This is a genomic window from Variovorax sp. EBFNA2, assembly GCF_033802765.1.
GTDB lineage: Bacteria > Pseudomonadota > Gammaproteobacteria > Burkholderiales > Burkholderiaceae_C > Variovorax > Variovorax paradoxus_H.
Genome location: NZ_CP138497.1, coordinates 681,454 through 739,124 on the forward strand (window position 1 = coordinate 681,454; position 57,671 = coordinate 739,124).

Sequence of the window (57,671 nt, forward strand, 5' to 3'; positions counted from 1 at the left end):
TGTTCACTCGCCATCATCCAGCTGGAGGGGCGTGCGAGCGCACCCGACGATGCGGGATCGACGCGTGACGCGGCTCCATCGTTGCCTTTGACCGAGGAGGTGGAACTCGACATGGATCCGAGTCCACTGACGCCAGAAACTTTCTTCGAGTCCCCTGGGTACTGGCGGCCCGACCCGTTGCGCGAGGCACTGGAAGGTCGTGGCCGACGTGTCGCCAAGCCGGCCCTGGCGGCCAGCGATGCGCAGCTCGCCGCGACGGAGGAGCGGCTGGGCTTTCGGCTGCCGGAAAGCTTGCGCGCGCTCTACCGCATGCTGGACGGCGGCTATGTCGGGACGCTCTATGTGCCGTTGAAGGCAGACCCGCGACCCGTCTATGACGACTGGCGTGGCGCCTTCAGCATCGACTATTCCAGTCTCAGTCCCTTGAGAGACCTTCGCACGGTGCGTGCGCACTACGAGGACTTCACGCACGATCCGGATGACATGCCCGCTCACGCGGACACGCTCGTGGTGCTGCAGGCGCGCTATGGCGACATGACGCTGCTCGACTACTCCCGGCCAGGCGAACCCCGGGTTTCGATCGTCGACTTCGACAGGAACGGCGATTTCGCCGACATCACGTTCGAGACATTCGACGCATTCTTTCGCGCGCTGCGGCGGCCGAAAGAAGAAGCGCCGCGCCCCTTCCGTCGCGAACTCTTTCGCAGCAAGCCGCTTGGAGACCTGCCCGGGGCTCGGCGCGCGAACGCTTTCTGGGGCGACGCCAACCATCCTTTCGTCAACATGGCCAAGGGCAGAGACGATGGCTGGCAGCCGAAGGCTGTGGCCGACGAAACATTGATCGACGAGACGCAAGCGCGGATTGGCGCGAAGCTGCCTGAAGCGATCAAGGAATTGTGGCGGGCCAGGAACGGTGGCGATGTTGCCTACCGGTTTTTGGATGATGGCCCGGACAATGAACTCCAGCCTTTCGACGAACTGGCGCCGCTGGAGTATGCCGAGACGCTGGCCGAGCTTTCGCGGCGTATCGACTTTGCGCCCGGGGAAACGCCGTGGCATGAGTCGATTGCAGAAGCAGACAAGCTGGTCGTGTTGAATGCCAGGCGCGATGCGCTGGTGTTGCTGGACTTTCGCCGGGGCGGTGCCCCGGTGCTCCTGGTGGTCGACGATTTTGTCGCTTCCGGCATCGACAACGCTCGCGCCTTCGAAGACATCGAGGCGTTCATCGGGAAGCTGCGCAAATTCGAGCGCTCGCCCCTGTTGCCGTCGCCGCTGTGATGGGCGCCGGATGCTTGCGCCGCAAGGGGGCCGCGCAGGGAGCGTCGAAGCTCGCGACATTTCCCGCGCAGCTTTGGCCCGCATGATCGCAACACCGATGACCGTCGACCTGCGAGGTCGTGCTTCCGTGAGAAAAAGGTTCACTTTCTGGAGGCCCAACAGAAAGTGCAATGACCTCGTCTCATGGCCAAGGCAGCGTCAACGGCTGGGTATGGGCGTGAAGAACTCCGGCCCCCGGCGCGAGCATCGGTAGCACATCTGGTCACAAGCGGGATCGCCGCATTGGCGACGACGGCACTACCATGCCGCCATGTCCCAGAGTTCCTGCCCATCGCATCCGACGGCCGGCGACCACCCCGACAACCTTCAGGGGCAGGCGGACGAAACACCGGCAGTGCCGGCCCCATCTCATCTGCCAGATACGGCCTCGTCTTCCACACGCCCGACGCCGGAAGAAGCACAAGCCGTGTTGCAGTTGATCGACAACTTCGACCGCGCGCTGATCGCGCTCATTCACGAGACCCGGTTGGACCCCGCGCGCTGATTGCGTTGGTGCAGTTCAAGCCGACGTGGCCAGCGGCGCCAGCAGAGTGCCACGGCACCTGAGCGAGCCGCATTGGCACGAATAGTCTTGTGGATCGGCGTTCGCGTCCACGTTCAGCGCGTAGTCGATGAAGAGCTCTTCGCCCGCGCGTATGCGGCGGATCGCTTCGATGCGCAGCACGAGCTGCCCGCCTTCCCCGTACTCCTCTTGGGCCTCGCAGTTGGGCTCGCAGGCGTGATTCAGGTGACGTGTCGCGTTGCCGCCCTCGGCGCCATCGATGGTCGTGCCGTCGGACAGGCCGAAGAGATAGGTCAGCCGGTTGTCCCAATCCTCGCCGTGGGCTTCGTCCGCGCTGTAGCGCCGCCCCGTGTAGAGCCCGATGAGCGAGCCTCGCGGCAGATCGCAAAGCGCGAAGGCGCCTGCGCCGTGCACGTCGCTGTGGCGCACTTCAATGTGGGGATGGTCTGAAATGGCTTGTTCGGTCATGGATTCCGTGCTTTGCATGGGCCTCTCGTCGATTGAATGCTCATCGTGCTTTGCCGCAACATTGACCATTCCAAAGGGGCGGCCCAAGGTGGCTCGCAAGAAGCGAGCCGAGCGTGAAGTGAACGTCAGCGGTGCAAACGGTCAGGACGGCCGGCAGTATGCCGTGACACGCGCACAGCTGACGGCAAAACTGCCAAAGCAGATGATCGTTTGGAGAGGGCGCGACGAAGGTGTTGCGTGCGTCCGACTCGAAATTTCAGGCGACGACGAGGCCCGCCACGCGCCCCACCCGCGGATCACTGCCGCCATCGAGCACCTGGAGGTACGCCTGCGTCACAGCCGCCGGGCCTGCGTGGCGTTCGATCACCAGCAGCGGCTCGCCACCGCTGCGCGGTCGGACACAGAAGTCCGCAAGCCCTGCGTACGCTGCGGTCAAACGGCGCGAGAACTCTGCCCCACCCCATTCGGCCGTACGTTGGCGGATGCGATCGGGCGCGGAGAACACCTGCACCGGCGGCCCCGACAGATGACCGGGCGGGCCCAGGCGGCCGACATGCGTGTAGCCGATGGCCAGGCTGTGACGCAGGGCGCGCAGGTGCGAGTGAAGGGCCATGCGAAGCGGACCGTTGCCGGAATAGTCGACGTAGATGCACGGCGTGTCCCGGTCCATGTTGTTCACTTCGTCGTATGCCACGACACGGTCGTAGCAGCCGAGTCTCTCGCAGAACGCCACGTTGCCGCGGGACGTCAGGCCCACCACCGCCCCGTCACCCGCCGCGCGCAACTGCAGTGCCGTACCGTAGGCTGTCTTGCTCGAGGCGCTGGAGATGAGTACCTGGCAGGCGCCGCCACTGCGGCGTTCTTCGACAAGGTCGCTCACCAGCCAGGAGGTGATGAACAGCGGCCGCAGCACCGCCTGCACGTCTTCCGTATCCGGTGCATGCAACGGATCCCTCTCGCAGCGCGCATAGTGGTTGTAGACCGGGTGCAGGCCAGTGCGGTGGCCCATGCCGTCGAAGAACGCCAGGGCATTGACGCGGGCGGGCTCGAGCACGACTTCCGAGGACATCGGCATGAAGCCGTAGACGCGCTCGCCGTCCGGCAGCTGCGGGTGGCGCGACTCGATCACACTGGCAAATCCCCAGACCGGCAACACACCCCATTGCACGCTGGCATTGCCCGGCGGGAAGTACTTCCAATAGTGGGCCTCGTCGCCCAGCGCGGCGTAGGTGATGTTGTTCGCGGTGAGCGCGAACAGGTCGACGCGTAACCGCACCTGACCCGGCGCAAGGGCGGTGCGTGCGCGTGTCTGTACGCGCGTGGAAGCGAAATTGCGCTTGTCGACATGGAGTTCGGTGACCGTCATCGGGGAGTCTTTCCGTCTTGGCGTGAGCTGATCGAGGGACCAGACGACCGCGAGGCTACGGTGCGCCGCCGGCCGGCACCAATCAACAATCGGCAGTGCGGCCATGCATGCGGCGAATAGTGCGTCACGCCGCCGTCACATCCGCGCCAGGCAGCAGTCCCCCGCACGACTTGCAGCAGCCGGTCGAACGGCTATGGTGCCGACCATGGTGAATATCAGCAGGGTCGACCTCAATCTGTTGGTGGTGTTCGAGGCCATCTACGCGCAAGGCAGCATCACGCGCGCGAGCGAAACGCTGCACCTGACGCAGCCCGCGCTCAGTCACGCGCTCGCGCGCCTGCGCGAACTGATCGCAGATCCGCTGTTCGTGCGTTCCGGCAACCGCATGGTGCCCACCGCGCTGGCCGAAGAGATCATCGCGCCTGTTCGGCGCGCCTTGACGGAGATCGACAGCACGCTGCGGCAGTTGCACACGTTCGACCCGGCGCGATCGGCGCGCGAGTTTCGCATCGGCTTTCGCCACGTGGTGGAGACGGCCACGCTGCCCAGCCTGGCCGCACGCGTGCGGGCCTGCGCGCCCGAAGTGAAGATCAGCTCTGTGCCCTATGAGCGCGACAACCTCCATGGGGAGTTGGCCTCGGGCGCGCTGGACCTGGCCGTTGACGTGCTCATGGCGCCTGCGGAGGGCGTGCGGCACGAACTGCTGCTGTCAGGGCGCATGGTGGTGGTGGCGCGCCAAGGCCACCCGCGCGTGCAGGGCACCATCGATCTGGCGACCTACCTGGACCTGGACCATGTGCTCGCGACGTCGCGCCGGTTCGGGCCCGGCGTGGAAGACCTCGCCCTGCATCGCCTGGGCCACCAGCGGCGCGTGAAGCTGCGCTGCCAGCATTTTTCCACCGCGTGCGAGATCGTGGCGCGGACCGACCTCGTGCTGACCATGCACGAACGCCATGCCCAGGCGCTGAACGCGCCGCTGGCCAATCGCATCCTCTCGCTGCCGTTCGGCGCCCCGATGCATGAGCTGTACCTGTACTGGCACGCGACCTCCGACAAGGATCCCGGCAACCAATGGCTGCGCGAGCAGGTGGTGACGGTCTATGCCACCGACCCGCAGGCCTGAAGCGCGGCGCTGCATGGACCTGCCACGCATCCCATGCGACAGCGGCCCCAAGCGGCCAAGCGACCCTTGCGAGGCATCGTGTCGCGGACCGCCTCCCTGCCCCCGCCCTGCCGCGCATGTCTCGGCGTGTGAGGCTCGGCGGTATGACGGGTTGCTCAATCCTCTTCCAGCATCTGCGCCATGACAACCCCGTCACGAGGGGCATAGAAAGCGCGTGCGGCCGCGGCCGTGCGTCGCATGTGCGCCCGCCCCAGCTCCAGCTTGGCGATGGCGTTGCAGTGCACCTCGTCCGGACCGTCAGCCACGCGCAGGATGCGCGCATCGCGGAAGAACTTGGCTAGCGGCGTGTCCTCGGTGAAGCCGGCTGCGCCATGAGCCTGGATCGCCCAGTCCAGCACCTTGCAGGCCATGCGCGGGGCCACCACCTTGATCATCGCGATCTCGGCCTTGGCCACCTTGTTGCCCACCGTATCCATCATGTGCGCGGCCTTCAGCGTGAGCAGGCGTGCCTGGTCGATCAGGCAGCGGGCCTGCGCAATGCGCTCGTGCCACACGCCCTGGCGCGCGATCTCGCCGCCGAAGGCGACCCGGCTTTGCAGCCGCTCGCACATCAGCTCCAGCGCCCGCTCGGCCACGCCAACCAGCCGCATGCAGTGGTGGATGCGCCCCGGGCCCAGGCGGCCCTGCGCGATCTCGAAGCCCCGGCCTTCGCCCAGCAGGATGTTGGACACCGGCACGCGCACCTCGTCGAGCGTCATTTCCATGTGACCGTGTGGCGCGTCGTCCCAGCCGAACATCATGCAAGGCCGGAGGATGCCGACCCCAGCGGTCCTCATCGGTACCAGCACCATCGACTGCTGGCTATGGCGCGGCGCCTCCGGGTCGGTCTTTCCCATGACAATGAGAATCTCGCAGCGCGGGTCGCCCGCGCCAGAGGCCCACCACTTGCGCCCCGAGATGACGTATTCCTCGCCCTCGCGGCGAATGCGGGTCTGGATGTTGGTGGCGTCCGACGAGGCGACGGCTGGTTCGGTCATCAGGAAGGCCGAACGGATCCGAGCATCCAGCAGCGGCGCCAGCCACTTGTCCTTCTGCGCGGCAGTGCCGTAACGCTCCAGCGTCTCCATGTTGCCCGTGTCGGGCGGTGAACAGTTGAACACTTCGCCGGACCACGACACGCGGCCCATCAGTTCCGCAAGCGGTGCGTACTCCAGGTTGGTGAGCCCTGCGCCGTGTGCAGACGCCGGCAGGAAGAGATTCCACAGGCCTGCGGCGCGGGCCTTGGGTATCAGTTCCTGAACCACGATGGAGGGCTCCCATTCGCGTCCTGTGCGACGGTTGGATTCCACATCACGCCAGTAACGGCCCTCCTGCGCCACGATGTGTTCCTCCATGAAGGCGTTCACGCGCCGACGCAGGTCCTCGGTCTTGCTGCTGTATTCGAATGTCATGAGCGCACGATAGGGAGGACGTCATGAACGGTCCAATGAACGCTTGGCGCAACGGCCATGAACGCCCCGCATGGCCGCACTGTCTGTCCCTCGATGGCTCAGCCAGGCCAAAGAACCATCTTGCTCCTGTCACATGCCCGCGCTAGCGTTGAAAAGTCACACCCAAGGAGCTCATGATGGGACGGTCCACGCTCAGCATCGCAACCTTCAACCTGTTCAACCTCAACGAACCCGGCCTTCGGATGTACACGAACGAGGAGGGATGGAGCCAGGCGCAGTACGACAAGAAGATCGAATGGACGGCCCATCAGTTCAAGCTGCTGGAGGCGGATATCTTCGGGTTCCAGGAACTGTGGCATGCCGACTCGCTGGTCAATGCGCTGCAGCTGTCGGGCCTGGCAGATCGGTACGACGTGCTGGTCCCCGATGGTGCCAATGGCACCAGGATCGTCTGCGCGAGCATCGTGCGCAAGGGACTGCTCACTGGTGAGCCCACATGGATCCGCGACTTTCCCGAGGCCTTTGTGCTGCGCTCCGAAGGCGACGATCCGCAAACGCCGCAGATCGGCGTGAACATCCGCGGCTTCTCCCGGCCGGTGCTGCACTTTCGGATCAAACCGCGTGAGGACGGCCCCGACGTGCATGTCTACGTGTGCCACTTCAAATCAAAGGCGCCCACCAAGGTCTTCAACGAAGACTGGTACCAGAACGACAGGCAGACCTACAGCAAGCACGGCGATGGCCTCGGCGCCGCGCTGTCCACCATCCGCCGAACCGCTGAAGCGGCAGCGTTGCGCTTCCTGCTCAGCGAAGTGATGAAGGGCAGCGATACGCCCGTGATCGTGCTGGGGGACATCAACGACGGCCAACACAGCAACACGGCCAACATCCTCACCGACCAGCCCCGCTTTCTCGTAGGCGATTCCAAAGGTGGCGGCGACACGGCGCTCTACACGGCGCAGACCCTGCAGGAGTACCGCGACAGCCGGGACGTGTACTACACGCACATCCATCAGGATGTGCGTGAATCGCTGGACCATGTGCTGGTGAGCCAGGAGTTCTACGACAACAGCCGCAAGCGGCTGTGGATGTTCGATGGCCTGATCATCAACAACGACCACCTGAACTTCGAGGATCACAAGGGCCTGGGCACCAACGACCACGGCATCGTGCGCGCCACGTTCAAGTACAAGCCGGTTGCCAGGGCCGAAGTCTGAACCTGCCTGAGAGCGGTAGGCCATGGATGGGCCGCGATGGCTCGGGCAGCGGCGTTTCGCGGCACGTTGCCTGTCCATCTCGACAAGCGCACCACGCGTGTCGTGACTTCGCCAGTGCGTTCTCGGTCAGCTCACGCCTTCGAAGTGCTGTTCGGTAGTTCTGGCCGCCTTCGAAATTTCCAGGGCCGCCCGACGGATCGACAAGGTATCGAGGCGAGGCTGCAGCCGCTCGCTGGCCGCCAGTCCCGCGATGACTCGATCTCGCTGAGCGCGGTCGATCGCCGTCTGACCTGGCATTTCGAGGATCGCCGCCCCTGCCTCGTGCAAAAGTTGCACGTCGGGCTCGCTCTGCTCGATTCCTGCTTCCTCGCAGGCGCTCATCACCGCGTAGATGATTCCGCCGGCTCTTTGCATCAAACCACCCACATCCAATCCGATGAATGCATGGATGCTGGCGTCGACGATGTCGGCCTCCCAGGCGCGGCGGACAACAGCTTTTTCGTAGGGAGTCAAACCGGTCACGGGCTTGCGTCGGGTCTGCTTGCGCATTCTTTCAATGACTTGTAAGGAACGTCTGGATTTCATGACGAACCCGGAATCGAAATCGCCGTGCCGCTTGATGCTCGCGGGCGGCATGCGCTGCGATTGTCGCCCTCACCTCAAGCAAGGACATGGCGATCGGCAGGACCTCATGGCCATGGGAGCGTGACGACCGGATCGAACAAGTATGCCTCTGATCAAGGAGAGGACTTTTCAAGATTCGTTTGTGTTGTTGCGGACAACCACGACGCCGAGCATTCGCACCATGTGCGAAGCGTCAGGGCCGAGCGGACGAAGCCGCCCTGGGGCGCGCACCCCGACGAACGCCCGACTTCCCCGTTCAGCATGGGTGAAGATCCCAGACTTGGGGCAGGCCACGCGGGCCACGCAGGGTGCACGGGGCAAGCCGGCCTCGGGGGCGTACGCCCCGCTCCCTGCCCCGCCGCAGCGACCGCAACCGAACTCGTCCGGTCGATGCAGGACGCAAGTCGCAGCGCGCGGCCGGCGTCTGTCGTTCTCAGCGCCCCAACGTGCGCCGCTCCGCCGGCGTGAGTTGGTTGCGCTCGGCAGGCCCCATCGCCGAATCGCCCAGCACCTGCACCGCGCTGTCGCTGCGGTAGCCCGTGCGTTGAGGTCCCGCGCTTTCGCTGCTGACCGGTGCACCGGGAATGGGCTCGTTGCCGAAGCCCAGCACGCGCACCGTGAACACCGATGGCAGCGCCTGGCGTGCCGCAGTGCGTTCGCGTTGCACCGTGTCCTGCGCAGCCATGGCGGCCTGCGAAGCGGCCGCGCTGGCGCTGGTGAGCGCGCCCGCGTTGACCGCCGCGACCACCGGCAGCCCCCTCGACTCGCCCTTGGCCTGGACATTGGCCGCGTTGACCACCTGCAGCGCGGCCAGGTTCACGCTGCCTGAAACGCGGATGCCCGCCTCGCCTGCATCAATGGTGCCCAGCGGCGCGATCAGGTCCACGTCGCCCGGCGGCACCTCGGCGATCGGTGCCAAGGTGGCGATGCCCGCTCCGCTGCTGGGCACGTTGGACGACAGGCGGACATTGCCGAGCGCGTCGTAAGCGCGCTTGGGTGGCGTGTAGACCAGCGTGGTCTTGCTGCCGCGCCCCGCGTTGATGTCCCCCCGGGCCGACCAGGCCAGGATGCCGCCGCCGAAGGTGGTCATGATGCGCGACAGGCCCAGCAGCACGCTGTCGCGCGTGTAGATCTCGATCTTTCCCTCGCCCTGCGTGAGCAAGCCGGTGCTCGGTGGCGGCAGCACGCCGTTCGCACCCAGCGTGAGCCCGCCGCTGGGCGCGAGCACCTGGATGTCGCCCCCGAACTGGGTATGCACGCCCGCGCTGCCCTGGAACACGATGCTTCCGCCACCGGGGGGCTCGCGCCCCGGCAGCAGTGCGGCGATCGCCGCGCGTCCGCGCAGATAGCTGCCCGCGCGGCGGCTGTCGGGGTCGTTGTATTCGCGTCCGCCCTGGCGCAGTTCCTCATAGAACACCTCGCGCACCAGCACGCCCTGCTGCTCGCGCGGCAGCGCGAGGAAGGTTGCGAGCGCACCCTCGGGGCCGCCGTCGTAGCCGAAGCGTTCGCGCAGCCACGCCAACAGCCGGTCTTCGTACGTCTTCGCGACCTTGCCGCGCTGATCGGCCAGCGGCGCGCCCGCATCGGCCAGGTTCGCGCGATCGAGATAGCGGGCGGCGAAGCCAGCGTAGTCGGGCCCGGCAGCGCCCATGCCGGCCGCCAGCACGATCGAGGTGCCGGGCCGCGTGTCGCCCTCGACGATCGATCCGATGCTGCGCACGGTCGACGTCGCGCTCGAGTTCGCCGCCGCGAGGCCCTGCTGGAAGTTGCGACCCGCCGCGACTTCCAGCAGCCCCGGGCCGGCCACGTCGACCGTGGTGTTGAGAATGTCGCGCCCCGCCTCGAGCACCGAGACGTCCGTCGCCGCGCTGTGCGAGACATAGCCGCTGGCGAGGATGTCGCGCCCGGCCCGCATCTGCACCGGCCTGGCCGCGATGTAGTAGGGCTCTATTTCGTTGCCTGCCGGTCCGGTCAACGCCCGTCGGCGGCCAGTGCTGGCCACGATGTCTCCACGCAGGGCATACAGGCGGATCGGATCTGCGGCCGCGGCGTGCAGCAGCGTCGCGCGGTCCACGCCGTGGCCGAACAGCACGCCGCCTTCGAGCAGCGCTTCGTAGGGCGAATCGGCCTCGTGCGAAGGCCGGTCCATCGACGTGTAGTAGTTGCTCGCGATGGGCGTGCCGAACGCACTGAGCAGCCACAGCGGGCGCAGCGGCGTGGCCAGCGACTCGCTCGATCCGCTGGACATCGTCGCCTGGCCAAGCACATGGTCGCGCGCAAACAGTTCGAGGTGCCCCTGGCGCGATGGCGCCAGGCTGATGTCCACGCCGATCGAACCGTTGGCGGCGATCGCGGACAGGCGGCCCGCGTCGTAGCGCACCGGATCGGACTGCAGCGTCAGCAACCGGCGCTGGCGGATGTCGCCGCCGCTCGAGAAGAGTTCCAGCCCGCTTCGGTCTGTCCACAACGTGAAAGAACTGACGGCGGAGCCGTCCTGTCCATCAACCATCGCCTGCGTCTCGCCGCCGCGCAGCGGTAGCCGGCCGGCATCGCGCGCCGTGACGACGGCCAGGTCGCCACGCGCCTCGATCGCCATCGTGCCGTCGCCTACCAGCAGATTGAGTCCGCCAAAGCTCAGGCGTTCGCGGGGCGCATAGACGTCCGCCGCGCGAGGATCGCCGTCAGGCTTCAGGCCGTAGCCCGATTCGAGCGTCATGCCGACCGTGCCGGCACGCACCCGGGTATCGCCGCGCAGGTTGACCAGTTGCCCGGTGGTGATCGGCACGTCACCGGTGTCCAGGCCGGTGTTGATGCGCCCGCCGACGTCCAGGCTCAGACGCCCGCCTCCGGAGACCGCAAGCCGGCCGTCGTCGCCCACGCGGCCGCTGGAGGCGACGAACAGGTCGAGCGCGCTGGTGGTGGCGGCGAAGTCGTTCGGGCCCAGGTGGGAGGTCGAGCCGGCATCGCCGCCCGCGCGCACGGTCAGATGCCCACCGCCCAGGGTGCCCACCCCGCTGAAGCCCGCCAGCTCGATCGCCCCTGTGAGCGGCGACAGGACGTACTGGCCGAAGTTGATGCCCCACGCCGCGCGTTGTCCGAGCTCGCTCCCGCCCTGGCGCCACAGCCAGCGGCCGATGTCATTGGTCCACTTCAGGTTGCCCGAGTCGCCCATGGCAAAGCCGCGCACGTCGCCCTGGGCCGAGAGCAGCAGGTCCCCGCCGCCCTGGGTGAAGAACATGCGGCGCGCGTTCAGCGTCGCCTCGTAATCGGGGTAGCCGCCGAGCACCGAACCGTCCCCGCTCGTGGCGCGCGGCAGGTCCCAGGCTTGGCTGCCGCCGATCTGGGTGCCGGCGGTGTAGACGCCGAATGGCGTCTTCTGCCGGTAATCGCGGCCGGCCAGCAACTCGAGGTAGCCGGTGCCGGTGCGGATGACCGACAGCGCGGCCTCGGGCGAGACCTGCGTCGAGGCCTGGTGGGGGTCGTCGAGCAGGAGGTCGCCGCGCGCGCCGAGCCGAGAGGCCGCCATCAGCGTGCGCGTGTCGGCCGCGCCGAGGTCGGCACCGCCCACCAGCCGCATCGACCACGAGCGCATGTCGGGTGCGAGCATGTCGGCCACTGCCATCATGCGGCCCTGGCCGGTGGGGCGTTCGCTCCAGCCGAAGTCATCGGGCGTGTCGGGCGGCGGCGCAAAACCGTCGGAGATGCTGCCATTGACGACCAGGTTGCCGCCGGCGCGCAGCACCAGCACGCCCGGCTCGCCCGAGCCGCGCAGCGTGGGGTCGGCGCCTGGGCCGTAACGATGGCCCGAGAGATCGAGTTCGCCGCGCACCGCGAGATCACCCGCACTGCGCAGCTCGATGCCCGGCCGCAAGTGGAAGGCGTCGCCCTGCGCGCCCAGGCCCGCCAAGCGCGCCTGGGTGGCGCCGCTGGCATTGGCCGCATCGATGAACGAGGCGCTGCGCGCGTGCAGCCGGTCCAGCAAGGCCTGATCGACCACGGCGTCGGCCGGCGTGTCGTGCATGAACGCGTTGACCGCAATGCTCTGTGCGCCGCGCACCGCGAGGCCGGCGGCGGCGTCCACTGCCACGCTGTCGGTGCCCACACGAGGCGCATTGATCTCGAGCCGGCCTCGCGCCAGCGTGTCGGCTGCGCGCAGGTCGATCACCGTTCCCGCCCCCAGCCTGACAGTGCCGAACGAAGACCCCAGTTCGACCTGTGCGCGGTTCGAAGCCTCGATCGGCTGCCCGCGCCCGTCGAGCGCGAGCCGCGTGCCGCGCGCGTCGAGCACCGCGCCGGGCGCGAGCACGAGGTCGTCGCGCGCCGCAAGGCGGATCGAGCCTACGTCCTCGCCACTCGCGTCGATGCGGCCGTTCACGACGAGCTGCCCGCCGTCGGCCGACACCTCGATGCGGTTTGCTCGCAGTTCGTCGCCGATCGTGAGATCGCCCGTCTTCACCACGAAGCTGCGACCGCCGAAGACACCGCCTTCGTTGAGGCGTGCATTGAGCCCGGCGAAGTCGTCGAGCACACGGGCGCGCACGTCAATGCTGCCGGCTTCGCGCGCCAGCGGCGAAGCACCGAGGAAACGACCCGCGAGCATCACGCGCCCGTCGCTGCCGGTGGCCGTGACGCGGATCGAACCGGCCGGTTTGCCGGCCGCCGAGACATCGATGTGCGATCCCGCGGCCTGCGCCACAACGCCCTCGGCCGACTCGATGAGCAGGTCGCCGCCGCTGCTGGAACGCGTCACGTCGAAGAAAGCGAGCGCGCGGCCCGCCAGGTCGATCGCCGCGCCGTCGCCGAGCCGGATGTCGCGCTGCGCCTCGAGCACCAGCCGGCCGCTTGGCAATGCGACGGCGGTGTCGAGTGCGATCGAGCTTCCGGCCAGACGCACTTCGGCGCCGAGCGCGTCCAGATGCGCGGCGCCGGCGGTGGGCCGGGCGCCTTCGGGGGCCGTCACGCGCACCGCGCCGCCTGCGCGGTAGCTCATGAAGGAGCCGGCCTCGCCGGTCAGCAGCGGTGCGCTCAGCACAAGGTCGCCGCCGCTGCGGGCGGCCGGGTCGGTGCCTTCGCGGTACACCGAGAGCGTGGCGCGCCGGTTGGCCGTGATGCGTTCGCTGGCCTGCAGCGCGACGTTCGAGAAGCCAAGGACTTGGCGCTCGAGCGCTGCCTGGTCCTGTGCCCGCTGCAGCGGCCCATAGCCGAATTCGATGCGACGCGCATCGACGACCAGGCTGCCGGCGCCTGTGCCCGCCCCGCCGGGCGCCACGGCCCCGGGCGCACGGCTTGCGAAGGGCGACTCCGGCGCACCGGTGCCGGTCGACAGACCGTTCCAGATCAGCGTGTCGGTGGTGATGCGCGCGCTGTCGCTGGCCGTGCCCCATCCGTAGATCGCCGGCGTGTTCAGCAGCAGCAGCGCGGGAGCGCCGCCCTCCCCGCGCGCCGCGCGCAGGTCGAGGTCGACACTGCCGAAGAAATTGAGCGAGTTGCCCGCCGTCAGCGAGAGCTGCTCGATCGGCGTCTGGCCCGGTTCGGTGGGCCGCAGCAGCCGCTCGAGCATCTCCCGGCTCAGCCGCACGCCGGGGCCGATGGCGCCTTGCGCCTCGGCCGCAGCGAAGGACTCGCGCGTGCCCACCTGGATGGTGGGCGCTGCCATGCTGAGGTAACGCGCGTTGATCTGCGCCTCGCCGAGCACCACGGGGCCGCTGCTGAGGAAACTGACGGTGCCGCGGGTGCGCAGCATCGCGCCGTCCTCGATCGAGATCGAGCCCTGGGTTTGCGAGGCATCGCCCTGCGGCGGCGCGAAGTTGTAGACACCGTTGCCCACCGCCAGGATCGCGTTCGCGCCGTTGCTCGCCGAATCGAGGTAGACGTAGCCGTCGGTCGAGTCGAAGCCCACGGTGCTGCTGCGCGTGGTGTCGATCAGCGCGCCGCCCTCCACGCGCACGTCGTGGCCGGCCAGGAAGACCTGGCCCGCCGCTAGCCGGGCGCCGCTGCGTACGGCGATCGTCTCCTGCTCGGCGCCGGTGATCACCACGTGCGGGCCGACCTGCACCTGGGCCTGCTCCACGACGACGTAGACATTGCCCAGGCCGTACACGCCGCCCACGATCAGCGTGCCCGCATCGAAGGCGGAAAGCTGCCGCGCGTCGACGGTGGCGAAGCCGGGCGTGCCCGCCGCGTCCGGTGCCACCACCTCCATGGGTCGCCGGCCCGTCAGGAACAGGTTGCCGTCGAGCGCGCCATGTACGCCCGCTTCGCGCTGCAGGTTCGCCCGGCCCTCGAAGACGAGCACGCGGCCGGTCGCGCTGCCGGTGTCGATGTGCAGGCTCTGCGCATCGCGCTCCAGCCGAGGGCGCACCTCGCCGAAAGTGGCTGCGCGCGCCAGCGCGAAGTCGGCGTAGCTCGCCTCGTTGTATTGCGACAGACTGCGCACCGCGCGACCCGGCGTGAGCGTGACAGCTGTGGGCAGTGCGTTGCGCACAGTGGTGTTGGCGATCCCCAGATAGCCGCTGGCGCGGACCGAACCGCTGGCACGAAGGGCCTCGAACGGGCCCGACGAGCCCTGCGCGCCGAGTTCGATGCGCCAGGCGCCGGGCTGCAGCGCATAGGTCGAGGGCATCAGCGTGTAGGTGCCCGCGGGCAGCGCCCCCACCGGCGCATCGAAGGTGATCTGCTGGCCGATGTGCGGCATGCCCGCGCCGGCATCGGGACTGACCGGCGCGTAGGCGCCTGCGAAGGACGGCACCAGGGCGTACACCCCGGCGCCTGCGCTGCTGAAAGCGTACGTGGGGTTGGCGTCGATCAGCGGCGTGCGCAGCACGTCGACCGAACCGCCTCGGCCGGTGAAAAAGCCCGCGCCCGTGAGTCGCCCCCCACCCGAGACATCGAGCACCGCCCGGGACTCGGCCGCGATGCGCGATTGGCCGAAGGCGATGCCGGGGCGCACGCTGCGCCGGGGATAGTCCTCGGGCCGGCCGACCGCAGCTGCCAGCGGCAGGTACTCGACGGTGTCGCCGTTGTAGGCATAGCGCAAGTTGTCCACGGTGCCGCCATAGGGCATCACCAGGCCCGCCGCACTGGTCGACGTGAGGCTGCCGTCGCGCAGCAGCACGTCGAAGACCAGGTCTCTGAGCGGCGGCAACCCGATGCCGAACGCCGGTTGGGTGCCGAACGTGATCGTGCCCAGCGGTGCACGCACCACGCCGCCCTGGTCGATGGTCGCGGCCGCCAGCGTCAGCGTGCCGAAGACCGAGGCCGGCATCGCCGGCGCCGCGCCGGTGCCCCGGATCGTGAGCCGCCGCGCCGGGTCGAAGGTGTTGTTCTGCCCCGGCACGGCGCGCAGCGCCACGCGCAGGTCGCCACTGGCGCCGGTGGTCGGATAGAGCTGGGCTGCGGTCACCGTGAGGTTGCCGCCCGTGTCGAGCAGGCCGTTCGTGAAACGCACGTCACCGCGGCTGGTCAGTTGCACTTCGTCGAAACCATGGAAGTCCAGCGGGCGGGTTTCGATGACCCCGCCGTGGGGCGTGAAGTGCATCGCCTGGCTCACGCCGACTGCGCCGAACAGGGTGTCGGCCCGAACGTCGATGAGGTCGGCTTCGATCTCGAGTCGACCCGTGTTGAAGGTGGAGGTGCCGCTCGGCACCAGGCCCGACTGGAACTCGTTCTGCTGCACCGGAATGTCGACCTTGCCGTCGAGCAGCACATAGGGCGCGGCCAGCCGCACCCGCGCGGGTGGTGCGGCCGGCGAACTGGCGAAGGCGCCGCGCTGCAGCACGAGGCTTTGCGGCAGCTGCAGGTCGAGGTCGCCGTCGATGCTGAAGACGTCGCGGCTCCACAGCGCCAGCGTGCCGAAGCCGCCGGCGCGCACCTCTTCAGCGCTCAGGCGCGCGTGCGCGTCGATCAGCGAGCCGTGCGCCTGACCGGGGCGCAGGTCGGCCGCCGCGCCGCTGGCGGCGCGCTCCTGCGCCAGCGTCAGGACCTGCACGCGGTGCGCGTTGTTCAGCGGGTTCTCGAGCACCAGGTTCAGCGTGCCGCCGGCCGCCCCCTCCCCGCCCGCGGCAGCGCGCAGCCGCCCGTCGTTGAAGATGCCGCGCGACGAGCCGATGCGGATCAGCCCGCCGTCGCCGGCCAGCCCCTGGACACGCGCGCTGCCGGGTGGCAGGTTCCGCGGCGCGAGGTCGACCTCGGCCCAGGCGCCCGAGGCGTCGAGTTGCGCGCCGGGTCGCACGATGACATGCATGCCGGTGGTCTTCAGGTAGTCGCGGTCCGCGCGCGTGTCGTCCTCCAGACCGATGCGGATCGAGCCGCCGTCGGGTGCGATGCCGTAGCGCAGGCCATCGCCGTCGATCGCGACATGGGCGCGGCCCGCCGCATCGAGCACCGCATCGGCGCCGATCCAGATCGAGGTGCCGATCGGTGCGAGCCTCGGATCGGTCGTGCCTCGCGTGGCCGCGCTGGCCAGCACGATGTCGCCGCCGGGCGCGCTCACCCGGCCTTGCACCGTGAGCTGGCCCTCGGCCACGAGCCGTGCCTGCCGGCCCGGGTCGACGTCGATCTGAACGCCGTGCGCGAGTTCGAGTTGCGCGCCGTGCAGGCTCAGGTCGGCGCCGGCCCGGGTGGTCATGCGGCGGTGCGCCGCGTCCTCGGCGTGCAGCGGCGGCAGCCAGCGCTCGAGCACGCGCGCGGTGTCGGTGCCGCTCGCCAGTTCGGGCGCATCGGCCGCGGCGCGCAGCACCGGCATGCGCGGCGCGAGATCGTCGCGCACGCGCAGGCCGCCAAAGCTGGTGAGCCGGTATGTCGAGAAGCCGCTGTGCAGCAGCGCCGGGTCCAGCCGCAGCGCCGGCGCGAACGAGACCGTCTCGCTGAAATACGCGCCGCGCTCGATCACGCGTCCCGCGCGGTAGGCCACCGCGATGGCCGAGCGCTCGCCCGCTTCCTGGGTGAGCACATAGGGCGCCACCGGAACGCCGCTCGGGAACACGGCCGAGGGCAGCACGGTGCCCGGCGGCAGCGACCCGTTGAAGGCTTCGATGCGGGTGCCGGCCGGCACGGCGCTGCCCGCAGGCAGAAGGCCCTGCGACGTGATGATGGAGACGTCCTGCGGCAGCACCCAGTCGGCCCCGGTCACGATGGGCGCGGCATTGGTCGGACTCAGGGTGGACGGCAGCGCAACGTCCTGCACCGACACCGACAGCAGCGTGGAGGTGCGCACCGGCAGCCGTTCGCCGGCGCCGAGGTGCACGTCGCGCGCGAGCACCACGCTCAGCGGCAGCGGCGTGCCGGCCGCGAGGGTGCCGCCCTCGAGAAAGGCGTCGGCGCCGAACAGCACGTTGGCCGGCGACTGCAGCGTCAGCGTGCCGCCGCCGAGCACGCCGCTGGCGCGCAGTTCGCCATCGATGCGCAGCAGCGCGCTGCCGGGGTTCTCCTCGACATTGGACTCGACCCATGGCGCACCGGCCACCAGGCTCACGCTGCCGCCGTGCCCGCCCGCGAGCCGGCCGTCGCGCGCCAGCGTGGCGCCCGAGGACACGTCGACCAGGCTGCCGCGCTCGAGCGCAATGCCGCCGCGCGCCATGCGCACCGAGAGGCTGCCGCCGTCGACGAAGGCGACGCCCGCCTCGCCGTCGATGTCGCAGCCGTCACGCTGCTGGTTGGTCCACAGGCCGCGCAGGTCGAGCCGCGCACCCGCGGCGAGCACGAAGCTCGAGGCGTCGTCGCGCAGCAGCAACTGGCCGCCCGTGGGCGAGCCGGTCGTCAGCACCGGCGCCACATTGCCCACGGAGATGCTGCCGGCGCGCGCCACCACATCGGCCTCGATGCGCGTGGCGGGCGCAATGATCTCGAGCCGGCCGCCATCGGCCAGCCGCAGCGCGCGCTCGATGCGCACGTCACCGTTGGCCACGATCTCCAGGCCGCCCAGGCCGAAGCCCGACAGCCGCGCGGCGTCGAGGAACGCGGTGCCGGTGCGGGCGGCCGGCAGCGCGGCCAACGGATCGGCGCCGAGCGCATCGGCGATGTCCTCGACCTCGCCGATGCGCACCTGGGTATCGAAGGCGCCATCGGCACCCACGCCGCCGGTGCGGCGCAGCGCCAGCGTGCCGGCGCGCGCCACCGCGACCTGCGACTGCAGGTAGCCGTCCTGGGCGGCGCCTCGCGCCTGCGTCTGGCGCGGCCCGCGGAAGACGGCCGCGTCGATGTCACCCTCGAGCACCGCCGTGGGGGCGCTCACCACGAGCCGGCCCGCGTCACGCCCGACGGTGTAGCCGTTTTCCAGCTGGCGCTGCGGTCCGATCAGCGGGTTGTAGAAGTAGCCGGTGGTGTTCTTTCCCCAACGCGCATGCGCGTCCTCGAAGCCGCGGTACACGCCCTCGAAGGCCATGTCGGCGGGTGCGCGGTCGAGCCGATGCAGGCGCCCGTCGCTGCCCCTGAGCCAGCTCTGATTCAGGTACCCGGTGCGCACGTCGATCGAGCCGCCCGACAGGTTGATCTGCGAGCCGCGCTGCGTCACCACCTCGGGCGAACTGAGCGACACGGTGCCGCCCTGTGCCATCCATTCACCGATGCCGTGCGGCTGGTTGCCCAGATAGCCGCCGACCTCGAGCAGGCCGCCGGCGGTGTAGAAACGGTCGCGGTCGTACACGCCCGGCTTTGCCGGCACGTGCGACAGGCGGCGCCGGTCGATCCAGACGTTGGCGTTGTTGAGTTTGCCGGTGTCGCGGTTCAATGGTGCGTCGCGCTGCTCGTTGCCCTGGATGTTGACCTGGACGTTGTTGGACTCCATGGCCACGTCCACGCCGACGGCGCCGGACACATCCAGGCGCGCCCGCTTCGCCACCAGGACCCGCCGCTGCGCGCTCACGGCGATCTGGCCGCCGGTTGCCAGCACCAGCGCACCGTCCTCGAAATGCACGTCGCTGCCAGCGGTCACCTCCACGCGCGACAGGTCGCGCCGGTCCTGGAGGCGCGAGAGGTTGTCGAAGGCGCCGGGCGTGGCCAGCGTGCGCAGCCGGTCGAGCGCCGCCGATTCGCCGACAAGCGCTTCGCGCTGGCTGTCGAGCGCACTGAAGCGGTCGTCGGCGTCGATCAGCACGGCGGTGACCGCCTCGCGCCCGACAGCGACACGTCCCTTGGCATCGGCCGCCGAGTTCAGCAGGTGCACCGTCCCGCGCGTGTTGACGGTCGTGGTGGCGAGCGCCACGCCGTCCTGGCGCACCGTCCGGCCTGCCAGCGTGATGTCGCCCTCGGTCGCGACGATCAGGCCGCTGTTGCGCACCCGTCCCGCCGTGCTGTCGGGCGCGAACTGCGGCGCGACCTCGTTGCCACGCGTCGTCGAGAAGGTGTTGCCTTCGGTGCCCACGCCCTTGCGGATCGCAAAGCTGTCGCCGGCCGCGAGCTGCGTCTGGCCGCGCGCCGTGGCGATGCTGCCGGCGTTCTCGACCTCGTGACCGAGCAGCAGCACGTAGCCACCGCCCTGCGTGACCGACGTGCTCGCACGCGTGGCCAGGCGTGCACCGGCCTGCACCTCGACCTTGCCGAGCGCCTCGGTGAACACCGGCTGCGGCTGGCCGCCGGACGACGTGCTGTAGATGCCGTTCTTCCTGAACTGCTCGTCGCCGATGTGCGCCGCGGCCGCCACCAGGTTGCGCGTGTCGACCTGGCTGGTGCCGCCGAACACGATGCCGTTGCGGTTGACGATCAGCACCGTTCCGTCGGCCTTGATCTGGCCCTGGATGCGGCTGGGCCGCGCCTGCGGATCGTTGACGCGATTGAGCACGGCCCAGTCGGGATGCTGCTCGAACTCGACGGTGGTGTTGCGCCCGACGTTGAAGGTCTCCCAGTTGAGGATGGCGCGGTCACCGGTCTGGCGGATGGCGACCGTGGCGCGGCCGTTGGCCTGCGTCTGCTGCGGCGCCTGTGCGTTGAGCCAGCCCGCACTGAGGCTGTTGCCGTCCACCCGCAGGCCGCCTTCGGCCAGGCCGTCGGAGACCGAGGCTTCGCCCTGCGCCGCATGCCGCGCTGCGATCTGTGCCGCCTGCTGGGCTGCGATGCCACGCGCTGCGAGCTGCAGGTTGTCCAGCGAACGCTGCAGTTCGGCATTGGCGCGTTGCTGCTGCGCCTGCGGACTGGTCGACAGCGCCGCGGGTTGTCCATTGGGCAGCCGGCCGGTGGCGGCGGCCGTGGCCTGTGCCATGTTCTTCTGCGCCATCCAGCCAGGGCTGAAGGCGCGCTGCGCCTGCGCGTGGCCGCCGGCCAGTGCCATCGCGAGGCCGGCGACCGCCCAAGCCACGGGGTGCAGCGGCTGCGCGTGGCGGCTGCGGGAACGGGGGGGCGGCGGGGTTCGGCCTGTGGCGGCTCGCGGGGTCGAGAACATGGTGGCGGGTCCGTGTGTAAAGCGTCGTCGGCGTTGGGGTCTAGACCTAGACGTTGGGGCCGCGAAGACCCGCCAAGGGAATCCGACTTTTTTTCGCGGGCGTACCGCGCACCGCTCAGGCCAGCACGACGATTCCGCCCGGCCACCGCGTGGCGCGTGCTTCGAACAGCGCTTCGATCTGCGCGATGGCCTCGTCGAGCGCGCTGATCCGGAAATGTCCGCTCAGACGGCGGCCCGCGAGCGCATCGCTCGCCAGCACCACGCGCCCGCTGCGGTAGCGGTTGATCTCCTGCACCGCCTCGCTCAACGGCGTGGCGCGAAACACCAGTTCGCCGCGGCGCCAGGCCTGGGTCTGGCCCATGTCCGCCTGTGCCACAGGTGCCATGTCGCGCGCGCCGAACCACAGCTGCTCGCCGTCGCGCAGCGCGATGGTGCGCACGGGATGCCGAACTTCGGCGCGGCCCTCGATGCAGCTCACGCAGTAGCGCTCGCCCTGGCGCCGCACCGCCACGTCGCCCACGCCGGGCACGATGCGCGCGTCGCCGGCAAGCAGCTCGACGTGGGGTGCGCCAGATCCGCGTCGCACGATGGCCTCGCCGGCGACCAAGCGGATGCGCTCGCCCCCGCCGGTCGGGCCGCCGCCCTGGACCGCAAGGCTCGTCTGGGTGTTGAGCGTGAGCTCCACTTCGGCGGCCAGCGCCACGGTGGCCTGCTCTCCAGTGCCGGTGCGGTAGTCCGCGGCCAGCTCCGACCACGAGGGCCACAGCGCCAATGGCGGATGCACCACGGCCGCAGCCGCCGCCGCGGCAACGACACCCGCGCCGAGCAGCCCGCGCCGGCGCATGTCGACGGACGCGATGCGGTGCCCGGCGGTTCGTGCGGACGCGACGGAGGCCTCGGGAAAGAGCCGCCGGTGCGCCTGGGCGACGCCTTCGATCGCCTGCCACTCTCGCTTGGCGCGCTCGAAGGCTTCGCGATTGCCGGCACTGCGCGCGCACCACTGCGCGAGCAGGCGAGCATCCTTGCGCGTGGCCGCGCCCGAGCTCAGCTTGCGCACCCAGGCGCGCGCGTGCTCGTCGAGGCGGTTCGAAGCATCTGCGGAATCGTCGTCAGCCATGTTCGCAATCATCGGTGTCCTGCTGACTGGACGTTCGGCACCGGGGTCAACCGCCAATTCATTTCTTGCGCGGGCCCCGCATCTGTTCGGCGCAGAACTCGTGCGCCAGGTGAATCTCGCGCTCGACGCGGCGCAGCGAGATCGCGTAGCGCTTGGCCAGCTCCTTCTGCGGGATGCCTTCGACGCGCGAGGCGAACAGCAGTTGCCGGCGCAGTGGCGGCAGCTGCTCCATGGCACGCGCCACGGCTTCCAGATCGACACGCGCCTGTACTTCGACCGCGGGATCCACGGCCTTCTCGTCGGTCATCAGCAGCTCGTCTATCTCCTCGCCCGACAGCTCGAGCCGGTCGGCGCGGATGCGGTCGATGGCGATGTTGACCGCCGTGCGCAGCAGGAAGCTCTGCGGGCTGTGCACCGGGCCCGCGGGCGCGCGCATCGAGAGCTTGACGTAGGTGTCGTGCAGCACGTCCTCGGCCAGCTCGACCGAGCCCAGGCGGTGCGTGAGCTTGCGGCGCAGCACATCGTAGCGCTCGACCAGGAAGTTCAGCAGGCCCGAAGGCGAAGCGGTCATGGCCGCACGACCTCGCCCGAGGCAAAGCGGCAGTCGCCGGTCTGCGCCGGTTGGCGCGGCAGGATCAGCAGCGTGATCGGCTGCACCACGCCGTCGGGCGGCGCCGATTCGAGCGAGAGACCGGTGAGACGGGCGGCGATGCGTGCGTCACGCCGTTCGTTGCCCGTGGAATGCAGCGCCACGCGCTCGACCGTCGACGCCTGGGCATCGATCCAGAGATTGAGCGCCAGGCGATAGCTGCCGGGCACGGTGACGGCCTCGGCGCACAAGGCCGCGGTCACGCGCGCCTGCAGCTGGGCGTAGTAGCCCCGGCGCGCGGCGCGTGCCGCCCCTGCGGAGGCTCCTTCGGCTTCTGCGATGAAGCCAGAGGCGTCAGCGGAGGCCGGCACCTCGGGGCGCATCAGCATGAAGGCCGACCTGGAGGTGTAGTGCGCCACGATGGCGCTGTCCGCGAGCAATTCGCGCAGCGCGGCCTCGGGTGTGTGCTCGCCGTGCAGGGCGCGGGACGAGCGCCCCTCCAGCGTGGCGTCCTCGTACAGCAGGGACAGGCCGGTCACTGCATGGAAGCGGCTCAAGGCAGCAGCCAACGGCAGGCGCGGGATGTCAAAGCGCATCGGCGCCGCGGCATCGGCTGCGCCGGCCTGCGCGGTTTTCTTCGCCGGCTGCGTCGCATCTGCCCGAGCGGCGGACACGCCGCCAAGAAGCGCTGCCACGGCCATCAGCCCCGCCGCGAGCTGTGAACCCGTTGCGAGCATGCTGGAGCGAGGAATGAGGTGCGGGGAATGTGCATACGCCGAAGTCGGGGATCCGGGCCGCGAGGTACGGAGCATCGCGAGCAGAGTGCCGGATGGTGACTGCGCGAGATGACGGATTGGTGTCGGTTCGATGACGCGCGCTCGTGCTGCGTGCGACTTCCCCGCCCGAGGGCGTCAGCGCTTCAGATGTCGCTTTTCGTTGGAGAGGGCTTTTCACTGAGCCTGGAGTTGGCTGTTGGTTTCGCGGGGACGCCAAGGGGTCGTCGAATCGGTAGCCCCTGCCCCCTGGGTCGCCCGCCTGACCTTCTTGGGTGACCTCCTCGCAATGGCGTTGCGCCGATCAGGCACAGATAGCACGTATGTGATGAGCTCAATGTTTGCATCACGTATGTGCTGATTGCTTCCGCACGCTTTACAGCCCGCCGCGCCGCCCGGAACATCGAACTGCTCAAGAAGCACGGCGCAGCCCGGCACTGAACCGCCATGGCGCGTACGCATGCATCCGTTCATGGATGCGTCACAAGATCAGGAGACATAGACATGCATTGCCCATCGGCATACGGCCCGGTTTCGTCCACGCGCCGCGAACTATTTCGCACCGCCGCCGTCTCGGCGGCCCTGCTCAGTGCGCCCATGCTGCTGCGCGCGCAATCTGGCCCCATCAAGATCGGCATGAGCGCCGTCACCACCGGCCGCTTCGCCTATGCGGGGTTGGGCCAGGTGGCGGCCGCGAGGCTGTTGTTCGATCAGGTCAATGCCACCGGCGGCATTGAGGGCCGCAAGCTCGAACTGATCGTGCGCGACTCGCGCAACCTGCCAGAAGAGGCGGTCAAGAACGTGCGCAGCCTCATCAGTTCCGATGGCTGCACGCTCATCATGAGCGCCGAGTCGTCGTCGGCGGCCGCCGCCATCAACGAGGGTCTGCGCGACACCAAGGCCGCCTGCTTCCAACTCAACTCTGAGGCCTCGTCGCTCACGGCCGACCCGAAGAAGTTCAACCCGTTGGTGTTTCGCGTGGCGCGCCAGGGCATCCACGACGCCATCGCGGGCGGCGCCATCGTCTCTCGCATGGCCAAGGAGCGCGGCATCACGCGCTGGGCCACATGTTCGCCCGACTATGCCTTCGGCCGTGAGACGACACAGCAGTTCGTTGACTACTTTCGCCACTTCGGCGGCAAGATGGACGTGGTGAGCCAGGCTTGGCCCAAGTTCGGCGCGCCCGACTTCACCGACGTGGTGACACGCCTGCTCTCGTCCAACCCGCAGGCGATCTATTCGCTGTGCTTCGGCGGCGACCTGATCTCGCTGGTCGAGCAGGGCAACCTCTACGGTCTGTTCAAAGACAAACTGGCCGTGCTGCCGTTGTACTCCGACTACGGCGTGGTCGACACCGTCAAGCAGGCGCCACCGAACGTGATCGTGCAGAACCGCTACAACCGCGGCTACCCGGACACGCCGGCCAACCGCAAGTGGTATGACGATTACCTCAAGCAGAGCGGTGGCGCCAAGCCGCACAACTGGGCTTGGCAGACCGGCGCGGCCGCGCAATTCATCGTCGACGGGCTGCGCGCCACCAAGGGCGATACCGATCCGGCAAAGGTGGCGGCTGCGATCCGTGGCAGCAGCGCGCAGGTGCCGTTCGGCCTGGCCGGCAGGGTCACGCTGCGCGCCGAGGACAACACCCTCATCAACTACCCCATGGCCTATGGCACGGCCATCGGCGCGGAACCCTACGTCAAGGACTGGGTGGCGACGGACTGGACGGTGATCCTGGAAGAGGAAGCGGCCTGGAAGAAAAAGCAGGGCTACGTCTGAGCGCGCCGTCAACCGTTTCAGGATCAATCCCATGGACTTCGACGCCCTGGCCCAATGCCTCTCGTCCGCCCCCTGCCTGGTCACACAGAGCACCAGCGGACTGGTGATCGGCCTCCTGATGTTCCTCACCGCCTCCGGCCTTACGCTGGTCTTCGGCGTTCTGGGCATCGCCAACTTCGCGCACGGCGCCTTCTACATGCTGGGCGCCTACATGGCCTACACGGTCTATGCCAACACGGGAAGCTACCTGCTGGCCGTCGCAGCGGCGGCACTGTTCGCCGCGGCCTGCGGCGCGGTCTTCGAGCGCTTCGTCGTGCGCCCGCTCAAGGGCACCGACGTGATGATGCAGCTGGTGGCCTGTTTCGCGCTGGTGCTCATCATCGACGACGCCGCCAAGCTGATTTGGGGCCCGGCCGCGGTCTCGCTCGGCGTGCCGGCGTCCATGCGCTTGCCGCCCGTGCATTTCCAAGGCGGCGTGGTACCGGTGTTCTATCTCGTGCTGATGGCGCTGTCTGCAGCCTTCGGGCTGGCCATCTGGTGGCTCATCACGCGCACGCGCTTTGGTATGACCATGCGCGCCGTGGCCGAGTTGCCTTCCATGGCATCGGCGCTGGGAAAGAACGTGAACCGCTATGCCAGCGCCGTGCTGGCGCTGGGCTGCGGCTTGGCGGGCGTTGCCGGCGCGCTGGCCGCGCCCATGCGCGCCATCTTGCCGGGCACGGGCCTGTCGATCCTGCTCGAATCCTTCGTCGTGGTGGTCATCGGCGGCATGGGTTCTATCCCCGGCGCGCTGGTGGCGGCACTGCTGCTGGGCTTCACGCGCTCCTTCGGCTCCATCGGTTTTCCGCTATTCACCGAAGGCCTGATGTTCCTCTTCATGGTGGCCGTGCTGGTGCTGCGCCCACAGGGCCTGTTCTCACGCGTCGGCCGCACCCACTGACCGGAAGCGATTCATGAACAACGACACGCCGCCCGGGCTTGCGCGCCTGCTGCCCTTGCTGCACTTCGCGCCGCTGCTCCTGCTGGCCCTGCCCTGGTTCACGCAGGCCGGGGGCACGCTGGACCGCATCTCCTTCGTGCTTGTGTATGGCCTCTTCGCCATGTCGCTGAACCTGCTGGTGGGCTACACCGGCCTGGTGTCCTTCGGCCATGCGATGTTCTTCGCATTCAGCGCCTATGGCTTCTGCCTGCTGCTCGGCGCCGGGTGGGGCGTGGTGCCGGCCATGCTGGGCGCGGTCGGCGCGTCCACGCTGCTGGCCTGCGTGATCGGTGCCGTGTGCGTGCGTCTGCACGAGACCTACTTCTCGTTCATCACGCTGGCCATGGCCATGCTGCTCTACAACATGATCGAGATCTGGGCACCGGTGACCGGCGGCGACCAGGGCCTGACCGGCATGGTGCGCCAAGCCACGTTGTTCGGCACCAACCTGTCGGCCGGCCTGCCTCGCTACGAATTCATCGCCGCCGTGTTCTGCGCGTCGGCCTTCGCCATGTACGCGCTGGTGAGTTCGTCCTTCGGCGCCACGCTGCGCATGGTGCGCGACAACGAGCCGCGCAGCGCCTACCTGGGCGTGAACGTCTACGCGACCAAGCTGGCGGCCTTCATCCTCGCCGGCCTGTTCGCGGCTGTGGCCGGCGTGCTGGCCACGCTGCTGGTGTCGGGCGCCTACCCGACCATGGCCTTCTGGTCGACCTCGGGCGACGCCATCTTCGCCATCCTGCTGGGCGGCTCGCGCGTGTTCTATGGACCGCTGGCCGGCGCGCTGCTGCTGCGCCTGTTGGTGGACGGCACCACGCGCTACACGGGCAATACCAGCCTGGTGTTGGGCGCGCTGATCCTGGCGATCGTGCTGGTGGTGCGCAAGGGGCCGGTGGACTGGTTGAACGAATGGTGGCAGGCGCGCAAGGCCCGGCCGGCGCGCCGCACGGCCAACACGGGCAACGCGGTCAACACCAGCGCCGCTGCGGTGACGGCCGATCCGGCTGCGGAGGCCCGCCCATGCTGAGCCTGCGCCACGTCTCCAAGTCCTTCGGTGGCAATCACGTGATCCAGGACGTATCGCTGGAATTTGCCACCGGCAGCCTGTCCGCCGTCATCGGCCCGAACGGTGCGGGCAAGACCACACTGTTCAATCTGATCTGCGGCACGCTGCACCCCGACCGTGGCGAGATCCTGCTCGACGGCGCGCCGCTGCACGGCCTGCCGCCGCGCCAGGTAGCGCGACGCGGGCTGGCGCGCGCCTTCCAGGTCGCCAGCCTGTTCCCGAGCTTCACGCCGTGGCAGAGCTTTTGCGCCGCGGCCGTGCCAGAGCGCCTCGGTGTGGCGGGCCTGCTGTCCGGTTTTCCGCGCCAGCAAGGTCGCCAGCGCGCTGATGAGGTGATCGCTCTGCTCGGGCTCGACGCGGTGGCCCACACGCCGGTGGAACAACTGAGCCACGGCGACCAGAAGATGGTGGACATCGGCATCGCGCTGTGCGCGCACCCGCGCGTGCTGCTGCTGGACGAACCCACCGCCGGCATGGGCCCGGAGGAGCGCTGGCACATGGTCGAGACGGTGCGCCGCCTGTGGCAGGCCACCGGGCTGACGGTGCTCTTCATCGAGCATGACATGGACATCGTGTTCTCAGTTGCCGAGGACGTGACCGTGCTGTCCTACGGTGCGATCCTCGCGCGCGGCACGCCGCAAGCCGTGCGCGCCGACCCCGGCGTGATCCGCGCCTACCTGGGCAGCTACGCGAAGGAAGCCGCATGACGACGACGCCCGCCCCATCCGCCGCACTGTTGCTCGACGCAAAGGGCCTGGACACCTTCTACGGCCGCAGCCAGATCCTCTTTAGCCTGGGCCTTGCGGTGGCGCGTGGCGAGTCGGTCGCGTTACTCGGTCGCAACGGCGCGGGCAAGAGCACGACCATGAAATCCATCATGCGCATCGCGGCGCCGCGACGCGGCACTGTGCAGGCCATGGGCCAGGACGTGAGCCGCCTGCGGCCCGACCAGATCGCCAACCTCGGCCTGGGCTACGTGCCTGAAGACCGCCAGATCTTCAAGCTGCAGACGGTGGAGGGCAATCTGCGTCTTGGAATGAAGCGCGGACCGAACGGGCAGGAGGAATGGCCGCTGGATCGCCTGTACGACCTGTTCCCGCTGCTGGCTGACGCGCGCGAGAAGTCCGCCGGTCTGCTCTCGGGCGGCCAGCAGCAGATGCTGGCCATCGCCCGCGCGCTGGCGGGCAACCCCGAGTTGCTGCTGCTCGACGAGCCCAGCGAGGGCCTGGCACCCGTGATCATGGACCAGATCCAGGCGCTGATCCTTCAACTGCGCGCGCACGGCATGACGCTGCTGGTGGCCGAGCAGAACATGCGCTTCTGCATGGACATCGCGTCCAGCGTGGCGGTCATCGACCACGGCAGCATCGTCTTCACTGGCAGCCTGCAGCAGTTCCGCGACAACCCCGAGGTGGCCAGCCGCTACCTCGCCATCTGACCTGATTGGCGGCACACCATGGATGCATCGACTTCTTCACTCGCCCACGACTACGTCATCGTGGGCGGCGGCTCTGCCGGCTGCGTACTGGCCAACCGCCTTAGCACCGAACGCGGCGCGAGCGTGCTGCTGCTGGAGGCCGGCCCCGACGCCGAGCCCTTCTGGGTGCGCACGCCCGCCGGCGTGGGCAATGTGTTCTTCGACGAACGGGTCAACTGGAAATTCTTTACCGAGCCCGAACTCAACCTAGCCGGGCGCCGCCTGTACTGGCCGCGCGGCAAGGTCATGGGCGGCTCCAGCGCCATCAATGGCATGGTGTACGTGCGCGGCTTCGCGAGCGACTACGACCAGTGGCGCGACCTGGGCAACGCGGGCTGGTCATGGCCGGACGTGGTGCCCTACTTCCAGCGCACAGAGACCAGCGACAGCGGCGATAACACCTGGCGCGGGCATGGCGGCCCGCTGCGCGTTTCTTTCCCCCACGAGCAGCATTCGACCACCGACGCCTTCGTGCAGGCCGGCGTGGCCGCGGGCCTGGCGCGCAATGCCGACATCGCGGGCGCCACGCAGGAAGGTGTCGGCTACCTGCAGCACACCATCGGCGACGGGCTGCGCTCGTCCACCGCGCGGGCCTACCTGGCGCCGGCGCGCGACCGGCCGAACCTGCAGATCGTGGGCGACGCGGCAGTGGAGCGGGTGCGCATCGAGAACGGACGCACCACGGGCGTCGAGTTCGTCCAGAACGGCACGCGCCGGTTCGCGCGGGCACGCAAGGAGGTTCTGGTCTGCGCCGGCGCTATCGGCTCGCCGCAGTTGCTCATGCTGTCGGGCCTCGGTGCACCCGAGCAATTGCAGGCCCACGGCATTGCGGTGCTTCGTGCGCTGCCCGGCGTCGGCGCCAACCTGCAGGATCACCTCGCGATGAACGCGGGCTTCGAGGTGCGCGAAGGTGCCTCCATGAACGCCGCGCTGTCGGGCTGGCGCAAATTCGCGCATGGCGCCGGCTACCTGCTGCACCGGCGCGGGCCGCTGGCCGTGGGCGCTTCGCATGCAGTGGCCTTCGTGCGCAGCGCCCCACAGATCGAAGTCCCCGACATCCAGCTCAGCTTCAGGCCGCTGAGCTTCGCCTTCGACTCGAAGAACCAGTTGCGTATGCACCCCTTTCCGGGCGTGCAATTCGCCAGCGCCATGCTGCGCCCGCGTTCGCGCGGCCAGATCACGCTGCGCTCGGCCGACCCGCATGCGCCGCCGCTGATTCAGGCCAACTACCTGGCCGACGCTGACGACGAGCGCGTGATGATCGCCACGCTGCGCTGGATCCGCCGCATCGCCGCGGCCCCGCCGCTGGCTGACCTGGTCGTGCGCGAAGATCTCCCGGGCGTCCAGGTGGAAAGCGATGAGGAGATCATGGACTTCGTGCGCCGCAATAGCCAGACGCTCTACCACCCGGTGGGCACTTGCGCCATGGGCACAGGGCCGCAAGCGGTGGTCGACGCGCGGCTGCGCGTGCACGGCGTGCCCGGGTTGCGCGTGGTCGATGCGTCGGTCATGCCCACCATCGTGAGCGGCAACACCAACGCGCCCACCATCATGATCGCCGAGAAGGCCGCCGACATGATCCTCGAGGACGCGCGCTGCTCCTCATCCCCGACTTCCACCGAGCTTCGCCATGACGCTGTATACGCTTGACCATTTCATCGACGGCGCTGAGCGCGCGCCGGCCGAGGGCCACTACACCGAGGGCTTCGATCCGCGCACCGGGCAAACCATCAGCCGAGTGGCGCTGGGCAATGCAGAGGACATGGCACTGGCCGTGGCCGCCGCACAGCGTGCCTTCGCGGCCTGGCGCGACATGCGCCCGCTGGCGCGCGGACGGTTGCTCACACAGACCGCGCTGGCCATCCGCGCGCAGGCGCGCGAGTTGGCCACCATCGAATCGCGAGAGACCGGAAAGTCCACCCCGCAGGCGCTGGGCGAGATCGAAGGCGTTGCGCAGTACTTCGAGTTGTACGGCGGGCTAGCCACCGCGCTGCAAGGCGAGACCATCGGCTTGGGCGCGGGCTACCACTCGTACACGCTGCGAGAGCCCTATGGCGTGGTGGGCGCCATCCTTCCGTGGAACGCGCCGCTGAACCAGGCCGGCCGCGCCTGCGCGCCGGCGCTGGCGGCGGGCAATACCGTGGTCGTGAAGCCGTCAGAGTCGACCTCCGGTTCTGTGCTCGCACTGGCGCGGCTGCTCATCGGCTGCGGCGTGCCCGCAGGCGTGTTCAACGTCGTCACTGGCATCGGCGCCGAAGCCGGAGAGGCGCTGGTGCGCCACCCCAAGGTGCGCAAGATCGCCTTCACCGGTTCGCTGCGCGCAGGCCAGCAGATCGGCCGCATCGCCGCCGATCGCGTGCTGCCGCTCACGCTGGAACTAGGAGGCAAGTCACCAGACATCGTGTTCGCCGATGCCGATCTCGCGCTGGCTGCACCCGGCGTGCTCAAAGGCTTCTTGACGCACGCGGGTCAAGTCTGTCTGTCAGGCACCCGCATCCTGGTCGAACGGTCGATCCATGACGCCTTCGTCGCCGCGATGCGCGAAGCAATGGCAAGCTACCGCATCGGAGCGGCGGACAGCACCGTCGGCCCCATGACCACGCGCGCGCAGTACGAGAAGGTGCAGGCCTACTACGCTATCGCGCGGGCCGAGGGCGCAGTGGCCGAGGTCGGCGGCCAGTTGCCCGACGACCCCGCGTTGGCGGGCGGCTGGTTCGTTTCCCCCACGCTCTACTCAGGCGTGGACAACAGCATGCGTATCGCACGCGAGGAGATCTTCGGCCCGGTGGCCTGCGTGATTCCCTTCGACGACGAGGCGCAGGCCATTACTATCGCCAACGACACCGAGTACGGGCTCGCCGCCGGCATCTGGACGTGCGACCTGGCGCGTGCGCATCGCGTGGCCGCGCAGTTGGACGCCGGGCAGATCTACGTCAACGAGTACATGGCCGGCGGTGTGGAAACGCCGCTGGGCGGCTACAAGATGAGCGGCTATGGGCGTGAGAAGGGGCTCGAAGCGCTGCACCACTACACGCACGTGAAGTGCGTCACCGTGCGGCTCTGATCTGGAAGGCGCTCAACCGCGCCTCGATCTGCGAAGGGCGCATCAGTGCGCGACCGTCGAAGCCCATCTGCCGTTCCTGCTCGCCGGTGACCGCAAAGCCCGCCGTGTCCTGGATTTCGTTGTGTACCCCGTCGAGCACGCACAGTCCGTTGGTGCGTGCGGCCATCGTGCGATGGCGAGAATCGGCACCAGGCCCTCGCGCATCGGCGTATGGCGTGCGCACGATTCCTTCACGAGTGCGTTAGTGCCCAACCCCCAAGTGAACATGCGCGCATCGTGCGCCAGTGCGAGTTACCGTATCGCCTGCATTTCGAGGATGGCTTCCGGCGTTTCGCGCTATGCACCAAAGCCCGATGTTTCTCGGTACGCCTAGGCCCTGCCGCACATCGGCCGGCGTGTTGATCTTGGAAACAGGATGCCGGCAGGCTGCAGCGCGGCCACGGCACGCACATCGTCCTCGCACCACGGCGAGCCGATGGCGTTGACGCGCCCCCTGTCCGAGCGATCACCGCGAGGTCGGCCAGCGCGCAAGCCACGGCCTCACGGTCGGACGGCTTGCTTACGGACTGCATCCTCTAGATCGAAGATCAGCTCGTCTGCTCCGGAGCGGCGGCCTTCGGCAGGACGGCGTGGTTCGCGCCGGAGTTCATCGATCGGCCTCAGATGGGACAGAGATGAGGCCAACATCGGCGCCATCCCTCTGCGGCGACGGAAGCGCTTCATCCCTCGTTCTAGTGGCAAGGCAAACGGGAATCGCAAAAGGCAAGGTTTCGATACACGATTGGGTGAATTTTCTGGCTGATCTATCCAGCCCATGACGGCTTGTCTCTTGCCCGATGTTGCGTAAGCTCAGGAGTTTCTCACGTGCTTGTCAACGAGATTGATGCCACCATTGCTGTGATCAACACCACGTGGACCGTAGCCGTGGTGAAGCGCTTTGTCGAACCCACCGTGCTCTATCTGCATCCTCTCCCGACCTGGGGCGATCAAGCCTCGCGGCTGGAGGCATTCGGAGCGGCGCCCCCCGTGCTGCTCTGCAACGACTTCAGGGACATGCTGGACGCAGTCGAGCGCTGGCCGCATACATATCTTCAGCAAGAGTTGGGCGAGCGTCGACTAGATCCTGGACAACGTGTCCTTCGGCGGCATCAACCAGACGAACCAGCACTTCTGGATCGATGCGCTCCCCTTCAGCGGCGTGGGCTACTCTGAGCACTACGGCAAGGCCGAGGTCGATGCTATCGAACACCAAAGCCATGCTGATCGGCGACCCTGACCTATTGCTCGACGTATTTCCGCCCTACGCGAGCAAGGACATCACAAAGAACCTGAAGGTGTTCTCGAACCGAAGTGCACAAAGGAAATCATCATGACTCCATCGATTGACACGAGCCGCCTCACCCAATCCAACGTGAAGTCAGCCTTCGAGGCATGGCAGGCCAAGGAGCTGCCGGGCTGGCTCTCTCACTTCGCAGTCGGCGCCGCGCTCTACGACGATGGCAGCCCGCGCGACTTTCAAGCGTTCTCCATGGAAATCGGCAAGGAACGTTTCACGAGCATCGACCGCGTGGACGACGACGGCACAGGAATCACCGGCCACTTTCACAGCGATACCTGGGGCAACTTCACGACCTTCTTCAAGTTCCACTTGAACGCGAATGGCTAAATCACCCGCCTGGACATCGGGCAGGCCGGCTAGCCCGAGGACTCACACATCGCCAGGGAGAATTTCAATGCATACAGCCTATGTGATGGAGGGCAGCTTCGCGCTGCTAGTGAGCTGCTTGCTGCTCCGTCGAGCATTCGGCAACGGGCCGGCTGGCATGGTGATGGGGGTCAAGGCCTTCATTGCGCTCTGGCTCGTTTGCGCCGGGTTCAACATGCGGCTGGGTGTGCACCAGAGCGCCTATTCAGTGGCGGAAGAGCTTCCGATCTTCCTGGGTATCTTCGCGCTGCCGGCGGTGATCGCGGCGCTGGTGTGGAGGAAGCTCGCATGACCGTTGCGGGCCCACTCGCCTCCTGTCTACTGGCTGCCCGTGCGATCGCCATCTCGGTCGGTGCGATCGCGCTCGTGGCGTGCACGGCCATAGCACCGGTCAACCCTCCGATCACCCGCGCGAAAGAGGATCAGGGCTATCACATCGTCTCGCTGCTGAATCGGCCCCGACCCGGCAACAACCCGAAGGCGCTGGTGCTGCTCGCGTTCTCCGGCGGCGGCACGCGGGCGGCCGCGCTGTCCTATGGTGTGCTCGAAGAGTTGCGGCGGACACCCGTCGTTGTGGAGGGGCAGATCCAGCGCTTCCTCGACGAAGTGGACCTGGTCGCGGGAGTTTCTGGCGGCAGCTTCACCGCATTGGCCTACGCGCTGTACGGCGAGCGACTCTTCACCGAGTTCGAGCCACGCTTTCTGAAGCGTGACGTTCAGGGAGAACTGATCTCGCGCGTGCTCAGTCCGCGAAACTGGGCCCGGCTGGGCAGTGCTGCCTACGGTCGCTCGGAATTGGCGGCCGACTACTATGACGAAATCCTGTTCGGCGGTGCCACCTTTGCGGATCTGCTGCGACAGAAGACGCCGGTGGCGCTGGTGACGGGCACCGATCTGTCAACGGGCGCGCGATTCGAATTTTCGCAAGACAACTTCGATCTGCTGTGCTCCGACCTCGGCACCGTGCGGCTGGCGCGGGCGGCGGCCACCTCCTCTGCCGTCCCGGTGGTGCTGTCGCCAGTGACCTACCGGAACTACGGCGGCACCTGCGGCGCCACGATGCCGACATGGGTCCAGGATGTGGCCAACGCGGACAACCCGGAACGGCCCGCTGGCCGCGCACTGTTGCGCTACCGTGAAATCCGCGACCTCGAAGACAGCAAGAACCGCCCATTCATTCACGTGGTCGACGGCGGTGTCTCAGACAACCTCGGTCTGCGCGGCATGCTTGAGGCATTCGAGGAAATGGAAGCGAGCCCAAAGTTTCAGCAGGAGCTCGATTTCGCGCAGCTACGTCATGTTGTCGTGATCGCTGTTAATTCGCGGTCAGCGCCCAGTACCAACTGGGATCGCAGTAGCACGCCGCCGGGATTCGTATCGCAGTTGCTCCAGTCATCGAGCGTGCCGATCGATCATTTCTCGTACGAATCAGTGGAGCTTCTCAAGGACATCGCGCAACGCTGGGCCAACCGCCGCAGCCTCACACTCGCGCAGCTACGCCTCTCAGGCATGTCGCAGGCCGAAGCCGAAGCTTCGGTCCAAAAGATCACCTTCGACGCAATCGATGTGAGTTTCGATGCGATCGCGGACTCGGCAGAGCGCCGCTATTTCATGGACCTGCCCACCAGTTTCGTCCTGCCCAGCGAAGCGGTGGACCGATTGCGCGGGCTCGGCTCGAAGCTTTTGCGCGATTCGAGCGCCTTTCAGAAACTGCTGGTTCAGTTTCGCGATGTAAACGATGCAGCCACCCGACCAGTGCCTACCGCTGCCGGGGCCGTGCGACATCAATGATGTGACGACGACGCCTTTACACCACCGCCCGGGCAAGGCATCCCGGCCTTGGCCTAGATCTCAAGACACTCGATGAACTGCGCGTGCGTGATGCTCGGCGTAGAGCGAACAGCGCCTGGGCCCCAGGCCCATAAGACCAGGGGATCGACCCTCGTGCGCTCCATCTGTGGATTTCCGAGCTCGCCTACTCCACATTTCCATCGAACGCTGACCCAACAAGACTTCTCTGCAGCTAGCCCCTCTCAGAAGATTCGAGTAACGCACGGGTCTAGGCGCCATGGAAAACGGAATCACTCCTGGTTGGAAATCAACACAACGGGGTACGGTCGGGTCATCGACGTTGGCCGCACACCCGAAGTGCCAAGATTCTTTCCCCCAGCTACTGCCTTAGCTGACGTGGCGAACATTGTCTGAAATCAACATAATCTTGTGCCTTCTCGGAAAATTTCCGAAGGTTTTTAATTTCAGATGAACCAGTGGACCACGCTATGGGCTATTTCGAAAGCTATAGAGAAGACGATCGCCGACTTTTAACGGGGTTGGCATTTGCGTTTGCTGTACCGATCTTGATGGCATATGGCGCAGCGGGCTTTGTCTATGGGCATCTAGAGATGTTGACGCCCCTTGGCTTCATCAGCCTGCACGGCGCCAGCGCCTGGCTTGCCGCGATGGCCAGCTTGTCACTCGCCATTTTTACGGTCCGCGGACTTTTTGTCTCACCACAGCATCGACCGCGAACACGATCTCTTCAGATCAAGTTGCTGCTTTTGGCAGCCATTGCAACCCTTTGCGCCCTGATCTTCTCCGCCTTTCAGTCCTCGAGAACGAATGCGTTCACCGGGCCTGGTATCGCGCCGCGATCCGAGTGGCTGTTGTTGCCCCTTCCGTATGTGTGGCGCTGGCTGCTGCCGTTGTCACGTGACTTTATGGGTAGCGCATTATTCTTGGTTGGTGGGGTAGTAGTCGTCTTTTCAGTTGCTCTTGATCGATCCAAGGTGCGAGGAGCCTGGATGCCGGTAGGGGCGGTCGTGCCGTTACTAGTTGCGTTTGCGTATCTGGGGTCCGCAGCCTATGACTATGCGGCAGCGCGTGGGCTCGGGGCACTGCACGACACCGTCGCGATGCAGGCGTTTGCCGCTAATCCTGGTCGCAACAATGTGCGCACCTTCATCAGCCTCTGGACTGCTATCACTTGTCTTACGACAGTACCGACCTTATGCAGCCTTGCCGCTCGCTTCATCCGTACGAAAAACCGCAAATCCTGACCCAGAAACTTCTCGAATCCCTTTCACCGGCGCGCCGATGGTCGAGTGGAAGTCGGAGCGAGCCAAACGGCCGACTTCGGGCCCACTAGAGACATTGGACTCCTTCCGAAGCGGACGCTCGCCAGCATGAGGTACGGCACGACCCAACCGTGTCGGTAGGAGCTCATGCCAATCAGCGGATGCTCTCAGGCATGCGCGCGCACGAACTCCCCGATGCGTTCGATGGCTTGCTGCCCCTCCGGCAGGATGGCCGCAAAAAACGGCCAGATGTGCACCATGTCCTGGGCGATCTCCAGCGTCACGTCGACGCCCGCTGCCTTCGCCTTTTCGGCGAGGCGTGTCGAGTCGTCGTGCAGGATCTCGTGGGTGCCCACCATCACGAGAAGCGGCGGAAACCCTTGCAGCGACGCGTAGAGTGGCGAAGCCAGGGGGTGCGTAGGGTCCCCGTCGTCGCCAAGGTAGCGGCGCGCATGCGCGAATGTGCTCGGCACACTAACCAGAGGATCGAGGTGCGCGCGCGCGCGTATGGATTCGCCGGTCTTCGCCAAATCGGTCGAAGGCGAGATGCAGACAGCCGCGGCCGGCAACGCATGACCCGCTTCGCGCAATGCCAGCATTGTCGCCAGCGAAAGTCCCCCTCCCGCCGAGTCTCCCCCGATCACCACGCGTGCAAGTCCGCCCTCGCGGCGGGCCAGCCAACGACAGGCTATGACGGCATCATCGACTGCCGCCGGGAACCTGTGCTCAGGCGCGAGCCGGTAATCCACCAGCAGCACCCGCGCGGCAGCGGCACGCGAGATACGGCCGGCCAGCGCCCGGTAGCTGGGCACCGAGCCCATCACGTACCCACCGCCGTGCAGGTAGATCACGACCCTTTGCGGATCAGCCCCAGGTGCCTCGACCCACTCGACAGGTATGCCATCGGCCACCGCCGGGGTAAAGGTGAGATCGTCGGCCGGCGGGAAGCGTGCAGCCAGCGACTCCCAACCCGCGCGGGCGTCATCGACAGAACGTTCGCCACTTGACTGTAGCGCTCTAAAGGAATCGATCAATGCATCGAACTCAGCGCTGGGCATGTCAGTTTCCTTGTGTGAAATTTGGAGGGTCATTCGACAGAAGGTCTCTTCTCCGGCGAACGTTGAATCAGGCAGCGTGCCTCGGATCGGCACGCACGGTCTCGCGCAGATTGACCTCGTCCCTTGCAAGCCATGTGTTCCGGAACCTTCAATTCAGTCGAGCTTGATGTTTGCGCGCCGGATGATATGGCCCCACTTCTCGTGTTCCGCGACGACGTAGGCCTTGGCCTTGGCGGGCGTCGAGTCGGACACGGCCTCGACGCCTACCTGGGTCATCTTCTCGCGGATGGAAGGATCGTTCTGTAGCTTCGCAAGCTGGGTCGCGAGCTTTTCCGCAATGCCCTGGGGCGTGCCGTGCGGGACCGCGAATGCCGCCCACGTCGTGGCATCAAAGCCAGGGTAGTACTCGGCCACGGTCGGCACATCGGTCAACTCGGAATAGCGCGTGGGTGAACTCACTGCCAGGGCTCGCAAGCGGCCTGCGCGTACGTGGGCCAGCGCGGCAGATGTGGTCTCGAACATGGTGTCGATCTGCCCGCCGATGAGGTCGGTCAGGGCGGGTGCCGCTCCCTTGTACGGTACGTGCACGAACTTGGCGCCGGAGACGAGCTTGAACATCTCCAGAGCCAGATGGTTGGTGACGCCATTGCCACCCGAGCCGCAGTTGAGTTCGTTCTTGCGCGCAGCAGCGACCAGATCTGGTACCGTCTTGATGACAGAGTCGGGACGCACCAGAAGGATCAATGGTGAACGGCCCACCAGCGAAACCGGTTCAAGATCCTTCATCGGATTGAAGCCCAGGTTGGCGTAGAGATGCGGCGCCACGGTGAGCGGACCGCTCGAAGTGAACAGCAGGCTGTAGCCGTCCGGTGCCGACCGGGCCACCTCGCGCGCGGCAAGCGTGGCGCCTGCGCCCGGGCGGTTGTCCACGATAAAGGCCTGGCCAAATGCCTTTTGCAATTCGGCCGCGTAAATCCGTGCGAGCACGTCACTGCCCTGCCCCGCGGGAAATCCCAGGCTGACTTTCACCGCCCGGCTAGGCCATTCGCCTGCTGGCTGTTCGGCCTTCAGGATCGGGGGCCATGCCACAACGGCGGCAGCGGCGAGAAGGCGCCGGCGATTGAGCATGTCTTGTCTCCTGTCATCTTCGTCTTGTTCGTGCAGTTGCGGCATGCGGTCTGCAGCGCTCGGGCAATTACAGGCGCAACTGTGCCCCTGCGACAAGAGGCCTTGCACGCGTCATGAAGAACATTACGGATGTGATGCCACGTTTCAAAGTATTGCGGACCACGAGCCGAGTACCGGGGAGTCCTCGCTTCTGCGGGCGTGGCGCTGTTTCATGGCGACAGCCCTTCGCTGGCCCTTGCGGCTCATTCGCGCCAATTTTGATGGTTTCCTGCCATGCGGCGTTTCGCCGATCAGCTTCGCGCGGGCTTGGAGCACGCAGGCACATCACGTCCATGATGGTTGGATCGCGCGCGTGCAATCCACTCCGTGGCCCGGGACAATCCGTTTCATGAATCCAACCACAGTCCGCCGCAGTGCACTCTATACGCCCGGCGCCAATCCCACTGTATTGCTCAAGGCCGCGCGTTCAAACGCCGATGTGCTGATCTTCGACCTGGAGGACGCCGTCGCGCCAGATGCCAAAGCCGAAGCTCGCCACCATGTCGTGTGCGCGCTGTCGGAAGCTGCCATTCAGGCGCGGTCGGTCGTCGTGCGCGTCAACGGGCTGGGCACGCCCTGGTGTGAGGAAGACGTGCGTGCCATCGCCCGCGCGGGAATGACGGGCGTTCTCTTTCCTAAGATCAACACAGAGCAGGATGTGAAGACCGCTGAACTCATGCTGAGCATGCACGGCGTGCCGAGGTCCACCGAGCTCTGGTGCATGATCGAAACACCGCGGTCCATCCTCAATGTGCAGGCCATCGGGCAGCTCGCGCTGCAGAAGGGCTCGCGGATGTCCACCTGGGTTCTCGGCACAAACGATCTCGTCAAGGACCTGCGCGCACGCCACACGCCGGGCCGCGAGAACCTCATGCCCATACTCACGACCGCGCTGCTGGCCGCACGCGCGAGCGGACTTTGCATACTCGATGGCGTGCACAACGACGTGAAGGACACCACTGGCTTCGAGTCCACCTGCTTGCAGGGCCGCCACATGGGATTCGACGGCCGCACGCTCATCCATCCGGGTCAGATCGATGCCTGCCACGATGCCTATTCGCCAACGGAGTCCGAGATCGCCGATGCGCGCGAAGTCATCGATGCGTTCTCGCTACCAGAGAACCTAGGCAAAGGCGTGATTAAGGTGAAAGGACGCATGGTCGAGCTGCTGCACGCCGACATCGCGCGCCAGACGCTCGCCTTGGCCGATGCGATCGCGGCCTGACGCACCTGGCGGGATCCGCCGCGGCACGCATGTCTCAGTAGGTGCTGCGCCCGCCGGAGAGATCGAAGGTCATGCCGGTGGTGAACGAGCACGCATCGGAGCACAGCCAGGCAGCCATTTCACCGAACTCGTCGGGCTGCCCAAGCCGCGCCATCGGCACCTTGCTCTTCATGGCGGCGATCATCTCGGGACCCGCATCGCTGATCTGTCGCAGCATCGGCGTATCGAACACCGTGGGCGCAATGCCGTTGACCAGAACACCCGAGGTCGCCAGTTCCTTGCCCAGGCATTTCACATAACCGATGACGCCGGATTTGGAGGCCACATAGCCGCTCTGGAGCACGTTGCCCTCCTTGCCCGCGACGGATGAGACGAGGACCACGCGGCCCCATCCGGCGCGCATCATGGCCGGTACGAGCGCCTGGCAGGTGAGGTGCACGCCGATCAGATTGACGTCGATGACGCGCCGAAAATCCTCGATGGACCACTCGGCAAAGGGCAACACTGGGCCGGGCACGGCGGCTGCGGCAACCAGCAGGTCGGCATCTCCGAGTTGCGCTCGCGTGCGTTCGGCCGCGGCCGTGATGGACGCCGGGTCGGCCACGTCGACCGCGCAGGTCAGCACCGCACCGTCACATGCGAAGGTGCTTTTCGTGGCCTCGAGCGCGGCCTCGCTGCAGTCCCAGATCGCAACCGAAGCGCCGCGCTCAAGCAGCTTTCTCACGGCCGCGAGACCGAGCCCGCTGGCGCCGCCCGTGACGACTGCTATGCGTTTTTTCTTCGATGAGTTCATGGTTGCGGTCTCAAGAAATGATGTTGCCGACGAAACCTCGCGACGCCTCGGAGGCCGGAGCGCCTGCGCGGTCGGCGACGAAGCCCTGCATCCCCCCCTCCTCTCGCCACGCCGCAAGCATGTTGAAGAACGGAATTGGCCCGTCGCCGTAGCGGCCGCCGAAGAAAATATCTTCGCTGCGCTTGGCTCGGCCTTCCATGTTGTAGTAGCCGGGCGTGCAGTCGTAGTAATAGTCCACGAGCGCATCGTTGGTCGGTGACGAACGGATGAGGCGCACATACGCATCGACCGCTTCGGCAGATGGCTCGACCTGCGCGATGCCGCACGCGCGCATCGTGCGGTAGATGTACGCCACGTGCTGCGCCTGCTCGTCGAGCAGATGCACCGCATTGACAGCGGACGCGGACTGCTGGTTGCCCCCCAGCAAGAAGCAGTTCGGGAACTCGTCTGTCGTCAGACCGTGCAGGGTGCGCACCCCGGCGCGCCAGTGATCGCTCAACGCGACGCCATTGCGGCCGTGAATCTCGAAACCGGTGAGTCGGGTGAACGAGATGCCCGCCTCGAAGCCGGTGGCGAAGACCAGGCAATCCACGCCGTGCTCCACGCCATCCACCACCACGCCGCGTTCGGTGAGGCGCTCGACACCGCGGCCACCGGTGTCCACCAATTTCACGTTGGGCCGGTTGAAGGCTTCGAGGTAATCGTCATGAAAGCCCGGGCGCTTGCAGAACCAGCGGTACCAGGGCATAAGGGCCTCGGCGGTCTCCGGATCCTTCACGACCTCGGCCACCCGCTCGCGCAGACGATTCATCACGTCATAGTCGTAGAGCTCGGCAAGATACTTGAGCTCAGCCTTGCTCGGCTCGCGCCCGAGCTTGGCGGCGACCACGTCGCGCTTGGGCGGCGTGATGGCCGCGGTCAGTTCGGTCCAGCCGTCGTGCACCAGATCGCAGTCCTGCGGAAGCCCGGAGATCAGCGCCTGGAAGTTGTAGCGGCGTTCGCGCTGCCAGCCAGGCTGTTTGAGATCCACGTAGTCCGGCGGCGTTTCGTACTGCGCGCGTACGCCGGCGGATGTGGGTGTGCGCTGGAAGACCAGCAGTTCCTTGGCGTACTTCGCGATCTCGGGCACGACCTGCACAGCGGTCGCGCCGGTCCCGATCACGGCCACGCGCTTGTCGGCCAAGCCCGTGAGGTTGCCGTTGAAGTCGCCGCCGGTGTAGTCGTAGTCCCAGCGGCTGGTGTGAAATGCGTGGCCCGTGAACTTGTCGACCCCGGGCAGGCTCGGAAGTTTGGGCAGGCTCTGGCGGCCACAGGCAAGCACAAACACATCGCAGGTCAACCGGTCGCCGAGATTCGTTTCGATCTGCCAATGACCTTCGTCATCGAGCCAATGCGCATCGGTGATGGTGGTCTGGAACAGTGCTTTCTCATAGAGCCCGTAGCGACGACCGATCTGCTGGCTGACGTCGAGCATTTCGGGCGCGTACGAGTAGCGGTGCTTGGGCGCGTAGCCCAGCTCCTCGATCAAGGGTAGGTAGATGTGAGCCTCGAGGTCGCACATGGCGCCGGGGTAGCGATTCCAGTACCAGGTACCGCCGAAGTCGCCGGCGATCTCGATCACGCGAATGTCGCGGCAGCCGGCCTCGTGCAGGCGTGCACCCGCCAAGAGCCCGCCGAAGCCGCCGCCTGCGATGATGACTTCGGTGTGCCCGACGACCGGCTCTCGCCGGAATTCCGGTGCAACCCATGGGTCGCGGCCGAAGTTCTCGAACAGGCCCTTGGTGGCGACGTATTGCCCGTTTCCTTCGGAGCGTACGCGTCGGTCCCGCTCTTCCATGTATTTGCGCTTGAGGGCATCGGGATCGTAATCACGTCCGCCCGCCAACTCGAGGAGTTGCTGCTTGATTGTCTCGTCCATCGGGTTCTCCAGATCAGGTCAGCTCGGCGAGAGCACGGCACCGCCGTCCACGCAGAGGCATTGGCCCGTCACGTAGTCGGACAGGTCGGTCGCCAGGAACTCCAGTGCGCGCGCGCAGTCCTGCGGCGTGCCGAGACGGCGCAGGGGCAACGCCTGGGCCTGCGCGTCGGAGCCGACCGACCGTGCGGCCGCCTGCGCCGCCACGCGCGAGGTCATGATGATCCCGGGCGAGATGCAATTGGCGCGGATGCCCCACGGGCCCACCTCGGCCGCCAGGCAGCGCGTGTAGTGCGTGACGGCCGCCTTGGCCGCGGCGTACGCGGCCATCACGCCGCCCGGGTACACGCTCACCCCCGACTGCGAAGACAGGTTGACGATCACGCCACCGCCCCTCGCACGCATACCGGGGATGGCAGCCTGGCAACAGAACAGCATGCTGTCGAAATTGACGGCAAAAGACTTGCGGATGTCTTCGTCGGGCGTGATAGACGCGGCGCTGCGCTCCATCGGCGTGATCAGGCCGCCCGCGCAGTTCACGAGGATGTCGATGCGGCCGAGCTTTGCCTCCACCTCGCGGACCGCGGCGGTAGCAGCGGCGCGGTCGGACAGATCGACCTGCACGCCGATCGAGCGGCGGCCCATGGCGATGATCTCGGCGGGCACGCTCTCAGCATCGAGCTTCTCGTTGAATTGGGCAGCGCCTTGCAAGTCAAGATCCAACACCGCCACGTCGGCGCCAAGCGCAGCGAGCCGGTGCGCAAACGCACGGCCCATGCCGCGCGCCGCGCCGGTCACCACGGCGACCTTGCCCGACAGATCGGTATCAATCATGTTTTTTCCTTCTTGTGCGAGTCATGAAATGGCAGCAGCCGCGCCCCCCGCGCCCCCCGCGTGTTCGTGTGTGCGTGTCGTTGCCGATCCGAGATAGGCCGCGCAAATCAGCTCGCCGCCGGCGAGCTCGCCAGGCGTGCCATGGCCCATCACGCGCCCGCTTTGCAGCACGTAGGCGTAGTCGGCGATCTCGAGCGCTCGCTCGACCATCTGCTCGACCAGAAGAATCGTCGTGCCCTCCGAGCGCAGGCGCACGAGCGTGTCCATCACCTGCGTGACGATGACCGGCGCCAGCCCAAGGGACGGCTCGTCGAGCATCAGCAGCTTGGGAGAGCTCATCAGCGCCTGACCGATGGCCAGCATCTGCTGCTGGCCGCCCGACAGAACGCCGGCGACCGAGTTGATCCGCTCCGCCAGCACCGGGAACAGGCCCAGGACCTGGTCGAGCCGGTCGCGCTCCTCACGCTTCGACAGACCGCATCCGTAAAGTCCCAGGTCGAGATTGGCACGCACGCTTTGCTGCCTGAACAGTCCACGCCCCTCAGGCACCTGAGTCAGGCCGGCGCGCACGATGCGGTTCGGGTGCGCGGCTGTGATGTCGTCGCCGAGGAAAGTGATCGACCCGCCGGTAGGCTTCAAGAGGCCGGAAACCGCCTTCAGAAGCGTCGTCTTGCCGGCGCCGTTGCTGCCGAGCAGCGCAGTGATCGCGCCCTGCCGGACCGACAGCGAGACGTCCTCGAGCACGCCGACATGGCCGTAGCCCACACACAGATGGGAAATGGCGAGCGCATCGATCATGGCGACACACCTTTCGCACGGCCCATATAGGCGTCGAGCACCTCAGGATGGCTAAACACGTCGGCCGCCGTCCCCGCAGTCAGCACCCGCCCGCGATCGAGGACCGTCACCGCATCGCTGATCTCGCCCACGAGCTCAAGGTGGTGCTCCACTATCACCACCGTCGTTCCCTGCGCTGCGATCTCCCGGATCAGCGCGGCGAGCCGATCGAGCTCGGACATCGACAGTCCCGCAGCCGGCTCGTCGAGCAGCAGCAGACGTGGCTGTGCAACCAGAGCACGCGCGATCTCGAGCAACCGCTGCTGCCCGTGCGGAATCTCGCCTGCAATCCGATCCGCGCTTCCTGCAAGCCCCACGAAATCCAGGTAGCGCATGGCACGCGCGCGCAGCAGCTTGTCCTCGCGACGGGCGCGCGGCAAGCGCAGCGCCACCTCGACAACGTTGGCCTTCTCTCCGGCATAGGCGCCAAGCAGGACATTGTCGAGAAGTGTCATGTCCCCCAGGAGCTTGGGTGTCTGGAATGTCCGCCCGACACCGGCGCGAGCCAGCTGGTGCGGTTGTTTTCCGCGCAAAGGCACTTCGTCGAGCAGCACGGCCCCGCCATCGGGCCGAACCAGGCCGCAGATGAGGTTGAGCAAGGTGGTCTTGCCGGAACCGTTCGGCCCGACGATGGCGTACGTGGTGCCCGCCGCTGCCATCAATCCGACGCCGTCGAGTGCCTGTACGCCACCGAAGCGCTTCTTGATGTCGGTCACGGAAAGCCTTGCACCGACGATCGAAACACGTTCTGCGATGCCGGGCGCAGCCGCAGCGTCCAATGGCTTCTCGGCACCTCGGAGCCGTCTCAGCAGCGTCTCAATGCCGCCCACGACACCCTCCGGCGCGAACAGCATCAGCAGGATCAAAAGCACGCCATAGACCAGCATGCGCCACGACGCCAGCGCACCCAGCAACTCCGGCACGAGAAAGAACACCAGCGTGCCGATAATCGGTCCCCAGAGCCGACCGGCACCACCCACGACCATGATCAGCAAGAAGAAGATCGAGAAGTCCGTACCGAAGTCATCCACCGAGATCACCGACTTCTGGACGGCGAAGAGCGCACCGCCGAGTCCGGCGAGCGCGGCGCTGACCACGAACGCGAACATCTTCATGGATAGCAGCGACGCACCCGAGGACTTTGCCGCGAGCGGGTTATCGCGCACAGCCACCATGGCCCGTCCGAAACGGGAGTTCAGCAGATTGCGAAGCACGATGAACGTCACCCCCGTCATGGCCAGCGCCAGCAGGTACAGGCCGTGATCCGTGAACGTGTATCCCCAGAGCATGGGACGTGGGATTCCCACAATGCCAGTGAACCCGCCCGTTAGCGGTCGCCACTCGACGATCAGCTCGCCGACCACCGACGCAAAGGTGAGCGAGATCAGCGCGAAGTACCAGGTGGAGAGACGAAGCGCTGGCAGCGCGACCAGCGCTCCCACGGCGCTTGTGAGGACCATAGCCAGTGGTGCCGCGATCCAGAATGAAAGCTGCAGCTTGACCATCAACAGCGCCGAGGCGTAGGCCCCGATGGCCACCAGCGCGCCCTGCGCCAGCGAGGTCTGGCCCGCATAGCCGGCCACGAAGTTCAGGCCCATCGCCACGATCATGTAGATGCAGGCCTGCGTGGCCTGGAACACGAGGAATTGGCCATCGATCACCATCGGCAAGAGCGCCAGCAGCCCGACAGCGATAGGTGTAGTCAGGGTTCCGATCGCGATGCGATGGCGATCGCGGGGGGCAGCGCCGGCATCGGCGGGATGGTCAAACAGCGCGTGCATGGATGTTTCCAAAGATTCCCTGGGGACGCAGCAGCAGCACCGTCAACACGACCGCAAGGATGACCGCGTTCTGGTAGCCCGCTGGCAGGAAGGATGAACTGGTGCTCTCCGTGAGGCCGATCACCACGCCCGCGACCAGCGCGCCCCGGTTGCTTCCGAGCCCCCCGAGCGCAGCCGCCGCGAACCCTTTGAGCAACAGGCCGGCCCCCAGCGACGTGGAGGCGAACAGGATCGGCGCGGCCAGATAGCCGGTAAGTCCGGCAAGCGCGCCGCCAAGAAAGAACGACCACACGCTCAGCGTTGCCGGGTTGATGCCGCGCAGCAGCGCGGTGTCGCGGCTTTCCGCCACGCCGAGCACGGCGCGGCCCATCCGCGTCTGATAGAGCGCCTCGATGCCAGCGATAAGCACCAGCGTTAGCGCGACCAGTGCGATCTGGTAGCTCGGGATCAGCAGCCCTCCCATGTCGATGGGCTCGGTGCCCAACCCGAACGGCGCCGACACCGCCACCGGGTCGGCCCCCCAAACCTTGCCCGCCACGTTCGCGACGATCATCGAGATCGCGAGCGTCGTGATGATCCAGCCATGTCCGTGGGTGGAGCGCCGCAGCAGCGGGGCCACCGCGACGCGCTCGATCACGACGGCGATCAGCCCTACGCCCACGATGCCGAGCAGCAGCGCCAGTTGCCAGGGCATCCAGCCGATGGTCGTCAACATCACGAAGAGCATCGCGCCCAGCATGACCAAGTCGCCCTGCGCGAAGTTGAAGACATTGGTGGGCCGATAAAGGATGTTGAAGCTCGCAGCAACGAGCGCATACAGGCAACCAGCAGGCAGTCCCGTGATCAGGATGTCGGTGAACACGGCTTGGCCTTAGTCAAACGGCCGTTCGCGGAAGAACGCCATGGCGCGCGGGTCGCGCGCCGAGGCAATCTTCACCAGCGTCACGGCCTCGTCAGGGACGGCACAGTGATTCTCTGGCGAGAGGGAAAGCGTACCGCTCATGCCGCGGTAGTTTTTCAGCGTGTCAAAGCCCCGCTTGAGAACGACCGGGTCCACCGATTTGAGGTTTTCGGAGACCACCTTCAGCACATGCAGGAAGTCGTAGAACGGCGACACGACGGCATTGGGCTCCTGCCCCTTCACTTCGGGGTACGCCGCCAGCTTCCTTGCGTAGGCAGCTTCTCGCTCACCGATCGGTTTGCTCGCGGTGTAGCTGAAGTTCTTGAGATAGGTCGCATAGACCTTGTCAGTGCCCTCGGGCGGCAAGACATCGAGCAAAGTCTCGCTGTGAAAACCGTTGCCTCCGGCGACGAGCGGATACCAGGCAAGGCTCTTGAGCCCGTTGAGAAACAGCACGGCGCTGGGGACAATGGAGCAACCAGCGACCAGCGCAGTCGCACCCGCACGTTGCAGGTTGCGCAACTGGTTGCGTGTGTCCACCGCGCCCAATGCGAACGATTCGACGCCCACGGGGGTGATGCCGAGCGCCTTGAGTCGTTCGATCACCTGGGCGGCCAGTGATTCGCCCCAGCCGCTCACTTCGTGGAGGATGCCGATCTTCTGCTGGCTCATACCTTTGACCAGCATCTCCACGATCGCCGCTGATTGCTGCTTCGTGTTGTAGTTGAACTGGTAGTGGTACGGATACTTGTTGCCATCGACCACATCAACTGCGTAGGCACCTGTGCCATGCAGCATCTTCTCTGCGGTGGAAACCTGCAGCGCCGACACGGCCTGTGACGTGCCGACCGGCCCAACGACGATGTTGACACCGGCCTCGCGAAGCTTGCGCATGACCGCCGGCTCCTTGGCGGGCGAACCGTCGTCGTCTGCATCAACGAATTCGATCTTGCGTCCGAGGAGTCCGCCCGCCGCGTTGATCTCCTCGGCCGCCACGCGCGCCGGGGCGAAGAGCGGCGCATACGAGGACGCGAATCGCCCGGTGAGCGGGCGCACCATGCCGATCTTCAGAGGCTGCGCGGGTTGCGCCATCGCCGTGCCAAGCCACAGCCCCGCGCTACCTGCGCCCGCCCATCGGAGGATGGTGCGCCGGTTGGAAGCGGCGGTCACGAGCCGCTCGAGCGTGACGGCCGGCGTCCCGGAATCGTTCTTTCGATACATGACTTGTCTCCGTTTGGTACCCACCCACGTGGGTCGTTTCTTATGTCGTCTGTCCGAGGTTGAAGCCAAGGCCGGCGCAGTATTTGCGGAGTCGCAATAGCCTGTAAAGACTCCACGCACAGACAGCACATACGTGATGCGGCTCAGGGGAAAACCCGCAGACAGCCCGTTTTGCGCGACTGACGATGTCGCATCACGTATGTGCTGTCTTCGGTCCACGTATAGCGCGACGGTGGTGTCCTGTCGCATAGTTCGATCACAAGAACCGAACGAGACAAACGTGTCCGCGACATCCGAATCCATCGCCGCTGCGACGACCAACGAGCAGACCTCACTCACATCTGCGCTCGTGGCGAGGGCACGGTCGATTGCGCAAACCCCCCTCCGTGACGACATGCGGGAACTCGCACGTCAATGCGTGCTCGACTGGGTCGGCGTCACACTGGCCGGCTCACGAGAGCCGCTTGTGCGGCTGCTGCGAGCCCAGGCCCGCGAGGATGGCGGCAACGCCGTCGCAACGTTGGTAGGCGACGGGTCATCGGCAAGCGTGCGCCAGGCCGCACTGATCAACGGCGCCGCCGGCCACGCGATTGACTACGACGACGCGAACGTAGCAGCTCAGGGGCACGTGACCGCAGCGGTTCTGCCGGCCGCGCTGGCCATCGCAGAGGCACGCGGCTTGGGCGGAGACGCCCTGCTGCGCGCATTCGCCGCAGGCTACGAGATCACCGGAATGGTCGGTCAATACGTCGGCCGTGCGCACTACGAGCTCGGCTTCCACGGCACCAGCACCATGGGAAGCTTCGGCGCGGCTTACGCTGCGTCCACCCTCATGGCCCTGGACGCCGACGCCACAGCTGTTGCGCTGGGCATTGCCGGCACGCAGGCGGGCGGCCAGAAGGCGCAGTTCGGGACGATGTGCAAGCCATTCCATGCCGGCAAGGCGGCCGAAAACGGTGTCGTCGGAGCGCAGCTGGCCGCACGCGGCTTTACGGGCCGGGCCGATCTGCTGGAAGCCCCGCAAGGCTTCGGCGCCGCCACCACGCCCACGCCCGATGCCAAGGCCGCCGTTGCGACACCCGCCGGCGGCAGTCACCTGCACCACAACCTCTTCAAGTACCACTCGGCCTGCTACGGCACGCACGCAGCGATCGAGGCCGTATCCGCCATTGCGCGCCAGCACGGACTGACGCCTTCCGACATCGAGTGCATCGAAATCGACGTGGAGTCCGGCGCGCAGCGCATGTGCGACATCCGCGCACCACGCACGGGACTCGAAGCGAAATTCAGCATCCGCCTGAACGCCGCACTCGCCATCGCGGGAGAGGACACCTCCGCTCCGGCCACCTATTCGGATGCCACCGCACAGCGTGCTGATCTCATTGCCTTGCGCGACCGCGTGTCGGTTCGCTTCATGCCGGCAGGTTGGCCCTACATGCTCGCGGAAGCACGCGTGCGCACGCGCGACGGACGCGATCTGGCCATGCGCTACGACAGCGGCATCCCCGACACCGACTTGCGTCGTCAGCGCATGAAGCTGGAGCGCAAGTTCATGGCGCTCACCGTGCCCATCGTGGGCATCCGACACGCCCAGACCATCCTCCGCGCGCTTGCGGAGATCGAGAAAATCGAGGACATCGGCTCGCTGATGTCCATGCTCAAGCAACCCAGCGGAACACATTCATGAGCCAGGACATTCTTGCGCGCGCCAAGCCCCGGAACAAGGGCTTCTGGTACGAGGACTTCGATATCGGACGGGTCTTCGTCCATCACTGGGGCCGCACGGTCTCGCAGGCAGAGAACGCGCTTTTCACGACGCTCACTCTGCACTTCAATCCACAGTACACGAACATCGAGTTCGCCAAGCAGATGGGGCACCGCGACACGCCCGTCAACCCGCTGCTGGTGTTTAACACGGTGTTCGGCCTCTCGGTGCAGGACCTGAGCGAACACGGCACGGCCTTCCTGGGCGTGAACGAGCTGCGGCACACCGCCGTTTTCTACCCTGGCGACACCATCTTCGCCCGCTCCACTGTGATCGAGCGGCGCCTGTCCGGGAGCAAAAAGGGCATGGGTATCGTTGGATGGCATACGCAGGGCTTCAACCAACGCGACGAGTTGGTCTGCGATTTCAAGCGCTCAAACCTGGTGTTCCTGCGAGACGCCACACAGGACACCGGGCAATGATCTCGTCATTCATGACCGACGAGCGGCGCGCTATTCAGGCGCAGGCGCGCGAGTTCACGTTGCGCGAAGTGCTTCCGGTCGCCAACAAGCTCGACCCCGAGAAGGGCGAAATCCCGATGTCGCTGCGCGAGAAGATGGCCGAGATGGGCTACTTCGGCATCCTCATTGACGAACAATACGGCGGCCTGGGTCTTGGCGTCTTCGAGTACTGCCTGGTCACCGAGGAACTGGCGCGCGGCTGGATGAGCGTGGCCTCCATCATCGCTCGCGCCAACAACCTGCCGGGCATGGAGAAGCTCAGTTCCGCACAGAAGAAGGATCTAATGCCGCGCGTCGCCCGCGGCGAATGGCTGGGCGCTTTCGCCATGTCGGAATCCAACGCTGGCTCGGACATCGGCAACATCAGCTGCCGCGCACGGCGCGATGGCGAGTCGTGGGTGATCCACGGGAACAAGTACTGGTGCACCTTCGCCGATGGCGCGGATTACCTTGTCGTGATCGCCCGCACGAGCCCCGCGCCCGAAGGCAGGAAGCACAAGGGCCTATCGGCCTTCCTGATCCCCAAGAAGCGCGGCGAGTTGCCCAAGGGCATCAACGGTGCCCCGATCCCCAAGATCGGCTATCACGGCTGGAAGACCTGGGAGCTGTCGTTCGACGAATTTCGTGTGCCTGCCGATGCACTGCTCGGCGAGGAAGGCGAGGGCTTTTACCTCGCCTCGCAAGGCCTGGAGAAGGCGCGCGCACACACGGCGGCCCGCGCCATCGGCCTGGCACGCGGCGCGCTAGACGACTCGATCGTCTACGCCAACGAGCGCGAACAGTTCGGCTCCTCCATCGGCAAGTTTCAGGCGATCCGCTTCAAGCTGGCGCAGATGGCCACCGAGATAGAGGCTGCACGCCAGCTCAACTACTTCGTGTGCATGCAGATCGATTCCGGCGGCCGCTGCGACCTCGAGGCCTCGATGTCGAAGCTGTTCGCGACCGAAATGGCCGAACGCGTGACAAGCGAAGGCCTGCAGATCCATGGCGGTGCGGGTTACACGACGCTGCACGCCGTGGAGCGCTACTGGCGCGACGCACGGCTGACCAAGATTTTCGAAGGCACCTCCGAGATCCAGCTACGGATCATCTCGGACCGCCTGCTCGGCAAGCAATGAAAGGCAAATCATGAAACTCGGGCAATTGACCGAACGCGATAACTACTTCGAGGACTTCACCGTCGGTGAGGTGATCAAGCACGTGCGCAGCAAGACGCTCGAGCCGCTCGAGCAGGTGCTCATCACAAACCTGGTGATGAACACCGCGTCGGGGCACTTCGACGAGGAAGTAATGAAGAGCCACCCGGCCGGCAGGCGCCTGTCGTTCGGCGGCGTCAACATCTCGATGTTCATCGGCCTGGCGAGCCAGGACACGGCCGAGAATGCCATCGCCGAAATCGGCATGGACAAGATCCGCCTGCAGGGTCCCGTGTTCCACGGCGATACGCTTACAGCTTATACAGAAGTGCTGGAGGTGCAGCCGGCAGACCGCGATGACGCTGGCATCGTGCGCTTCAAGCACTACGGCACCAAGCAGGACGGCGGCATCGTCTTCGAAGGCGAGCGCACTGTGCTGATGAAGCGCCGCTCGCATTGGGGGGAGCGCTGATGGCCGCCACCGGTTTCGGCGCGCTCGACGGCATCCGCGTGATCGACTTCACGCAGATGCTGGCTGGCCCTTTTTGCACGCAGCTTCTCGCCGACCAGGGTGCGGAAGTGATCAAGATCGAGCCTGTGGAAGGCGAGGACAGCCGTGGCGCGGGCCCGTTCCGGCCGGAGGACGAACTGCGCGCGTTCGGCGGTTACTTCGCCTCCGTGAATCGCAACAAGCGTTCGATCGGGCTGAACCTGAAGGACCCTGCCGCGCGCGACATTGCGCTCAAGCTGGCGGACAGCGCCGACGTGGTGGTCGAGAACTACCGCGCCGGCGTCATGGACCGGCTGGGACTTTCCTATGAGACGCTGCGCGAACGCAACCCGCGCCTTGTCTACGCCGCCATCCGCGGCTTCGGCGATCCGCGGACAGGAAATAGTCCGTATTCGGAATGGCCCGCGTTCGATGTCGTTGCCCAGGCAATGGGAGGCCTCATGCAGATCAATGGCCCCGACCGCTTCACGCCGCTGAAGGTCGGCCCCGGTGTGGGCGACCTCTTCCCTGCCACCCTCTGCGCCTTCGGAATTTCATCGGCGCTGCTGCGCGTCGCGCGCACGGGAAAGGGCCAGTTCGTGGACGTCTCGATGGTCGATGCGGTGTTGGCGCTGTGCGAGCGCACCGTGCACCAGAACTCGTTCCAGGGCGAGATTCCGCACCCGGAGGGCAACCGCCACCCGTTGCTCTCGCCCTTCGGCCTGTTCCGCGCCAAGGACGGCTTCGTCACGCTCGCGGCGCACTTCGACGCCTGGTGGGTCAAGCTCGCCGGGCTCATCGATCGCCCCGATCTGGCGACCGACACGCGCACCGCTACGGCGGCCGCGCGCGTCGCCAACAACGCGTTTGTTTACGAGCAGTTGGAGCTCTACACGATGCAGCGCACCAAGAAGGAACTGGCCGCCGTGCTGGGTGGAAAGATTCCGTTCGGTCCGGTCAACAATGTTGCCGAAATCCTTGAAGACCCGCACTTCGCGATGCGCGAAATGATCCTCAAGGTGGACCACCCAGGTGTGGACCGCCAAGTCGCCATCGCCGGCATTCCGCTCAAGATGACCGAGACGCCCGGGCGCATCGCCAGCCGCGCACCGATGCTCGGTGAACACACGGACGAAATCCTGCGCGAGATCGGCGTAGGCATCGAGCAGGCAGAGAGCCTGCGCGCAGAACGAATCATTGGTTGAAAAGAAGAGAGAACCCAAATGGCCCATATCCGTCCGCGCCGCGCACGTCGCGTCCAGCTTTCCACCCCCGGCTCTTCCGAGAAGATGATGGCCAAGGCCGCTGCCAGCGATGCCGACCACGTGTTCCTCGATCTCGAAGACGCGGTCGCCCCGAACCAGAAGGTGGCGGCGCGCGGCAAAATTGTCGAGGCGCTCAACACGCTCGACTGGGGCAAGAAGGTGCGCTGCGTGCGCATCAACGATCTGTCGACCGAGTATGCCTACGAAGACATCATCGAAGTGGTCGAAGGCGCGGGCCGCAACCTCGACACGATCATGATGACCAAGGTCACCAGCGCGGCGGACATCCTGTTCGCCGACCGGCTTCTCTCGATGATGGAAAAAAAGCTCAAGCTCGAACGCCGCATCGGCCTGGAAGCGCTGATCGAGGAAGTCGAGGGCATGCAGAACATCGATTCGATCGCACGCTCGACCGACCGGCTGGAATGCCTGATCTTCGGCATGGGCGACTTTTCTGCCTCGATGGGCATCAGCCTCGATGCCGTCATTGGCAGCAACGCCAGCTATCCGGGCGACATGTGGCACTACGCACGCTTTCGCCTCGTGATGGCATGCCGCGCAGCAGGGCTCGACCCGGTCGATGGCCCTTATGCTGACTTCCGCAACAGCGATGGCTACCGCGAAGAATGCCGCCGTGCGGGAACACTGGGCTGCGTGGGCAAGTGGGCTATCCACCCCAGCCAGATCGCGCTCGCCAAGGAGGTCTTCAGCCCCGATGCCGACAAAGTGGCCAGCGCACGCAGGCTCGTCACCGAATACGCTGCCGCTGAGGCGGCGGGCTCGGGCGCGATCCAGGTAGACGGCGCGATGGTGGACGTCGCAACGGTTCGCCTGCTGCGCAGCGGCATTCTGAGCCGGGCCGACCTCTACGGCATGTGAGCGGAAAGCGATGGCCAAAAAGCCCGAACCCGCCGGCGAGGAGCAGGCCAATTTCGATGCGGGTGGTCGCGAGCTCGCCGGCGTCATCAAGTCCGCCAAGCGCGTACTGGAGCTCTTCGAGTACTTTGCGGAGTGCCGCAGGCCGCTGTCGGTCACCGATATCGTGCGCGGGCTGGACTACCCGCAGTCGAGCGCCTCAGCGCTGCTCAAGAGCCTGACGCGACTGGGCTACCTCGACTACGACCGCTACGAGCGGCTGTACGTGCCGACCCTGCGAGTCGCGCTGTTCGGCGGCTGGGTGCAGGACCAGCTGTTCAGCCAGCGCAGCCTGTCGCTCCTGATCGACGAGCTCCACGCCGCCAGCGGCGGCCAGGCCGTCATTCTGGGCATGCAGAACGATATCTACGTGCAGTACATCCACCTAGCCCAGTCGTCGCGGCAGGACGGGCCGGCCTGGTACATCAAGCCCGGTTCCCTGCGCCCCCTGTGCCGCTCGGCCACGGGGCGAATCCTGCTCAGCCGCAAGAGCGATGTAGAGGTGCAGCAGCTGCTCTGGCGCATCAACGCGGAGGAAGAGCCCGCGCTGCGCCTGCAGGTGGGGGACCTGCTTAAGGAACTCGACAAGATCCGGCATGACGGCTATGCGTACACCGAAGGCACCGTCAATCCGCACGCAGGGGTGATTGCCGTCGAGTTGCCGACCCCGCCCAGCCAGCCGCCGATGGCGCTGGGCATTGGCGGAGAGGTCGAGATGCTAAGGCGCGAGAAGGACCGCTTTCTTGAGCTGTTGCGCCACGTGCTCCAGCCCTACCGCGCACGCGCCCTGCCCGCCAAGCCATGAACGCGCCGAGGTTGTACCGAGAGGCTCCACCGGGCCTCGGATTTCGCACGTTCCCATTTTTTGCATGCCAGTTGAAGAAGCGACTCCCCCATGACAGAACCTGTTTCATTTGAGCGGCACGGCCGTATTGGCGTGATGCGCATCGCCAACCCGCCCGTCAATGCCTTGTCTGCGGCCGTCATCGACGGAATTGCCAACGCCCATGCGGCATTCGAGGCCGATGCCGGGCTCAACGCCCTGCTGCTGCATTGCGAAGGCCGCTCCTTCGTGGCCGGCGCCGACATCGCCATTTCAGCCCGGTACACCTCAACGCCGCGCTGGCGCGCATCGAGCACTCACGCCGCATCGTCGTCGCGATGTTGCACGGCACCGCGCTTGGCGGCGGCCTGGAGCTTGCATTGGCCTGCCACTACCGCGCGGCGCTACCTGGGACGCGCGTGGGCCTGCTCGAAGTCAAACTGGGCATCTTGCCGGGTTCGCTCGGCACGCAACGCTTGCCGCGGCTGGTCGGAGCGCAACGGGCGCTTGAAATGATCCAGACCGGACGCATGCTCGGCACCCATGCCGCGCGTGATGCTGGCATCGTCGACGAAATCGTCGAAGAGGCCACCGAAGGTGGGGCGCTCGCCGCCGGCCTGGCCTACACACAGCGCTTGCTGCACCGCAGCGCGCAGCCCCGGCGACTGAGCGCTCTCGGCGTCAGCCCGGCGAGCATCCCCGAAGGCCTGTTCGAGAACGCCCTACACGAGGCCACGACGCGCAAAGCGCCCTACCCCGCTGCGCGCGCTATCGTGCGTGCGGTGCAGGCTGCGGCAACGCAGCCTTTCGCGCAGGGTGAAGCTCTGGAGGCCAAACTGTTCACCGAGCTGATCGCGACGCCCGAATCGGCCTCGTTGCGACACCTGTTTTTCGCGGAACGCCAGGCCAACAAGATTCCCGGCTTGTCGAAAAACCTTGCGCTACGGCCGATCCGCAAGGTCGGCGTGGTGGGCGCGGGCACCATGGGTGGCGGCATCGCCATGACGCTGGCGAACGCCGGCCTCCCGACCGTGCTGCTGGAGGTGTCGGCACCAGGGCTCGACCGCGGCCTGTCGCTGATCCGCAAGAACTATGACGCCAGCGCGGCGCGCGGCAAGTTGAGCGCAGAGCAAGTGACGCAGCGCATGGCGTTGATCCAGGGCACGCTGGACGATGCCCAAATCGCCGACTGCGACCTTGTGATCGAAGCCGTTTTCGAGAACATGGCGCTCAAGATGGACGTGGTCGCGCGGCTGGGCAAAGTCTGCAAGCCCGGCGCGATCATCGCCACGAACACCTCGACGCTCGACGTCGATGTCATCGCTGCAGCGAGTGGACGGCCGCAGGACGTTCTGGGCATGCACTTCTTCAGCCCCGCGCACGTGATGCGGCTGCTGGAGGTGGTCCGAGGTACGCGCACGGCCCCCGACGCACTGGCCACAGTGATGAAACTGTCGTCTCAGCTGGGCAAGGTCGCCGTTGTCTCTGGCGTCTGCTACGGCTTCATCGGCAACCGCATGGCCGAGGTCTACATGCGGGAGACGGAGCTGCTGCTGCTCGAAGGCGCGGCGCCGGCGCAGATCGACGCCGCCGCCGAGAACCCAGCGCTACTGGGCATGGCCATGGGCCCGTGCCGCATGCTGGATATGGCGGGTCTGGACGTTGCCGCCAAGACACTTATCGAACGCGAGAAGGAGGACGGTCCGATGCTCGACCTCGCGTACCGGCCGATCGTGCGTCGCCTGTTCGAGCAGGGCCGGCACGGCCAAAAGACCGGCTCGGGCTACTACCGCTACGAAGGCCGGACGCCGGTGGCAGAGCCGGAGACGACGCACCTGGCCGAAAACCTGGCCGCACAACTTGGCATCGCGCGCCGCACGGACATCACCGACGCGGAGATCGTCGAGCGCCTGCTCTACCCGATGGTGGCCGAGGGCGCCCGCATCCTCGAAGAGGGCATCGCCTACCGCGCCAGCGACATCGACATCGTCTGGACGGCGGGCTACGGCTTCCCTGACCATCGCGGCGGCCCGATGTATATGGCCGGTCGCATCGGTCGGGCACGCATCGTTGAGCGCGTGCAGTACTACGCGGCCCGCAGCGGCAACGCTTGGGGCTACTGGACCATTCCTGCTCAGCTGGAGAAAACACTATGAGAGAAGCCGTCATCGTCTCCACGGCCCGCACGCCGATCGGCCGTGCGTACAAGGGCTCGCTCAACCACATCAAATCGCCGTCGCTCGCGGCGCACGCCATTGCGGCGGCCGTCGAGCGCGCCCGCGTCGAGCCCGGTGAGATCGAAGATGTGGTGATGGGCACCGTGCTGTGCGCCGGCACGGCCGGCATGAACCTCGCGCGCAATGCGCTTCTGGCCGCCGGACTTCCCGTGGAAGTATCCGGGCAGACGCTCGACCGCCAGTGCGCCTCGGGCCTCATGGCCATCGCGACGGCTGCCAAACAGGTCATGGTAGACGGCATGGACGTGGTGCTTGCCGGTGGCCACGAGAACATCTCGGCCGTGCAAGCACCGTACTTTCAATGGGCCAGTTCCGAGATCGATCCGCGTGTGGTGGCACACGCTGAGCATGCCTACATGCCCATGCTGCAGACTGCGGAATTCGTGGCGAAGCGCTATGGCGTTTCGCGCGAGGCGCAAGACACCTACGCCCTCGAGTCGCAACGCCGCACCGCAGCGGCCCAGCAGGCCGGCCGGTTCGATGCGGAGATCGTCCCCATCCGCACCACCATGGCAGTGACGGAAAAAGAGACGAAGACGATCTCGTTTCGCGACGTGAGCTTGGCGCGCGACGAAGGCAACCGCCCCGACACAACGCGGGAATCACTGACCCAACTAGGTCCGGTACTGGAAGGCGGCACGGTGACAGCGGGCAACGCCAGCCAGTTGTCTGATGGCGCGTCGGCATGCGTTCTCATGGAACGCACGCTGGCCGAGAAGCGGGGCCTCTCGCCGTTGGGCATCTACCGCGGCATGGCAATGG

Annotated in this window: 45 protein-coding genes (2 of these 45 only partly in view); 26 read left to right on the forward strand and 19 right to left on the reverse strand. The window is 66.7% G+C overall.

The features are described 5' to 3' along the window. Positions 1-1,278, forward strand: the 3' portion of a protein-coding gene (locus tag RZE79_RS33665) for an SMI1/KNR4 family protein (protein WP_319361772.1). Its footprint begins 357 nt before the window's first position; 1,278 of the gene's 1,635 nt are visible here — the last part of the coding sequence; its start codon lies off the left edge, out of view; it ends in the stop codon at positions 1,276-1,278. Between the two features lie 310 nt (positions 1,279-1,588). Then, on the forward strand, positions 1,589-1,822 hold the full coding sequence (locus tag RZE79_RS33670; protein WP_319361773.1) for a hypothetical protein: 234 nt from the start codon (positions 1,589-1,591) through the stop codon (positions 1,820-1,822). Positions 1,823-1,837: 15 nt separating this feature from the next. On the opposite strand, the gene RZE79_RS33675 is transcribed toward RZE79_RS33670, so the two are convergent. Further along, a complete protein-coding gene (locus RZE79_RS33675; protein ID WP_319361774.1) occupies positions 1,838-2,326 on the reverse strand; it encodes an SET domain-containing protein in 489 nt (162 codons plus the stop codon). A gap of 238 nt (positions 2,327-2,564) precedes the next feature. Further along, positions 2,565-3,674, reverse strand: coding sequence for a DUF2855 family protein (locus RZE79_RS33680; RefSeq protein WP_319361775.1), 1,110 nt, complete (start codon positions 3,672-3,674; stop codon positions 2,565-2,567). A gap of 205 nt (positions 3,675-3,879) precedes the next feature. On the opposite strand from RZE79_RS33680, the gene RZE79_RS33685 reads away from it, so the two are divergent. Beyond that, positions 3,880-4,797, forward strand: coding sequence for a LysR family transcriptional regulator (locus tag RZE79_RS33685; protein ID WP_319361776.1), 918 nt, complete (start codon positions 3,880-3,882; stop codon positions 4,795-4,797). Between the two features lie 155 nt (positions 4,798-4,952). Here the strand turns inward: RZE79_RS33685 and RZE79_RS33690 are convergent, their stop codons facing one another. After that, positions 4,953-6,248, reverse strand: a complete 1,296-nt coding sequence (locus tag RZE79_RS33690; protein WP_319361777.1) for an acyl-CoA dehydrogenase family protein — start codon at positions 6,246-6,248, stop codon at positions 4,953-4,955. 176 nt (positions 6,249-6,424) lie between these two features. Between RZE79_RS33690 and RZE79_RS33695 the strand changes: the two genes are divergently transcribed. Then, positions 6,425-7,465: an endonuclease/exonuclease/phosphatase family protein gene (locus RZE79_RS33695; RefSeq protein WP_319361778.1), complete on the forward strand. Its 1,041-nt coding sequence runs from the start codon at positions 6,425-6,427 to the stop codon at positions 7,463-7,465. Positions 7,466-7,591: 126 nt separating this feature from the next. Here RZE79_RS33695 and RZE79_RS33700 read toward each other — a convergent pair whose 3' ends face one another. The 5 genes from RZE79_RS33700 to RZE79_RS33720 form a co-directional block, all read right to left on the reverse strand. After that, positions 7,592-8,101: a hypothetical protein gene (locus tag RZE79_RS33700; protein ID WP_319361779.1), complete on the reverse strand. Its 510-nt coding sequence runs from the start codon at positions 8,099-8,101 to the stop codon at positions 7,592-7,594. Positions 8,102-8,522: 421 nt separating this feature from the next. After that, entirely contained in the window at positions 8,523-20,462 is an 11,940-nt protein-coding gene (locus tag RZE79_RS33705) for a filamentous haemagglutinin family protein (RefSeq protein ID WP_319361780.1), read from the reverse strand. Between the two features lie 115 nt (positions 20,463-20,577). After that, entirely contained in the window at positions 20,578-21,579 is a 1,002-nt protein-coding gene (locus tag RZE79_RS33710; protein ID WP_319361781.1) for a FecR domain-containing protein, read from the reverse strand. A 58-nt stretch (positions 21,580-21,637) separates the two neighbouring features. Further along, complete coding sequence (locus tag RZE79_RS33715; protein WP_319361782.1) at positions 21,638-22,150, reverse strand: RNA polymerase sigma factor; 513 nt, start codon at positions 22,148-22,150, stop codon at positions 21,638-21,640. Further along, positions 22,147-22,905, reverse strand: coding sequence for an STN domain-containing protein (locus RZE79_RS33720; RefSeq protein WP_319361783.1), 759 nt, complete (start codon positions 22,903-22,905; stop codon positions 22,147-22,149). The genes RZE79_RS33715 and RZE79_RS33720 overlap by 4 nt, the downstream gene beginning before the upstream one ends. Before the next feature lie 540 nt (positions 22,906-23,445). Between RZE79_RS33720 and RZE79_RS33725 the strand changes: the two genes are divergently transcribed. The 7 genes from RZE79_RS33725 to RZE79_RS33755 are packed head-to-tail and all read left to right on the forward strand — an operon-like array spanning position 23,446 to position 31,306. Continuing rightward, positions 23,446-24,720, forward strand: a complete 1,275-nt coding sequence (locus RZE79_RS33725) for an ABC transporter substrate-binding protein (protein ID WP_319361784.1) — start codon at positions 23,446-23,448, stop codon at positions 24,718-24,720. A 31-nt stretch (positions 24,721-24,751) separates the two neighbouring features. After that, on the forward strand, positions 24,752-25,660 hold the full coding sequence (locus tag RZE79_RS33730) for a branched-chain amino acid ABC transporter permease (protein WP_319361785.1): 909 nt from the start codon (positions 24,752-24,754) through the stop codon (positions 25,658-25,660). Positions 25,661-25,673: 13 nt separating this feature from the next. Beyond that, positions 25,674-26,726: a branched-chain amino acid ABC transporter permease gene (locus tag RZE79_RS33735; RefSeq protein ID WP_319361786.1), complete on the forward strand. Its 1,053-nt coding sequence runs from the start codon at positions 25,674-25,676 to the stop codon at positions 26,724-26,726. Then, complete coding sequence (locus tag RZE79_RS33740; RefSeq protein WP_319361787.1) at positions 26,720-27,472, forward strand: ABC transporter ATP-binding protein; 753 nt, start codon at positions 26,720-26,722, stop codon at positions 27,470-27,472. The genes RZE79_RS33735 and RZE79_RS33740 overlap by 7 nt, the downstream gene beginning before the upstream one ends. Continuing rightward, a complete protein-coding gene (locus RZE79_RS33745; protein WP_319361788.1) occupies positions 27,469-28,203 on the forward strand; it encodes an ABC transporter ATP-binding protein in 735 nt (244 codons plus the stop codon). Before RZE79_RS33740 ends, RZE79_RS33745 begins: the two co-directional genes overlap by 4 nt. Positions 28,204-28,221: 18 nt before the next feature. Continuing rightward, positions 28,222-29,892, forward strand: a complete 1,671-nt coding sequence (locus RZE79_RS33750; RefSeq protein WP_319361789.1) for a choline dehydrogenase — start codon at positions 28,222-28,224, stop codon at positions 29,890-29,892. Continuing rightward, the gene (locus tag RZE79_RS33755; RefSeq protein ID WP_319361790.1) at positions 29,873-31,306 is read left to right on the forward strand and encodes an aldehyde dehydrogenase family protein; all 1,434 of its coding nucleotides are present in this window, start codon (positions 29,873-29,875) and stop codon (positions 31,304-31,306) included. Before RZE79_RS33750 ends, RZE79_RS33755 begins: the two co-directional genes overlap by 20 nt. Here the strand turns inward: RZE79_RS33755 and RZE79_RS33760 are convergent. Then, entirely contained in the window at positions 31,290-31,472 is a 183-nt protein-coding gene (locus tag RZE79_RS33760; RefSeq protein ID WP_319361791.1) for a hypothetical protein, read from the reverse strand. The genes RZE79_RS33755 and RZE79_RS33760 overlap by 17 nt on opposite strands. Positions 31,473-32,170: 698 nt before the next feature. Here RZE79_RS33760 and RZE79_RS33765 point away from each other — a divergent pair. The 5 genes from RZE79_RS33765 (at position 32,171) to RZE79_RS33785 (ending at position 36,067) form a co-directional block, all read left to right on the forward strand. Beyond that, entirely contained in the window at positions 32,171-32,518 is a 348-nt protein-coding gene (locus RZE79_RS33765; RefSeq protein WP_319361792.1) for a hypothetical protein, read from the forward strand. A 157-nt stretch (positions 32,519-32,675) separates the two neighbouring features. Beyond that, positions 32,676-32,972 carry a hypothetical protein gene (locus RZE79_RS33770; protein WP_319361793.1) on the forward strand — a complete coding sequence of 99 codons (297 nt, stop codon included), beginning with the start codon at positions 32,676-32,678 and terminating at the stop codon, positions 32,970-32,972. A 67-nt stretch (positions 32,973-33,039) separates the two neighbouring features. Further along, positions 33,040-33,303, forward strand: coding sequence for a hypothetical protein (locus RZE79_RS33775; protein WP_319361794.1), 264 nt, complete (start codon positions 33,040-33,042; stop codon positions 33,301-33,303). Beyond that, entirely contained in the window at positions 33,300-34,802 is a 1,503-nt protein-coding gene (locus RZE79_RS33780) for a patatin-like phospholipase family protein (RefSeq protein ID WP_319361795.1), read from the forward strand. Before RZE79_RS33775 ends, RZE79_RS33780 begins: the two co-directional genes overlap by 4 nt. Positions 34,803-35,290: 488 nt before the next feature. Next, positions 35,291-36,067 carry a hypothetical protein gene (locus RZE79_RS33785; RefSeq protein ID WP_319361796.1) on the forward strand — a complete coding sequence of 259 codons (777 nt, stop codon included), beginning with the start codon at positions 35,291-35,293 and terminating at the stop codon, positions 36,065-36,067. Between the two features lie 185 nt (positions 36,068-36,252). Here RZE79_RS33785 and RZE79_RS33790 read toward each other — a convergent pair whose 3' ends face one another. Beyond that, a complete protein-coding gene (locus RZE79_RS33790; protein WP_319361797.1) occupies positions 36,253-37,143 on the reverse strand; it encodes an alpha/beta hydrolase in 891 nt (296 codons plus the stop codon). 153 nt (positions 37,144-37,296) lie between these two features. Continuing rightward, positions 37,297-38,316 carry a tripartite tricarboxylate transporter substrate binding protein gene (locus tag RZE79_RS33795; protein WP_319361798.1) on the reverse strand — a complete coding sequence of 340 codons (1,020 nt, stop codon included), beginning with the start codon at positions 38,314-38,316 and terminating at the stop codon, positions 37,297-37,299. A 343-nt stretch (positions 38,317-38,659) separates the two neighbouring features. Here RZE79_RS33795 and RZE79_RS33800 point away from each other — a divergent pair, with 343 nt between their 5' ends. Further along, a complete protein-coding gene (locus RZE79_RS33800) occupies positions 38,660-39,535 on the forward strand; it encodes a CoA ester lyase (protein ID WP_319361799.1) in 876 nt (291 codons plus the stop codon). Positions 39,536-39,569: 34 nt separating this feature from the next. On the opposite strand, the gene RZE79_RS33805 is transcribed toward RZE79_RS33800, so the two are convergent. Genes RZE79_RS33805 through RZE79_RS33835 form a run of 7 tightly spaced genes read right to left on the reverse strand, consistent with a single transcriptional unit; the run spans position 39,570 to position 47,817 of the window. After that, positions 39,570-40,328 carry an SDR family NAD(P)-dependent oxidoreductase gene (locus RZE79_RS33805; protein WP_319361800.1) on the reverse strand — a complete coding sequence of 253 codons (759 nt, stop codon included), beginning with the start codon at positions 40,326-40,328 and terminating at the stop codon, positions 39,570-39,572. Between the two features lie 10 nt (positions 40,329-40,338). Then, on the reverse strand, positions 40,339-42,246 hold the full coding sequence (locus RZE79_RS33810) for an NAD(P)/FAD-dependent oxidoreductase (RefSeq protein WP_319361801.1): 1,908 nt from the start codon (positions 42,244-42,246) through the stop codon (positions 40,339-40,341). Positions 42,247-42,264: 18 nt separating this feature from the next. Next, entirely contained in the window at positions 42,265-43,077 is an 813-nt protein-coding gene (locus tag RZE79_RS33815; protein ID WP_319361802.1) for a glucose 1-dehydrogenase, read from the reverse strand. A gap of 21 nt (positions 43,078-43,098) precedes the next feature. After that, the gene (locus RZE79_RS33820; protein ID WP_319361803.1) at positions 43,099-43,875 is read right to left on the reverse strand and encodes an ABC transporter ATP-binding protein; all 777 of its coding nucleotides are present in this window, start codon (positions 43,873-43,875) and stop codon (positions 43,099-43,101) included. After that, positions 43,872-45,695: a branched-chain amino acid ABC transporter ATP-binding protein/permease gene (locus RZE79_RS33825; RefSeq protein WP_319361804.1), complete on the reverse strand. Its 1,824-nt coding sequence runs from the start codon at positions 45,693-45,695 to the stop codon at positions 43,872-43,874. Before RZE79_RS33825 ends, RZE79_RS33820 begins: the two co-directional genes overlap by 4 nt. Further along, positions 45,679-46,557 (reverse strand): branched-chain amino acid ABC transporter permease, encoded by an 879-nt coding sequence (locus tag RZE79_RS33830; protein WP_319361805.1) that lies wholly within the window; start codon positions 46,555-46,557, stop codon positions 45,679-45,681. The genes RZE79_RS33825 and RZE79_RS33830 overlap by 17 nt, the downstream gene beginning before the upstream one ends. 9 nt (positions 46,558-46,566) lie before the next feature. Then, complete coding sequence (locus tag RZE79_RS33835; RefSeq protein WP_319361806.1) at positions 46,567-47,817, reverse strand: ABC transporter substrate-binding protein; 1,251 nt, start codon at positions 47,815-47,817, stop codon at positions 46,567-46,569. 280 nt (positions 47,818-48,097) lie between these two features. Between RZE79_RS33835 and RZE79_RS33840 the strand changes: the two genes are divergently transcribed. Genes RZE79_RS33840 through RZE79_RS33870 form a run of 7 tightly spaced genes read left to right on the forward strand, consistent with a single transcriptional unit; the run spans position 48,098 to position 54,654 of the window. Beyond that, the gene (locus RZE79_RS33840) at positions 48,098-49,504 is read left to right on the forward strand and encodes an MmgE/PrpD family protein (protein WP_319361807.1); all 1,407 of its coding nucleotides are present in this window, start codon (positions 48,098-48,100) and stop codon (positions 49,502-49,504) included. Next, positions 49,501-50,004, forward strand: coding sequence for a MaoC family dehydratase (locus RZE79_RS33845; protein WP_319361808.1), 504 nt, complete (start codon positions 49,501-49,503; stop codon positions 50,002-50,004). The genes RZE79_RS33840 and RZE79_RS33845 overlap by 4 nt, the downstream gene beginning before the upstream one ends. Beyond that, positions 50,001-51,161 (forward strand): acyl-CoA dehydrogenase family protein, encoded by a 1,161-nt coding sequence (locus RZE79_RS33850; protein ID WP_319361809.1) that lies wholly within the window; start codon positions 50,001-50,003, stop codon positions 51,159-51,161. Before RZE79_RS33845 ends, RZE79_RS33850 begins: the two co-directional genes overlap by 4 nt. Positions 51,162-51,171: 10 nt before the next feature. Next, entirely contained in the window at positions 51,172-51,651 is a 480-nt protein-coding gene (locus RZE79_RS33855; RefSeq protein WP_319361810.1) for a MaoC family dehydratase, read from the forward strand. Beyond that, positions 51,651-52,874 carry a CoA transferase gene (locus RZE79_RS33860; protein WP_319361811.1) on the forward strand — a complete coding sequence of 408 codons (1,224 nt, stop codon included), beginning with the start codon at positions 51,651-51,653 and terminating at the stop codon, positions 52,872-52,874. Before RZE79_RS33855 ends, RZE79_RS33860 begins: the two co-directional genes overlap by 1 nt. 18 nt (positions 52,875-52,892) lie before the next feature. Next, the gene (locus tag RZE79_RS33865) at positions 52,893-53,813 is read left to right on the forward strand and encodes a CoA ester lyase (protein WP_319361812.1); all 921 of its coding nucleotides are present in this window, start codon (positions 52,893-52,895) and stop codon (positions 53,811-53,813) included. 10 nt (positions 53,814-53,823) lie between these two features. Continuing rightward, positions 53,824-54,654: a helix-turn-helix domain-containing protein gene (locus RZE79_RS33870; protein ID WP_319361813.1), complete on the forward strand. Its 831-nt coding sequence runs from the start codon at positions 53,824-53,826 to the stop codon at positions 54,652-54,654. Between the two features lie 105 nt (positions 54,655-54,759). Here RZE79_RS33870 and RZE79_RS33875 read toward each other — a convergent pair whose 3' ends face one another. Next, the gene (locus tag RZE79_RS33875) at positions 54,760-54,903 is read right to left on the reverse strand and encodes a hypothetical protein (RefSeq protein ID WP_319361814.1); all 144 of its coding nucleotides are present in this window, start codon (positions 54,901-54,903) and stop codon (positions 54,760-54,762) included. Between RZE79_RS33875 and RZE79_RS33880 the strand changes: the two genes are divergently transcribed. After that, on the forward strand, positions 54,903-56,828 hold the full coding sequence (locus tag RZE79_RS33880) for a 3-hydroxyacyl-CoA dehydrogenase NAD-binding domain-containing protein (RefSeq protein ID WP_319361815.1): 1,926 nt from the start codon (positions 54,903-54,905) through the stop codon (positions 56,826-56,828). The two genes, RZE79_RS33875 and RZE79_RS33880, sit on opposite strands and share 1 nt — an antisense overlap. Continuing rightward, positions 56,825-57,671 carry the 5' portion of an acetyl-CoA C-acyltransferase gene (locus RZE79_RS33885; RefSeq protein WP_319361816.1) on the forward strand. Its footprint extends 341 nt past the window's final position, so only the first 847 of its 1,188 coding nucleotides appear in the window; it begins with the start codon at positions 56,825-56,827; the stop codon falls past the right edge of the window. Before RZE79_RS33880 ends, RZE79_RS33885 begins: the two co-directional genes overlap by 4 nt.

Excerpts from the sequence above, each read along its gene's own strand:
- RZE79_RS33670 (WP_319361773.1), top strand. The coding sequence starts at position 1,589 with ATGTCCCAGAGTTCCTGCCCATCGCATCCGACGGCCGGCGACCACCCC.
- RZE79_RS33675 (WP_319361774.1), bottom strand. The coding sequence starts at position 2,326 with ATGCAAAGCACGGAATCCATGACCGAACAAGCCATTTCAGACCATCCC.
- RZE79_RS33680 (WP_319361775.1), bottom strand. The coding sequence starts at position 3,674 with ATGACGGTCACCGAACTCCATGTCGACAAGCGCAATTTCGCTTCCACG.
- RZE79_RS33685 (WP_319361776.1), top strand. The coding sequence starts at position 3,880 with ATGGTGAATATCAGCAGGGTCGACCTCAATCTGTTGGTGGTGTTCGAG.
- RZE79_RS33690 (WP_319361777.1), bottom strand. The coding sequence starts at position 6,248 with ATGACATTCGAATACAGCAGCAAGACCGAGGACCTGCGTCGGCGCGTG.
- RZE79_RS33695 (WP_319361778.1), top strand. The coding sequence starts at position 6,425 with ATGGGACGGTCCACGCTCAGCATCGCAACCTTCAACCTGTTCAACCTC.
- RZE79_RS33700 (WP_319361779.1), bottom strand. The coding sequence starts at position 8,101 with ATGCCGCCCGCGAGCATCAAGCGGCACGGCGATTTCGATTCCGGGTTC.
- RZE79_RS33705 (WP_319361780.1), bottom strand. The coding sequence starts at position 20,462 with ATGTTCTCGACCCCGCGAGCCGCCACAGGCCGAACCCCGCCGCCCCCC.
- RZE79_RS33710 (WP_319361781.1), bottom strand. The coding sequence starts at position 21,579 with ATGGCTGACGACGATTCCGCAGATGCTTCGAACCGCCTCGACGAGCAC.
- RZE79_RS33715 (WP_319361782.1), bottom strand. The coding sequence starts at position 22,150 with ATGACCGCTTCGCCTTCGGGCCTGCTGAACTTCCTGGTCGAGCGCTAC.
- RZE79_RS33720 (WP_319361783.1), bottom strand. The coding sequence starts at position 22,905 with ATGCTCGCAACGGGTTCACAGCTCGCGGCGGGGCTGATGGCCGTGGCA.
- RZE79_RS33725 (WP_319361784.1), top strand. The coding sequence starts at position 23,446 with ATGCATTGCCCATCGGCATACGGCCCGGTTTCGTCCACGCGCCGCGAA.
- RZE79_RS33730 (WP_319361785.1), top strand. The coding sequence starts at position 24,752 with ATGGACTTCGACGCCCTGGCCCAATGCCTCTCGTCCGCCCCCTGCCTG.
- RZE79_RS33735 (WP_319361786.1), top strand. The coding sequence starts at position 25,674 with ATGAACAACGACACGCCGCCCGGGCTTGCGCGCCTGCTGCCCTTGCTG.
- RZE79_RS33740 (WP_319361787.1), top strand. The coding sequence starts at position 26,720 with ATGCTGAGCCTGCGCCACGTCTCCAAGTCCTTCGGTGGCAATCACGTG.
- RZE79_RS33745 (WP_319361788.1), top strand. The coding sequence starts at position 27,469 with ATGACGACGACGCCCGCCCCATCCGCCGCACTGTTGCTCGACGCAAAG.
- RZE79_RS33750 (WP_319361789.1), top strand. The coding sequence starts at position 28,222 with ATGGATGCATCGACTTCTTCACTCGCCCACGACTACGTCATCGTGGGC.
- RZE79_RS33755 (WP_319361790.1), top strand. The coding sequence starts at position 29,873 with ATGACGCTGTATACGCTTGACCATTTCATCGACGGCGCTGAGCGCGCG.
- RZE79_RS33760 (WP_319361791.1), bottom strand. The coding sequence starts at position 31,472 with ATGGCCGCACGCACCAACGGACTGTGCGTGCTCGACGGGGTACACAAC.
- RZE79_RS33770 (WP_319361793.1), top strand. The coding sequence starts at position 32,676 with ATGACTCCATCGATTGACACGAGCCGCCTCACCCAATCCAACGTGAAG.
- RZE79_RS33775 (WP_319361794.1), top strand. The coding sequence starts at position 33,040 with ATGCATACAGCCTATGTGATGGAGGGCAGCTTCGCGCTGCTAGTGAGC.
- RZE79_RS33780 (WP_319361795.1), top strand. The coding sequence starts at position 33,300 with ATGACCGTTGCGGGCCCACTCGCCTCCTGTCTACTGGCTGCCCGTGCG.
- RZE79_RS33785 (WP_319361796.1), top strand. The coding sequence starts at position 35,291 with ATGGGCTATTTCGAAAGCTATAGAGAAGACGATCGCCGACTTTTAACG.
- RZE79_RS33790 (WP_319361797.1), bottom strand. The coding sequence starts at position 37,143 with ATGCCCAGCGCTGAGTTCGATGCATTGATCGATTCCTTTAGAGCGCTA.
- RZE79_RS33795 (WP_319361798.1), bottom strand. The coding sequence starts at position 38,316 with ATGCCGCAACTGCACGAACAAGACGAAGATGACAGGAGACAAGACATG.
- RZE79_RS33800 (WP_319361799.1), top strand. The coding sequence starts at position 38,660 with ATGAATCCAACCACAGTCCGCCGCAGTGCACTCTATACGCCCGGCGCC.
- RZE79_RS33805 (WP_319361800.1), bottom strand. The coding sequence starts at position 40,328 with ATGAACTCATCGAAGAAAAAACGCATAGCAGTCGTCACGGGCGGCGCC.
- RZE79_RS33810 (WP_319361801.1), bottom strand. The coding sequence starts at position 42,246 with ATGGACGAGACAATCAAGCAGCAACTCCTCGAGTTGGCGGGCGGACGT.
- RZE79_RS33815 (WP_319361802.1), bottom strand. The coding sequence starts at position 43,077 with ATGATTGATACCGATCTGTCGGGCAAGGTCGCCGTGGTGACCGGCGCG.
- RZE79_RS33820 (WP_319361803.1), bottom strand. The coding sequence starts at position 43,875 with ATGATCGATGCGCTCGCCATTTCCCATCTGTGTGTGGGCTACGGCCAT.
- RZE79_RS33825 (WP_319361804.1), bottom strand. The coding sequence starts at position 45,695 with ATGCACGCGCTGTTTGACCATCCCGCCGATGCCGGCGCTGCCCCCCGC.
- RZE79_RS33835 (WP_319361806.1), bottom strand. The coding sequence starts at position 47,817 with ATGTATCGAAAGAACGATTCCGGGACGCCGGCCGTCACGCTCGAGCGG.
- RZE79_RS33845 (WP_319361808.1), top strand. The coding sequence starts at position 49,501 with ATGAGCCAGGACATTCTTGCGCGCGCCAAGCCCCGGAACAAGGGCTTC.
- RZE79_RS33850 (WP_319361809.1), top strand. The coding sequence starts at position 50,001 with ATGATCTCGTCATTCATGACCGACGAGCGGCGCGCTATTCAGGCGCAG.
- RZE79_RS33855 (WP_319361810.1), top strand. The coding sequence starts at position 51,172 with ATGAAACTCGGGCAATTGACCGAACGCGATAACTACTTCGAGGACTTC.
- RZE79_RS33860 (WP_319361811.1), top strand. The coding sequence starts at position 51,651 with ATGGCCGCCACCGGTTTCGGCGCGCTCGACGGCATCCGCGTGATCGAC.
- RZE79_RS33865 (WP_319361812.1), top strand. The coding sequence starts at position 52,893 with ATGGCCCATATCCGTCCGCGCCGCGCACGTCGCGTCCAGCTTTCCACC.
- RZE79_RS33870 (WP_319361813.1), top strand. The coding sequence starts at position 53,824 with ATGGCCAAAAAGCCCGAACCCGCCGGCGAGGAGCAGGCCAATTTCGAT.
- RZE79_RS33875 (WP_319361814.1), bottom strand. The coding sequence starts at position 54,903 with ATGCAGCAGCAGGGCGTTGAGCCCGGCATCGGCCTCGAATGCCGCATG.